54 protein-coding genes, 2 tRNA genes and 1 pseudogene (2 of these 57 cut by a window edge) are annotated in these 55,675 nt (G+C 65.9%); 38 read left to right on the top strand and 19 right to left on the bottom strand.

The genetic code is table 11. The features are described 5' to 3' along the window. The 8 genes from BLV60_RS05800 to BLV60_RS05765 form a co-directional block, all read left to right on the top strand. Positions 1-827 carry the 3' portion of an aromatic ring-hydroxylating dioxygenase subunit alpha gene (locus BLV60_RS05800; protein ID WP_093051309.1) on the top strand. 280 nt of this gene lie to the left of the window's left edge, so 827 of the gene's 1,107 nt are visible here — the last part of the coding sequence; the start codon falls outside the window, past its left edge; the stop codon is at positions 825-827. Next, positions 824-1,600, top strand: coding sequence for a GntR family transcriptional regulator (locus BLV60_RS05795; protein WP_093051306.1), 777 nt, complete (start codon positions 824-826; stop codon positions 1,598-1,600). Before BLV60_RS05800 ends, BLV60_RS05795 begins: the two co-directional genes overlap by 4 nt. Before the next feature lie 42 nt (positions 1,601-1,642). Further along, entirely contained in the window at positions 1,643-2,629 is a 987-nt protein-coding gene (locus BLV60_RS05790; RefSeq protein WP_093051303.1) for a PDR/VanB family oxidoreductase, read from the top strand. A 166-nt stretch (positions 2,630-2,795) separates the two neighbouring features. Next, a complete protein-coding gene (locus BLV60_RS05785) occupies positions 2,796-3,971 on the top strand; it encodes an ABC transporter substrate-binding protein (protein WP_093051300.1) in 1,176 nt (391 codons plus the stop codon). A gap of 216 nt (positions 3,972-4,187) precedes the next feature. Beyond that, complete coding sequence (locus BLV60_RS05780; protein ID WP_093051297.1) at positions 4,188-5,060, top strand: branched-chain amino acid ABC transporter permease; 873 nt, start codon at positions 4,188-4,190, stop codon at positions 5,058-5,060. Next, the gene (locus BLV60_RS05775) at positions 5,060-6,058 is read left to right on the top strand and encodes a branched-chain amino acid ABC transporter permease (RefSeq protein WP_093051294.1); all 999 of its coding nucleotides are present in this window, start codon (positions 5,060-5,062) and stop codon (positions 6,056-6,058) included. The genes BLV60_RS05780 and BLV60_RS05775 overlap by 1 nt, the downstream gene beginning before the upstream one ends. Further along, positions 6,055-6,816: an ABC transporter ATP-binding protein gene (locus BLV60_RS05770; protein ID WP_093051289.1), complete on the top strand. Its 762-nt coding sequence runs from the start codon at positions 6,055-6,057 to the stop codon at positions 6,814-6,816. The genes BLV60_RS05775 and BLV60_RS05770 overlap by 4 nt, the downstream gene beginning before the upstream one ends. Next, positions 6,809-7,513, top strand: a complete 705-nt coding sequence (locus BLV60_RS05765) for an ABC transporter ATP-binding protein (protein WP_093051286.1) — start codon at positions 6,809-6,811, stop codon at positions 7,511-7,513. The genes BLV60_RS05770 and BLV60_RS05765 overlap by 8 nt, the downstream gene beginning before the upstream one ends. On the opposite strand, the gene BLV60_RS05760 is transcribed toward BLV60_RS05765, so the two are convergent. From BLV60_RS05760 to BLV60_RS05750, 3 genes and pseudogenes are all read right to left on the bottom strand, one after another. After that, positions 7,510-8,178 carry a DsbA family protein gene (locus BLV60_RS05760; RefSeq protein ID WP_093051283.1) on the bottom strand — a complete coding sequence of 223 codons (669 nt, stop codon included), beginning with the start codon at positions 8,176-8,178 and terminating at the stop codon, positions 7,510-7,512. The genes BLV60_RS05765 and BLV60_RS05760 overlap by 4 nt on opposite strands. Beyond that, a pseudogene (locus tag BLV60_RS05755) lies at positions 8,172-9,065 on the bottom strand (MBL fold metallo-hydrolase); the annotation flags it as partial. The pseudogene BLV60_RS05755 and the gene BLV60_RS05760, both read right to left, overlap by 7 nt. Positions 9,066-9,200: 135 nt before the next feature. Next, positions 9,201-10,103 (bottom strand): LysR family transcriptional regulator, encoded by a 903-nt coding sequence (locus BLV60_RS05750; RefSeq protein ID WP_093051276.1) that lies wholly within the window; start codon positions 10,101-10,103, stop codon positions 9,201-9,203. A gap of 100 nt (positions 10,104-10,203) precedes the next feature. Here BLV60_RS05750 and BLV60_RS05745 point away from each other — a divergent pair, with 100 nt between their 5' ends. Genes BLV60_RS05745 through BLV60_RS05735 form a run of 3 tightly spaced genes read left to right on the top strand, consistent with a single transcriptional unit; the run spans position 10,204 to position 13,382 of the window. After that, positions 10,204-11,151, top strand: coding sequence for a hydroxymethylglutaryl-CoA lyase (locus BLV60_RS05745; RefSeq protein WP_093051273.1), 948 nt, complete (start codon positions 10,204-10,206; stop codon positions 11,149-11,151). Beyond that, entirely contained in the window at positions 11,148-12,356 is a 1,209-nt protein-coding gene (locus BLV60_RS05740; protein ID WP_093051270.1) for a CaiB/BaiF CoA transferase family protein, read from the top strand. The genes BLV60_RS05745 and BLV60_RS05740 overlap by 4 nt, the downstream gene beginning before the upstream one ends. 39 nt (positions 12,357-12,395) lie before the next feature. Further along, positions 12,396-13,382: a tripartite tricarboxylate transporter substrate binding protein gene (locus tag BLV60_RS05735; protein ID WP_093051267.1), complete on the top strand. Its 987-nt coding sequence runs from the start codon at positions 12,396-12,398 to the stop codon at positions 13,380-13,382. A gap of 10 nt (positions 13,383-13,392) precedes the next feature. Here BLV60_RS05735 and BLV60_RS05730 read toward each other — a convergent pair whose 3' ends face one another. From BLV60_RS05730 to rpoD, 3 genes are all read right to left on the bottom strand, one after another. Then, a complete protein-coding gene (locus tag BLV60_RS05730) occupies positions 13,393-14,523 on the bottom strand; it encodes an HPP family protein (RefSeq protein ID WP_093051264.1) in 1,131 nt (376 codons plus the stop codon). A 19-nt stretch (positions 14,524-14,542) separates the two neighbouring features. After that, positions 14,543-15,778, bottom strand: a complete 1,236-nt coding sequence (locus BLV60_RS05725) for a multidrug effflux MFS transporter (RefSeq protein WP_093051261.1) — start codon at positions 15,776-15,778, stop codon at positions 14,543-14,545. Positions 15,779-15,867: 89 nt separating this feature from the next. Continuing rightward, positions 15,868-18,054 (bottom strand): RNA polymerase sigma factor RpoD, encoded by a 2,187-nt coding sequence (rpoD, locus tag BLV60_RS05720; RefSeq protein WP_256216814.1) that lies wholly within the window; start codon positions 18,052-18,054, stop codon positions 15,868-15,870. On the opposite strand from rpoD, the gene BLV60_RS34625 reads away from it, so the two are divergent. Further along, entirely contained in the window at positions 18,047-18,379 is a 333-nt protein-coding gene (locus BLV60_RS34625) for a hypothetical protein (protein WP_256216812.1), read from the top strand. The two genes, rpoD and BLV60_RS34625, sit on opposite strands and share 8 nt — an antisense overlap. 123 nt (positions 18,380-18,502) lie before the next feature. Here BLV60_RS34625 and dnaG read toward each other — a convergent pair whose 3' ends face one another. Next, on the bottom strand, positions 18,503-20,533 hold the full coding sequence (dnaG, locus tag BLV60_RS05715) for a DNA primase (RefSeq protein ID WP_093051854.1): 2,031 nt from the start codon (positions 20,531-20,533) through the stop codon (positions 18,503-18,505). Positions 20,534-20,615: 82 nt separating this feature from the next. Here dnaG and BLV60_RS05710 point away from each other — a divergent pair, with 82 nt between their 5' ends. Then, positions 20,616-21,563, top strand: a complete 948-nt coding sequence (locus BLV60_RS05710; protein WP_093051254.1) for a YihY/virulence factor BrkB family protein — start codon at positions 20,616-20,618, stop codon at positions 21,561-21,563. Here BLV60_RS05710 and BLV60_RS05705 read toward each other — a convergent pair. Together BLV60_RS05705 and BLV60_RS05700 are read right to left on the bottom strand one after the other, a co-directional pair. Next, positions 21,511-22,269, bottom strand: coding sequence for a 3-hydroxyacyl-CoA dehydrogenase (locus tag BLV60_RS05705; RefSeq protein ID WP_093051251.1), 759 nt, complete (start codon positions 22,267-22,269; stop codon positions 21,511-21,513). The two genes, BLV60_RS05710 and BLV60_RS05705, sit on opposite strands and share 53 nt — an antisense overlap. A gap of 131 nt (positions 22,270-22,400) precedes the next feature. Beyond that, positions 22,401-22,946, bottom strand: a complete 546-nt coding sequence (locus tag BLV60_RS05700; protein ID WP_093051248.1) for a phasin family protein — start codon at positions 22,944-22,946, stop codon at positions 22,401-22,403. A gap of 229 nt (positions 22,947-23,175) precedes the next feature. Here BLV60_RS05700 and BLV60_RS05695 point away from each other — a divergent pair, with 229 nt between their 5' ends. After that, a complete protein-coding gene (locus BLV60_RS05695; protein WP_093051245.1) occupies positions 23,176-23,622 on the top strand; it encodes an acyl-CoA thioesterase in 447 nt (148 codons plus the stop codon). Positions 23,623-23,655: 33 nt separating this feature from the next. Here BLV60_RS05695 and BLV60_RS05690 read toward each other — a convergent pair whose 3' ends face one another. Next, positions 23,656-24,063 (bottom strand): hypothetical protein, encoded by a 408-nt coding sequence (locus tag BLV60_RS05690; RefSeq protein WP_093051242.1) that lies wholly within the window; start codon positions 24,061-24,063, stop codon positions 23,656-23,658. Between the two features lie 47 nt (positions 24,064-24,110). Further along, positions 24,111-24,344, bottom strand: coding sequence for a CsbD family protein (locus BLV60_RS05685; protein ID WP_093051239.1), 234 nt, complete (start codon positions 24,342-24,344; stop codon positions 24,111-24,113). A gap of 178 nt (positions 24,345-24,522) precedes the next feature. Between BLV60_RS05685 and pncB the strand changes: the two genes are divergently transcribed. The 8 genes from pncB (at position 24,523) to BLV60_RS05645 (ending at position 33,626) form a co-directional block, all read left to right on the top strand. Then, positions 24,523-25,743, top strand: a complete 1,221-nt coding sequence (pncB, locus tag BLV60_RS05680; protein WP_093051236.1) for a nicotinate phosphoribosyltransferase — start codon at positions 24,523-24,525, stop codon at positions 25,741-25,743. Between the two features lie 37 nt (positions 25,744-25,780). Beyond that, a complete protein-coding gene (locus BLV60_RS05675) occupies positions 25,781-27,199 on the top strand; it encodes a sodium:proton antiporter (protein ID WP_093051233.1) in 1,419 nt (472 codons plus the stop codon). 25 nt (positions 27,200-27,224) lie between these two features. Next, on the top strand, positions 27,225-28,205 hold the full coding sequence (locus BLV60_RS05670; protein WP_093051230.1) for a 2-hydroxyacid dehydrogenase: 981 nt from the start codon (positions 27,225-27,227) through the stop codon (positions 28,203-28,205). 20 nt (positions 28,206-28,225) lie between these two features. Then, complete coding sequence (rmuC, locus tag BLV60_RS05665; protein WP_093051227.1) at positions 28,226-29,611, top strand: DNA recombination protein RmuC; 1,386 nt, start codon at positions 28,226-28,228, stop codon at positions 29,609-29,611. Then, complete coding sequence (locus tag BLV60_RS05660; RefSeq protein ID WP_093051225.1) at positions 29,608-30,771, top strand: MFS transporter; 1,164 nt, start codon at positions 29,608-29,610, stop codon at positions 30,769-30,771. The genes rmuC and BLV60_RS05660 overlap by 4 nt, the downstream gene beginning before the upstream one ends. A 112-nt stretch (positions 30,772-30,883) precedes the next feature. After that, complete coding sequence (locus tag BLV60_RS05655; RefSeq protein WP_093051222.1) at positions 30,884-32,413, top strand: MFS transporter; 1,530 nt, start codon at positions 30,884-30,886, stop codon at positions 32,411-32,413. Positions 32,414-32,496: 83 nt separating this feature from the next. After that, positions 32,497-32,952 (top strand): hypothetical protein, encoded by a 456-nt coding sequence (locus BLV60_RS05650; protein ID WP_093051851.1) that lies wholly within the window; start codon positions 32,497-32,499, stop codon positions 32,950-32,952. A gap of 8 nt (positions 32,953-32,960) precedes the next feature. Continuing rightward, positions 32,961-33,626, top strand: a complete 666-nt coding sequence (locus tag BLV60_RS05645) for a TetR/AcrR family transcriptional regulator (protein ID WP_093051219.1) — start codon at positions 32,961-32,963, stop codon at positions 33,624-33,626. A gap of 12 nt (positions 33,627-33,638) precedes the next feature. Here the strand turns inward: BLV60_RS05645 and BLV60_RS05640 are convergent, their stop codons facing one another. The 3 genes from BLV60_RS05640 to earP all read right to left on the bottom strand — a co-directional run bounded on the left by BLV60_RS05640 (position 33,639) and on the right by earP (position 36,438). After that, a complete protein-coding gene (locus BLV60_RS05640) occupies positions 33,639-34,502 on the bottom strand; it encodes an LOG family protein (protein WP_093051216.1) in 864 nt (287 codons plus the stop codon). A 121-nt stretch (positions 34,503-34,623) separates the two neighbouring features. Continuing rightward, positions 34,624-35,178, bottom strand: coding sequence for an elongation factor P (gene efp / locus BLV60_RS05635; RefSeq protein WP_007830687.1), 555 nt, complete (start codon positions 35,176-35,178; stop codon positions 34,624-34,626). Positions 35,179-35,349: 171 nt separating this feature from the next. Beyond that, positions 35,350-36,438, bottom strand: a complete 1,089-nt coding sequence (gene earP, locus BLV60_RS05630) for an elongation factor P maturation arginine rhamnosyltransferase EarP (RefSeq protein WP_176928715.1) — start codon at positions 36,436-36,438, stop codon at positions 35,350-35,352. 86 nt (positions 36,439-36,524) lie between these two features. Here earP and BLV60_RS05625 point away from each other — a divergent pair, with 86 nt between their 5' ends. Beyond that, positions 36,525-37,967 carry a M20/M25/M40 family metallo-hydrolase gene (locus BLV60_RS05625; protein ID WP_093051210.1) on the top strand — a complete coding sequence of 481 codons (1,443 nt, stop codon included), beginning with the start codon at positions 36,525-36,527 and terminating at the stop codon, positions 37,965-37,967. A gap of 21 nt (positions 37,968-37,988) precedes the next feature. On the opposite strand, the gene ggt is transcribed toward BLV60_RS05625, so the two are convergent. Beyond that, positions 37,989-40,031: a gamma-glutamyltransferase gene (gene ggt / locus BLV60_RS05620; protein WP_093051208.1), complete on the bottom strand. Its 2,043-nt coding sequence runs from the start codon at positions 40,029-40,031 to the stop codon at positions 37,989-37,991. 142 nt (positions 40,032-40,173) lie between these two features. Between ggt and uvrC the strand changes: the two genes are divergently transcribed. From uvrC to BLV60_RS05605, 3 genes are read left to right on the top strand one after another with little or no spacing between them, the layout of a single operon-like run. Next, positions 40,174-42,138, top strand: coding sequence for an excinuclease ABC subunit UvrC (uvrC, locus tag BLV60_RS05615; RefSeq protein ID WP_093051205.1), 1,965 nt, complete (start codon positions 40,174-40,176; stop codon positions 42,136-42,138). A 48-nt stretch (positions 42,139-42,186) separates the two neighbouring features. Further along, the gene (gene pgsA / locus BLV60_RS05610) at positions 42,187-42,753 is read left to right on the top strand and encodes a CDP-diacylglycerol--glycerol-3-phosphate 3-phosphatidyltransferase (RefSeq protein ID WP_093051202.1); all 567 of its coding nucleotides are present in this window, start codon (positions 42,187-42,189) and stop codon (positions 42,751-42,753) included. Further along, on the top strand, positions 42,750-43,637 hold the full coding sequence (locus tag BLV60_RS05605; RefSeq protein WP_093051199.1) for a DMT family transporter: 888 nt from the start codon (positions 42,750-42,752) through the stop codon (positions 43,635-43,637). The genes pgsA and BLV60_RS05605 overlap by 4 nt, the downstream gene beginning before the upstream one ends. Positions 43,638-43,649: 12 nt before the next feature. Here the strand turns inward: BLV60_RS05605 and BLV60_RS05600 are convergent, their stop codons facing one another. Next, complete coding sequence (locus BLV60_RS05600; RefSeq protein ID WP_093051196.1) at positions 43,650-44,609, bottom strand: LysR substrate-binding domain-containing protein; 960 nt, start codon at positions 44,607-44,609, stop codon at positions 43,650-43,652. Positions 44,610-44,647: 38 nt separating this feature from the next. Here BLV60_RS05600 and BLV60_RS05595 point away from each other — a divergent pair, with 38 nt between their 5' ends. The 6 genes from BLV60_RS05595 to BLV60_RS05570 all read left to right on the top strand — a co-directional run bounded on the left by BLV60_RS05595 (position 44,648) and on the right by BLV60_RS05570 (position 50,060). Continuing rightward, positions 44,648-45,598 carry an alpha/beta fold hydrolase gene (locus tag BLV60_RS05595; protein WP_371127354.1) on the top strand — a complete coding sequence of 317 codons (951 nt, stop codon included), beginning with the start codon at positions 44,648-44,650 and terminating at the stop codon, positions 45,596-45,598. Continuing rightward, positions 45,595-46,680: a tartrate dehydrogenase gene (locus tag BLV60_RS05590; RefSeq protein ID WP_093051193.1), complete on the top strand. Its 1,086-nt coding sequence runs from the start codon at positions 45,595-45,597 to the stop codon at positions 46,678-46,680. Before BLV60_RS05595 ends, BLV60_RS05590 begins: the two co-directional genes overlap by 4 nt. Before the next feature lie 210 nt (positions 46,681-46,890). Next, entirely contained in the window at positions 46,891-47,163 is a 273-nt protein-coding gene (locus BLV60_RS05585; protein WP_007830705.1) for an HU family DNA-binding protein, read from the top strand. Positions 47,164-47,192: 29 nt separating this feature from the next. Next, positions 47,193-47,268, top strand: a tRNA-Val gene (locus BLV60_RS05580). A 76-nt stretch (positions 47,269-47,344) separates the two neighbouring features. Further along, positions 47,345-49,264, top strand: a complete 1,920-nt coding sequence (locus BLV60_RS05575) for a peptidyl-prolyl cis-trans isomerase (RefSeq protein WP_093051190.1) — start codon at positions 47,345-47,347, stop codon at positions 49,262-49,264. 121 nt (positions 49,265-49,385) lie between these two features. Then, on the top strand, positions 49,386-50,060 hold the full coding sequence (locus tag BLV60_RS05570) for a histidine phosphatase family protein (protein ID WP_093051187.1): 675 nt from the start codon (positions 49,386-49,388) through the stop codon (positions 50,058-50,060). 12 nt (positions 50,061-50,072) lie between these two features. Here the strand turns inward: BLV60_RS05570 and BLV60_RS05565 are convergent, their stop codons facing one another. Then, a complete protein-coding gene (locus BLV60_RS05565) occupies positions 50,073-50,405 on the bottom strand; it encodes a hypothetical protein (RefSeq protein WP_093051185.1) in 333 nt (110 codons plus the stop codon). A gap of 43 nt (positions 50,406-50,448) precedes the next feature. Next, complete coding sequence (locus tag BLV60_RS05560) at positions 50,449-50,697, bottom strand: GlsB/YeaQ/YmgE family stress response membrane protein (protein ID WP_007830716.1); 249 nt, start codon at positions 50,695-50,697, stop codon at positions 50,449-50,451. Between the two features lie 208 nt (positions 50,698-50,905). Here BLV60_RS05560 and BLV60_RS05555 point away from each other — a divergent pair, with 208 nt between their 5' ends. The 3 genes from BLV60_RS05555 (at position 50,906) to BLV60_RS05545 (ending at position 52,328) form a co-directional block, all read left to right on the top strand. Further along, on the top strand, positions 50,906-51,538 hold the full coding sequence (locus BLV60_RS05555; protein WP_093051182.1) for a YbhB/YbcL family Raf kinase inhibitor-like protein: 633 nt from the start codon (positions 50,906-50,908) through the stop codon (positions 51,536-51,538). A 78-nt stretch (positions 51,539-51,616) separates the two neighbouring features. Continuing rightward, positions 51,617-51,692, top strand: a tRNA-His gene (locus tag BLV60_RS05550). Between the two features lie 291 nt (positions 51,693-51,983). Beyond that, positions 51,984-52,328 (top strand): H-NS histone family protein, encoded by a 345-nt coding sequence (locus BLV60_RS05545; protein ID WP_093051178.1) that lies wholly within the window; start codon positions 51,984-51,986, stop codon positions 52,326-52,328. An 84-nt stretch (positions 52,329-52,412) separates the two neighbouring features. Here BLV60_RS05545 and BLV60_RS05540 read toward each other — a convergent pair whose 3' ends face one another. Continuing rightward, complete coding sequence (locus BLV60_RS05540) at positions 52,413-53,399, bottom strand: NADPH:quinone oxidoreductase family protein (protein WP_093051175.1); 987 nt, start codon at positions 53,397-53,399, stop codon at positions 52,413-52,415. A 128-nt stretch (positions 53,400-53,527) separates the two neighbouring features. Here BLV60_RS05540 and surE point away from each other — a divergent pair, with 128 nt between their 5' ends. The 3 genes in view from surE to BLV60_RS05525 are tightly spaced (at most 11 nt apart) and all read left to right on the top strand, a layout consistent with a single transcriptional unit that may run on beyond the window. After that, positions 53,528-54,286 carry a 5'/3'-nucleotidase SurE gene (gene surE / locus BLV60_RS05535; protein ID WP_093051172.1) on the top strand — a complete coding sequence of 253 codons (759 nt, stop codon included), beginning with the start codon at positions 53,528-53,530 and terminating at the stop codon, positions 54,284-54,286. Between the two features lies 1 nt (position 54,287). Beyond that, positions 54,288-55,061 (top strand): protein-L-isoaspartate(D-aspartate) O-methyltransferase, encoded by a 774-nt coding sequence (locus BLV60_RS05530; RefSeq protein ID WP_093051169.1) that lies wholly within the window; start codon positions 54,288-54,290, stop codon positions 55,059-55,061. A gap of 11 nt (positions 55,062-55,072) precedes the next feature. After that, on the top strand, positions 55,073-55,675 hold the 5' portion of the coding sequence (locus BLV60_RS05525; protein ID WP_093051166.1) for a peptidoglycan DD-metalloendopeptidase family protein. 312 nt of this gene lie beyond the right edge of the window; the window shows 603 of its 915 coding nt (coding positions 1-603); its start codon is at positions 55,073-55,075; its stop codon lies beyond the right edge, outside the window.

Raw genomic sequence — 55,675 nt, 5'->3', positions numbered from 1 at the left:
TCAACCCCTCGGCATGCGTGCGCAGCTTTCCGGTGGTGGAGAAGCATCGCTTCGTGTGGATCTGGCCAGGCGATCCGGCCAAGGCCGACCCGGCGCTGGTGCCCGACATGCACTGGAACGACGACCCGGCCTGGGCCGGCGACGGCAAGATGATCCGCGTCAACTGCGACTACCGCCTCGTGGTCGACAACCTCATGGACCTGACGCACGAGACCTTTGTGCACGGCTCGTCCATCGGCAACCGCGAAGTGGCCGAGGCGCCCTTCGTAGCCACGCACGGCGACCGCTCGGCCACCGTCACGCGGTGGATGGAAGACATCGACCCGCCGCCGTTCTGGGGCAACCAGATCCGCCATGCGCGCGGCTACACCGGCAAGGTCGACCGCTGGCAGATCATCCGTTTCGAAGGTCCGTGCACCGTGAACATCGACGTCGGCGTGGCCGAGGCGGGCAGCGGCGCGGTGCCTCAGGGCAGCAACCCCGGTGACCGCAGCAAAGGCGTCAACGGCTACGTGCTCAACACCATCACGCCCGAGACCGACAAGACCTGCCTCTACTTCTGGGCCTTCGCGCGCAACTACTGCCTCGGCGAGCAGCGCCTCACGCACGAGTTGCGCGAGGGCGTCGCCGGCATCTTCCGCGAAGACGAGCTGGTGCTCGAAGCGCAGCAGAGGGCGATGGACGACCACCCCGATCACAAGTTCTACAACCTCAACATCGACGCCGGCTCGATGTGGGCGCGGCGTCTGATCGATCGCATGATCGAAAAGGAAAAGCCCGCGCGCGCCGCGATCCCGATCCGGCCCGCCCAGAAGGAAGCCGCGTGAAGGTCGCTGCTGTTTCCACCGCCGCCGAGCCCGGCGACAGCGGCAGTTCGCAGGCCGTGAAGGCGCAGCTGCGGTTGCGCGAGATGATCCTTGCGGGCGAGTTGCCCGGTGGCGCGCGCATTGCCGAGGTTGCCATCTCCGAGCAGCTCGGCGTGTCGCGCACGCCGGTGCGCACCGCGCTGATGCGGCTCGAACAAGAGGGCCTGCTCGAGGCGCTGCCCAACGGTGGCTATGCGGTGCGTACTTTTTCGGAGCGCGACGTGGCCGATGCCATCGAGCTGCGCGGCACGCTCGAAGGGCTGGTCGCCCGGCTCGCGGCCGAGCGCGGCGCGGCGCCCGTGGTGCTGCGCGAAGCACGTGCCTGCCTGCAGCGCATCGACGAGCTGCTGCGCGAGCCCGCGCTCGACGACGCGGCCTTCTCGCGCTACGTGACGCACAACGAGCGCTTCCACGCACTGCTCTGCGAAATGGCGGGCAGCCCCGTCATCGCGCAGCAGCTCGAACGCGTGATCAACCTGCCGTTCGCGTCGCCCTCGGGCTTCGTCATCGTGCAGGCCAACTCGCCGGCCGCACGCGACATGCTCGTGATTGCGCAAGACCAGCACGTGCAGGTGCTCGACGCCATCGAGTCCGGCGAAGGCTCGCGCGCCGAGGCGCTGATGCGCGAGCACAGCCGCATCGCACGGCGCAACCTGCGCGATGCGCTGCACGGCACGCCGACCGCCGAGCAGCGCCCGCTGCCGGGTGTGCAGCTGATCCGCCGGCGCGGCTGATCGGTTTCTTCTTTTTCCCTCCTCTTTCGTGTTGCTCCCCCGATGAAAAGCGATCTTCAATGGATGCAGGCGCAAGTCGTTGCGCTGCGTGACGTCACGCCCACCGTGCGCGAATTCGAACTGCGCTCCGATGGCGGCTTTGCCGAATCCCATGAACCCGGCGCTCACCTGCAGGTGCAGGTGCTGACGGCGCAGGGCAAGGTGCAGACCCGCTCGTACTCGCTGGTGGGCGAGGGCGACGGCCAGTGCTGGCGCATTGCCGTCAAGCGGCTCGACGACGGCCGTGGCGGTTCGCTCGCGATGTGGCGACTGGCCGTGGGCGACCGCCTGCAAGTGAGCGCGCCGCAGAACCACTTTCCGCTCGACCTCTCGGCTCCCGGCTACCTGCTGGTGGCGGGCGGCATCGGCATCACGCCGCTGGTACTGATGGCGCAGCGGCTGGGCGCGCATGCAAGGCGCACCGGCGTGCCGGTGAAGATGCTCTACGGCGCGCGGCATGCGGGCGAGCTCGGCTATCTGTCGCATCTGCAGGAAGCATTGGGCGAGGGCGTCGAAGCGCATGAAGGCTCGGCCCCCATCGACTTCGCCGCCGCTATCGCGGCACTGCCGCCCGGCGGCCAGCTCTACACCTGCGGCCCGGTGCCGATGCTCGAAGCCGTCAAGCGCGCGTGGCACGCAGCCGGCCGTGCCATCGAAGACCTGCGCTTCGAAACCTTCGGCAGCAGCGGCCGCCTGGCCACGCAGTCATTCCAGGTACGAATTCCCCGGCACGACCTGGCCATCACCGTGCCGGCCGACTGCACGCTGCTCGAAGCCCTCGACGCAGCCGGCGTGCAGACGCTCTCGGACTGCAAGCGCGGCGAATGCGGCCTGTGCGCCATGGACGTGATCGCCGTCGACGGCGAGATCGATCACCGCGACGTGTTCCTCAGCGAGCACGAGAAGAAGTCGACCACGCGCATCTGCGCCTGCGTGTCCCGCGCCGTGGGCACTCTCACGCTCGACTCCGCCTACCGCGCCGACAGCTGACGCGCGCGCTCCGCAAGCCGCCTTGCGCGATGATCGCGCAGTTCATTTGGCAATCGCGCAACAAAGGTCAACGGTAATGGCCGGCTAGGTGATTGCCTGCTCCGCCGGATGTTGCAAAGTGTTGAAAATAGCCCCGGTTCGCGTTCCGCCCCTCAAAGGAAAAAACATGCAAAGACGCCATCTCATCCAGACCGCCGCCCTCTCGGCACTTGCGCTTTCAATGTCGCTGGCCAGTGCCCAGGACGCCAACAAGTTCAAGATCGGCCTGATCCTTCCGATGACGGGCCAGTCGGCCTCCACCGGCCGCCAGATCGAAGCCGCCGCGCGCCTGTACATGGCCCAGAACGGCGATACCGTGGCCGGCAAGAAGGTAGAGCTGATCGTCAAGGACGATACCGGCCTGCCCGACGTGACCAAGCGCCTCGCGCAGGAGCTGGTGGTGAACGACAAGGTCAACGTGCTGGCCGGCTTCGGCCTCACACCGCTGGCGCTGGCCGTGGCGCCGATTGCCACGCAGTCGAAGACGCCCGAAGTGGTGATGGCCGCGGCCACGTCGAGCATCACCGAGGCTTCGCCCTACATCATCCGTTCGAGCTTCACGCTGCCGCAGGTGTCGGTGGCCATGGGCGACTGGGCGCCGAAGAACGGCGTGAAGACGGTCGTCACGCTGGTGGCCGACTACGGCCCGGGCAACGACGCCGAGAAGTTCTTCAGCGAGCGCTTCCAGCTCAACGGCGGCAAGGTGCTCGACAAGCTGCGCGTGCCGCTGCGCAACCCCGACTTCGCGCCGTTCCTGCAGAAGGTGCGCGACGTGAAGCCCGACGCGCTGTTCGTCTTCGTGCCCTCGGGCGCGGGCGCGGCGGTGATGAAGCAGTTCCTCGAACGCGGCATGGACAAGGCGGGCATCAAGATGATCGCCACCGGCGACGTGACGGATGACGACCAGCTCAACGACATGGGCGACGGCGCGCTGGGCGTGGTCACCTCGCACCACTACTCGGCCGCGCACCCCTCGGCCATGAACAAGAAGTTCGTCGAAGCCTTCGAGAAGGCCAACCCCAAGATGCGTCCCAACTTCATGGCCGTGGGCGGCTATGACGGCATGCGCGTGATCTACGAAGCGCTCAAGACCACCAAGGGGCAGGGCGGCGGCGAAGCGCTGCTGGCCGCCATGAAGGGCCAGGTCTTCGAGAGCCCGCGCGGCCCGGTGCTGATCGATGCGCAGACGCGCGACATCGTGCAGGACGTGTACCTGCGCAAGGTCGAGAAGAAGGACGGGCAGCTCTACAACGTCGAGTTCGATGTGATCAAAGGCGTGAAGGACCCAGGTAAAGCCAAGTGAGGCTTGTCTCTGGGGGGCGTTGTTGTTCGGGGCGCGATCACGCCGACGGGGTACCTTGCTCCGCGAATGTCCCCCGGCCTGCGGCCTCCTCCTTTATTTCGCTGCGCAAGGCACCCCATCGGCGTGATCTTTCAGAGCAGTCGTTGATCGGCCGGCATAAGCACGCACCCCGAACGAAACGAACAGCCCCAGAAATAGCTTCGTAAAAAACACGACATGCTGACCATTCTTTTCGACGGCATCGCCTACGGCATGCTGCTCTTCGTGCTGGCGGTAGGCCTCGCCGTGACGCTCGGCCTGATGAATTTCATCAACCTCGCGCATGGCGCTTTCGCCATGGCGGGGGGCTATCTCACGGTGTTTGCAATGCAGAAGTTGGGCGTGCCCTTCCTGGCCTGCCTGCCGCTCGCATTCATCGTCGTCGCGCTGGCCGGGGCCTTGCTCGAACGCACGCTCTACCGGCCGATGTACGGCAAGCCGCACCTCGATCAGGTGCTCTTTTCCATCGGCCTCGCCTTCATGGCGGTGGCGGCCATCGACTACTTCGTGGGCTCTTCGCAGCAGAACGTGCAATTGCCTGAATGGCTGCGCGGGCGCACCGAGATCGGCGACGGCGCGCTGCTGCTGGGCATGGGGCACTACCGGCTCTTCATCATCGGCGTGTGCGCGGTGCTCACCGTGGTGCTGCAGCTCATCCTCTCGAAGACGCGTTTCGGCAGCCGGCTGCGCGCCGCGGTTGACGACCCGCGCGTGGCGTCGGGCCTGGGCATCAACGTGAACATCGTGTTTCTGCTGACCTTCGCCGTGGGCTCCGGGCTCGCGGGGCTGGGCGGTGCGCTGGGTGCGGAGATCCTCGGCCTCGACCCGACATTCCCGCTGAAGTACATGATCTATTTCCTGATCGTGGTGTCAGTCGGCGGCACCTCGTCGATCACCGGGCCGCTCGCGGCGGCGCTGCTGCTGGGCATTGCCGACGTGGCCGGCAAGTATTTCATTCCGAAGATGGGTGCATTCACCGTCTACCTGCTGATGATCATGATCCTGATGTGGCGGCCCCAGGGCCTGTTCACGCGCAAGGGAGGCCGTTGATGAGTGCGCCTTCCACCACCGAGTTTCAGTCGGCCCTGCTGCGCAAGGCACGCTGGCACCCGCTCGAATTCGTGGCCTGGGCAGTGGCCTTCGCGCTGCCGCTCGTCATGCCCTCGCACTCGCTGCTGGTCAACGAGATCGCCATCGTCGCGCTGTTCGCGATGTCGCTCGACCTGATTCTTGGCTACACCGGCATCGTGTCGCTGGGCCATGCCGCTTTCTTCGGCTTCGGCGCGTATGCGGCGGCGCTGTTCGCCAAGCTCGTGATGCCGGACCCGACCGTGGGGCTGGTGATCGCGACCGTGCTGTCGGCATTGCTGGGCCTCGTGGCGAGCGTGACGATCTTGCGCGGCAGCGACCTCACGCGGCTGATGGTCACGCTCGGCACTGCGCTGCTGCTGCTCGAACTCGCCAACAAGCTCGACTGGCTCACCGGCGGCGCCGACGGCCTGCAGGGCGTGGTGATGGGTCCGGTGCTCGGCCTGTTCGAGTTCGACCTGTACGGCCGCACGGCCGCCTGGTATTCGCTGGCCGTGATGCTGGTGCTGTTCCTCGTGATGCGCCGGCTCGTGCATTCGCCGTTCGGTGCCACGCTGAAGGCCATTCGCGACAACCGGCTGCGCGCCATGGCAATCGGCATTCCGGTCGTGTCGCGGCTCGTGGTGATCTACACCGTGGCGGCGGGCATCGCCGGCGCCGCGGGCGCGCTGCTGGCGCAGACCACAGGCTTCGCCTCCCTCGACGTGCTGGCCTTCGACCGCTCGGCCGACGTGCTGCTGATGCTGGTCATCGGCGGCGTGGGCTGGCTCTATGGCGGCGTGGCGGGTGCCATCGTGTTCAAGCTGCTGCAGACCTGGCTGTCGGCCGTGACGCCGCAGTACTGGATGTTCTGGATCGGCCTGATCCTGGTGCTGCTGGTGCTGGTGGGGCGCGACCGCCTGCTGAAGCCGTGGACATGGTTCGGCTTGGGCGGCAAGAAGAAGGGCGGTGCGGCATGACCGACACCGTGCTTTCGACCCACGGCCTCGTGATGCGCTTCGGCGGCATCACGGCCACCAACAACGTGACGATGGAACTCAAGCGCGGTGCACGCCACGCGCTGATCGGCCCCAACGGAGCGGGCAAGACCACGCTGATCAACCAGCTGACGGGCGTGCTCACGCCGACCGAAGGCCGCATCACGCTGCTGGGCGAAGACATCACCACGCTCGCGCCGCACAAGCGCGTGGCGCGCGGACTGGTGCGCACCTTCCAGATCAACCAGCTCTTCGACTCGATGACGCCGCTCGAAACGCTGGCGCTGGTCGTGTCGCAACACCAGGGCATCGGCGCGCAATGGTGGCGGCCGCTCGGCGCCAGCAAGGCGATTGCCGAGCGCGCGGGGCAACTGCTCGAACAGTTCCACCTGGGTGATGTGGCGCAGCAGCAGGTGAAGCACCTGGCCTATGGCAAGCGCCGCCTGCTGGAGATTGCGATTGCGCTGGCCTGCGAGCCGCGCGTGCTGCTGCTCGACGAGCCTGTGGCGGGTGTGCCCGCCGGCGAGCGCGAAGAACTGCTGCAGACCGTGGCCGCGCTGCCCGCCGACGTGTCGGTGCTGCTGATCGAGCACGACATGGACCTGGTGTTCAGCTTTGCCGACCGCATGACGGTGCTGGTCAACGGCACGCTGCTGACCGAGGGCGACCCCGAAACCATCGCCAACGATCCGAAGGTGAAGGAGGTCTATCTGGGCCACGGGGAGAGCGCCCATGTCTGAGCTGCTGCGAATAGAAAACCTGAGCGCCGGCTACGGCGAGGCCGTGATGCTGCACGACGTGGCGTTCGCGCTCGGCGAAGGCCAGACGCTGGCGCTGCTGGGCCGCAACGGCACGGGCAAGACCACGCTGATCAACACGCTCGCGGGCGCAACGCGCCAGCACGGCGGCAGCATCACGCTGGGCGGCCAGGCGCTGCACAAGCTTGCGCCGCATCAGCGCGCGGCGGCCGGCATCGGCTGGGTGCCGCAAGAGCGCAACATCTTCAAGTCGCTGACGGTGCACGAGAACCTCACCGCGGTGGAGCGGCCGGGCAAGTGGAGCCCGCAGCGTGTCTACGAAATGTTCCCGCGCCTTGCCGAGCGCAAGACGAACCTGGGCACGCAGCTCTCGGGCGGCGAACAGCAAATGCTGGCCGTGGGTCGCGCGCTGGTGCTCAACCCGAAGCTGCTGCTGCTCGACGAGCCACTCGAAGGGCTCGCGCCGATCATCGTGGAAGAGCTGCTGCGCGCCATCCGCCGCATCACGCAGGACGAGGGGCTGGCCGCGATCATCGTGGAGCAGCATCCGCAGGCGATCCTCGCGATTTCCGACGAAGCGGTGGTGCTGGACCACGGGACCATCGTGCATACCGACAAGGCCGCGACATTGCGCACGCAGCCTGAAGTGCTCGACCGCCTGTTGGGCGTCGCGCGCTAGACGAGCTCCGCCAGGCGCGCCTTCCAGTCTTCCGCGCGGCCGAGCCATGGGCCGATGTCGATGCGGCTGGCGCGGCCATCGGGCTGCGTCAGCACGAAGGTCGGAAAGCCCTGGCCGCCAGCGCGCTGCAGGAACTGGCGGCTTTCGGCGAAGTGCCGTGCGGTCGATTCGCCCGACAGGCGTTCGAAGGCCGACGCGAAGGCTTCGGCGTCGAAGCCGAGTTCGGCGGCGATCGCCTTCAGCACCTGCTCATCGGCGATGCGCTGGCCTTCGACGTAGTGCGCCCGCTGCAGGCGATGGATCATGTCCAGCCCGCCGCCTGCCCGCAGCGACTCGGCCGCGAGGATGGCGGTGGTCGGCGGCTCGGAGTCCATCGTCGCGCCGGTGTCGCGCAGCAGTCCCTCGAAGTAGCCTTCACCGAAGGGCTGGCCCGTGAGTTCCGCGATGCGCCGGTCGTGCGGCATCACGTACTCGCGCCACTGCGGCGTGATCGAGCGGCGGTTGGCGCCGGTCATCATGCCGCCGCCGTGGAACTCGACCTTCAGGCCCGGCACGCTGCGCGCCGCGTCGACCAGCGGCGCGGCGGCATAGCACCAGCCGCACAGCGGGTCGAAGATGTAGTGGAGCGTGGCGCCTTCATTCGCGCCTTCGTTCATTGCGGCCATTTCATTTCTCCCTTGATGACCTTGGCGCCAAGTTCCAGCGACGAGGCGTCTTCCAGCTTCGGGTAGCGCTTCTTCATTGCGGCGATCAGGGCAGCCGAGTCCTTGGCCTTCGCGGCTTCGGTCTCGAAGGCCTGAAGGTAGCTTCGCGTGAATTTCACCGAGGCGAGCGAGTAGGGCGCGCTGCCGTCGGCATTCGGCAGGTAGTGGCCGGGCACCACGGTCTTGGGGTGCAGGGCTTCGATGCGGCCCAGCGTCTTGATCCAGTCGCGGCGCGATTCGGGCGTTTGCGTGTCCGCCACCCACACGTGGATGTTGGCCGACACTGGAATGCCGCCGACCACCGCCTTCAGCGAGGGAATCCACGCGAAGCTGCGCTCGGGCGTCGGGCCGTCGAGGCCGACGACCTGGATCTTGCGACCTTCGAGCGTGAGGCTGTCACCGGCCAGTGCTTCGGGCACGACCAGCGCCTTGGGCGCGTTGTCCTTCAGGATCGGTCCCCAGTGCGCGAGCTTGCCGTCCTTCGAGGCCTGGATGGCGGCCACGGTCTGGGGCGTGGCGACGATCTTCGCGTCGGGGAAGGCGGCCTGGATCACGTCGAGGCCGAAGTAGTAGTCGGGGTCGCTGTGGCTGATGTAGACCGTGGTGAGCTTCTTGCCCGTGGCCTTGATCTTCTGCACGAGCGCCTCGGCGTCGTTGCGCTGGAACTGCGCGTCGATCAGCACGGCATCGGTCTGGCCGGTGACGATTTCCGAGGAGACCGGAAACATCGACTTCGTGCCGGGGTTGTAGACGTCGAGCTTGAGCGGCTGGGCAGCCTGCGCGACGAGCGGGACAAGGCTCAGGGTGGTGGCGAGGGCGGCGGCGGAGAGGAGGGCTCTGCGGAACATGCGGTGGTCTTTCTGTGTGTGGTGTGAAGGAGTGACAGCACTGACCTTTCGAATGTAGGTTGCGTGAATCGAAATAAAAACCTGCTCCTGGGCAATGAATAGTTTCGGATTCCGGTCGAATTGGGTGCTTGGCCGTCAATCCGTGGCGCGCCGCTCCAGGTGCGCGACCAGCAATTGAGCAGACGGCGACAGCGCCGCCTCACTGCGGAAGCAGATCGCAAAACGCCGCCGCGCCCACGCATCGGTAAGCGGCATCAGGCGAAGGCCGAAGGCATCGGTGAAGGGCCGCGCGACCTCCGCCGGCACCACGCTGATTGCCAGCCCGGCGCGCACCACGCGCAGCGCCGCATCGAAGTTGGACACCAGCACGCGGTAAACCAGCGGCTTGCCTGCCACCGCCGCCTCGCGCGCCAGCATCAGTTGCACCGCGCTGAGCGCGGGCATGCCGACGAATTCGTGGTCGAGCACCTGCTCGAAGCGCACGTGCTCGTGCTTCGCCACCGGGTGCGAGGGATGCGCGACGATGGCGAGGTGGTCGGTGCGGTAGTCGCGCCGCTCCAGGCCTTCGAGGTCGGCCGCGTCCCAGCACAGGCCGATGGAGGCGCTGCCCTCACGAATGCCGCGCACGATCTCGGGGCTCACGCGCTCTTCCATGTCGACGCGGATGTTGCGGTGCGCCGGGTCTTGCAGAAAGTCGGCCACGTCTTCGGCCAGCGATTCGGCCATGACCGAGGCCGAGGCCAGGATGCGCACGTGCCCGCGCGCGCCGCCGGCGTAGGCGGCCATGTCGCGCTCGATGCGATTCACGCTGCCGAGCATCGCGCGGGCGTGCTCCATCAGGGTTTCGCCGGCCGGCGTGGGCAGCACGCCGCGGCGCTTGCGCAGCAGCAGCGGTGTGCCGACGGCTTCTTCGAGCTGGGCCAGCCGCTTGCTGATGGCCGAGCCGACGATGCTGGCCTGTTCGCCGGCGCGCGCGATGCTGCGCGTTTCGCAGACGGCGACGAACAGGCGCAGGGTGGTCAGGTCGAGATCTCTCATGATGTTCCGTTCTGGAATCGGATGGCTTCCAAAATATACCTTCTGGATCGAATCGGAACTTCTAACATCGACTCCGTACCCTCACGACGGAGACAAAGTCTTGATTCACGCCTTCCTGCCGCCGCGCGCGGTCGTCCGCGAAGTGGGCCTGCGCGATGGCCTCCAGAGCATTGCCCGCGTACTGCCCACCGAACGCAAGCTCGAATGGATCCGCGATGCGCACGCGGCCGGCCAGCGCGAGATCGAGGTCGGCTCGTTCGTGCCGGCGCACCTGCTGCCGCAATTGGCCGACACGGCCGAGCTGCTGGCGTACGCGAAGACGCTGCCGGGGCTCTTTGCCTCGGTACTCGTGCCCAACCTCAAGGGCGCCGAACGCGCCATTGCGGGCGAGGCCGACCTGATGGTCGTGCCGCTTTCGGCCAGCCACGCGCACAGCCTTGCCAACCTGCGCAAGACGCCCGACGAGGTGGTGGCCGAGGTCGGGCGCATGCGCGCGGCGCGCGATGCGGCGGGCTCGAAGACGCTGATCGACGGCGGCGTGGGCACGGCCTTCGGCTGCACGCTGCAGGGCCATGTCGAGCCCGACGAAGTGCTGCGGCTGATGCAGGCGCTGCTCGACGCTGGCGCCGACCGCGTGAGCCTCGCCGACACAGTCGGCTATGCCGATCCGGCGATGGTGCGCAGCCTGTTCGAGCGCGCCTTGCGCATCGCGGGCGACCGGCTGTGGTGCGGCCACTTCCATGACACGCGCGGCATGGGGCTCGCGAATGCGTATGCCGCGCTGGAGGTTGGCATCACACGTTTCGACGCCTGCCTGGCCGGCATCGGCGGCTGCCCGCACGCGCCCGGCGCCAGCGGCAATGTCGACACCGAAGACCTCGTCTTCATGCTCGAGAGCATGGGCGTTGTGACCGGCGTCGATCTGCCGAAGCTGCTGGACCTGCGCCGACGCGTGGCGAGCTGGCTCGAAGGCGAAACCTTGCAGGGCACGGTGTGGCGCGCGGGCTTTCCGAAGACCTTTGCTGCGACGGCGGGAGTCACGGCATGAGCGCGGCAAAGACCGGAGAAAAGCGCCTGCCGCTCACCGGCATCCGTGTGGTCGAGTTCACCCACATGGTCATGGGCCCCACCTGCGGCATGGTGCTCGCGGACCTGGGCGCGGAGGTCATCAAGGTCGAGCCCATCGATGGCGACCGCACGCGACACCTGCTGGGCGCGGGCGCGGGCTTCTTCCCCATGTTCAACCGCAACAAGAAGAGCATCGCGCTCGACCTGCGGCACCCGCAAGGGCTGGAAGCCGCGCTGCGCCTGTGCGCCACGGCCGACGTGGTGGCGCAGAACTTCAAGCCCGGCACCATGGACAAGTACGGCCTGGGTTACACCGCCCTCGGCAAGCTCAACCCGCGCCTCGTGTACGTCAACCACACGGGCTTTCTGCCCGGCCCTTATGAGCACCGCACCGCGCTCGACGAGGTGGTGCAGATGATGGGCGGTCTGGCCTACATGACCGGCCGCCCCGGTGATCCGCTGCGCGCGGGCACCAGCGTCAACGACATCATGGGCGGCATGTTCGGCGCCATTGGCGCGATCGCCGCGCTGATGCAGCGCGCCGAGACCGGCAAGGGGCAGGAGGTGCAATCGGCATTGTTCGAGAACAACGTGTTCCTGGTCGGGCAGCACATGCTGCAGTACGCGATCACCGGGCAGGCCGCTGCGCCGATGCCCGATCGCATCTCGGCCTGGGCGCTGTACGACGTGTTCACCGTGAAGAACGGCGAGCAGATCTTCCTGGCCGCCGTGAGCGACGCGCAGTGGAAGACCTTCTGCGACGCGCTGGGTTTCGACGACCTGAAGGCCGACCCCGCCCTGCGCACCAACAACGACCGCGTGCGCCTGCGGCCCACGCTGCTGGCCGACTTGCGTGAGCGCCTGGCAGGCCGCTCGGCGGCGGAGCTTTCGGCGATCTTCGAGGCCAGCGGGCTGCCGTTCGCGCCGATCACGCGGCCCGAAGACCTCTACGACGACCCGCATCTGAAAGCTACCGGCGGCCTGGCCGACATTCGCCTGCCGGACGGTGAGCGTGCCGGAGAAATGGCGCAGACGACGCTGTTCCCGATCACGCTCGGTGGCGAGCGCCTCGGTGTGCGGCTGCATCCGCCGACGCTGGGCGAGCACACGCGCGAGCTGCTGGCCGAACTGGGCTACGCGCGTGAGCAGGTCGATGCGCTGCACGCTGAATCGGCCGTAGCCTGAGCAGAGTGACTTTTCAAGAACATAAAGAGAGACAAAACCATGACCCAGACACTTCCCTCGATGAACCGCCGCGCGGTGCTCGGCCTCGGTGCGTGCGCCGCCGCCGTGGCCGCATGCCCCGCGCTTGCGCAGGGCTCCGACAAACCCATCCGCTTCATCCTGCCGATCAGCGCGGGTTCAGGCGTCGACACCATCGTGCGCGCTGCATCGGTCGCGCTCGGCAAGGCCTTCGGCCAGCCGGTGGTGATCGAGAACCTGCCGGGCGCGGGCGGCATCACCGGCGCCGCGGCCATCGTCAAGGCCGCGCCCGACGGGCTCACGCTGGGCATGGTGTCGAACAACCATGTCATCAACCCGGCGGTGTTCAAGAAGATGCCCTTCGACGCGATCAACGATGTCACGCCGATCAGCGTGGTGGGCGCGACGCCGCTGGTGCTGGTGGTGAACCCGAAGCTGCCCGCGAAGAACGTGAAGGAACTGGTCGCGCTGCTGCGCGCGAAGCCCGAGGGCTACAACTACGCCTCGTCGGGCAACGGCACCATCATTCACCTGGCCGGCGAGATGTTCATGGACGAGGCGGGCGTGAAGGCGCGGCACATTCCCTACAAGGGCACCGGGCCGATGGTGACCGACATGATCGCGGGGCAGGTCGAGATGGGCGTGGTTGCACTACCGGCCGTGCAGCAGCACGTCAAGAGCGGCGCGCTGCGCGCCATCGGCCTGTGCGGCGCGACGCGTTCGCCAGCCGCGCCGGACATCCCGACCATCGCGGAGCAGGGGCTGCCGAACTACGCGGTCGAAGGCTGGTTCGCAGTGATCGGGCCGCCGAAGATGCAGGCGGCCGATGTCCAGCGTGTGCACGACGCGGTGGCCGCTGCATTCACCAGCGCCGAAGTGCGCGATGCGATGGACAAGCAGGGCAACGTCATCAAGCCCACGACACCGGAGCAGGCCGCGAGCTACTTTCGCAGCGAGGCCGCGCGCTATGCGGCGCTGGTGAAGAAGGCGAACGTGGTGCTTGAGTGAGGAGCGGCTCTTACGCCGGCCCCACAGCGCGATAGAGGGCGCGCACGAAGTCCGACTGCGTGATCATCCCCGCGAGGCGCTTCTCGCCATCGATGATCGGGATGTGGTGGTGGCCGCCCTCGGAGAACAGCGGCACCAGGTCGACCACGGGCCGGTCGGCGCTGGCTACGCGCACCTGCCGCGTCATGATCTGGCCGACCACCTCGGGCTTGTTCGACATCACGGTGCGCGTGGCGCGGATCAGGTCGCGCAGCTTGCCGGCGATGCCCTCGTGATGCTGCAGGTCGAGCTGGCGGAAGAAGTCGGCCTGCGTGACGATGCCGACCACGCGGCGCGTGCGGTCGGTGATGGGCAGGGCCTTGATGCGGCGCTCGTGCATCAGCGCCCACGCTTCCTGCAGCGGCGTGCCGAACTCCACCGAGACCGGCGTGCGTGACATGATGTCGGCGCAGTGCAGCGTGCCCAGGCGCCGCTTGTACGACTCGAGCTCGGTCTGCTGGATCAGCGATTGGAGGTCGTCGCGGCTGATGTCCAGCACCTGGTTGTAGCGGGCCAGCACGGCGTCGATGTCGGCCTGGCTGAAGCGCGCATCGGACGCAGGCGGGCGAGCCACCACCTGCACATGCGGATAGCGCCGTCCGGTCAGCGAGTTGTAGGCCACGCCGGCCAGCACCAGCAGCAGCGAGTTGATGAAGAAGGGGAAGAGGGCGGACGAGAAATGCGTGGTGTGCGTCAGCACCGCGAGCAGGGCCGCGGCACCGCCCGGCGGGTGCAGGCAGCGTGCGCTGAACATCAGGCCGATGGCAGCAGCCACTGCAACGGCGGCGCCCAGCGCCGGGTCGGGAATCCAGTTGGCGGCCGCAATGCCGACCACCGCCGACAGCGTGTTGCCGCCGATGACCGCCCACGGCTGCGCCAGCGGACTGGCCGGCACAGCAAACACCAGCACGGCGCTGGCGCCCAGCGGCGCGATCAGCCAGACGGAGGCGGCGAGCGGGCCGGCCATCCACCGGCACAGCAGTGCCGTGACCAGCAGGCCGAGGCCCGCACCTGCCACCGCGCGCAGGCGCTCGCGAGCATCGACGGTGGTGCGGCCTGGCAGCCAGGCGCGCGCATGAGTCAGGAATGCTTCGAAGCGCATCGGAGCCTCGTTCCTGCTGTCAGCCTTCGTGCGCCACCATGCGCCCGATCTCGGGCCAGCGGTCATGCAGCCACACCCAGGCGACAAGGCCGATGGCGAGCATGCCCATGGAGGTCAGCGCCAGCGCGAGCGTCGAATGCATCACCAGCGGCGCCACCGCGCCGGCCACGATGCCGTTGGCGGTGGAGCCGATCACGGCCTGCAGCGACGAGGCCATGCCGCGGCGCTCGGGGTGCAGGTCGAGCACCAGCAGCGTGACCACCGGCACCATCAGCGCCCAGCCGAAGGCGAACACCGCCAGCGGCCACAGTGCCCAGGCCACGTGCGCCTGGAAGAAAGTGTTGGCCACCACGTTGACCACCGAGGTGGCCAGCATGATGACGAAGCCGTCGCGGATCTGCCGCTTGGGTGCGACCTTGCCGGCCATGCGGCCGCTGGCGCGCGCGCCGAGCATGATGCCGCCGATGGTCAGCAGGAAGAACCAGAAGAACTGCTGCGGCTGCAGCGCGAGGTGGTCGCCGAGGAATGCGGGCGCGGCCAGCACGTAGAGGAACATGCCGTTGAAGGGCACGCCGCTCGCAAAGGCCAGCAGCAGGAAGCGCGGGTCGGAGCACAGGTCCCAGTAGCCGCGCATCAGGTGCCGCACCTGGAAGGGCTGGCGATGGTCCTTGTGCAGCGTCTCGGGCAGCAGCTTGTAGTTGGCAGTGAACAGCACCACGCCCACCGCCACCAGGAACCAGAACACCGCGTGCCAGCCCGCGTGCACGAACAGGAAGCCGCCCACGATGGGCGCGATGGCCGGCGCCACGCCGAAATAGATCGTGACCTGGCTCATGACCCGCTGCGCCTCGGCGGGTGGGAACATGTCGCGGATCACTGCGCGCGAGACCACGATGCCGGCGCCGGTCGACAGGCCCTGCAGCCCGCGGAACAGCACCAGCTGCGTGATGTTCTGCGAGAGCGCACAGCCCAGCGAGGCCAGCGTGAACACGGCCAGGCCCCACAGCACCACGGGGCGGCGGCCGAAGCTGTCCGACAGCGCGCCGTGGAACAGGTTCATGAACGCGAAGCCGAACAGGTAGGCCGAGAGCGTCTGTTGCATCTCGGCCGGCGTCGCACCGATGGATTGCGCAATGCCCGAGAAGGCCGGGATGTAGGTGTCGATGGAAAAGGGCCCGAGCATGCCGAGCACCGCGAGCAGCACGGCAAGCGCCCAGCGCGGGGCCTGCCAGAGTTTGTCTGCATCGGGATTCATGAGGTTTGCTCCGTTCTTTTTATCGCGAAGGCCAAAAAAGAAAGCGCCCTTGCGGGCGCCTCCTCGTCGGGAAATACCGGGAGACCGGCTTAGAGCGTATCAATAAAGCTGCGCAGCTTGTCCGAACGCGACGGATGCTTGAGCTTGCGCAGTGCCTTCGCCTCGATCTGGCGGATGCGCTCGCGGGTCACGTCGAACTGCTTGCCGACTTCTTCCAGCGTGTGGTCCGTGCTCATTTCGATGCCGAAGCGCATGCGCAGCACCTTGGCTTCGCGCGGCGTGAGGCTGTCGAGGATGTCCTTGACCACGTCGCGCAGGCCGGCCTGCATCGCGGCTTCGATAGGAGCCGTGTTGCTGCTGTCCTCGATGAAGTCGCCCAGGTGCGAATCGTCGTCGTCGCCGATGGGGGTTTCCATCGAGATCGGCTCCTTCGCGATCTTCATGATCTTGCGGATCTTGTCTTCCGGAATCTCCATCTTCGCGGCCAGGATGCCGGCGTCGGGCTCGAAGCCGAACTCCTGCAAGTGCTGGCGCGAAATGCGGTTCATCTTGTTGATCGTCTCGATCATGTGCACCGGAATGCGGATGGTGCGCGCCTGGTCGGCGATCGAGCGGGTGATGGCCTGGCGGATCCACCACGTGGCGTAGGTCGAGAACTTGTAGCCGCGACGGTATTCGAACTTGTCGACCGCCTTCATCAGGCCGATGTTGCCTTCCTGGATAAGGTCGAGGAACTGCAGGCCGCGGTTGGTGTACTTCTTGGCGATGGAGATCACGAGGCGCAGGTTGGCCTCGATCATTTCCTTCTTGGCATCGCGCGAAGACGATTCGCCTTCGTTCATGCGCTTGTTGATGTCCTTCAGCTCGGACAGCGGCACCACCACGCGCGACTGGATGTCGGCGAGCTTCTGCTGCAACTCTTGCACCGGCGGGATGTTGCGCGCGAGCACCGTGCTCCAGGGCTTGCCGGCGGCGGCCTGCTTCTCGACCCACTTCAGGTTGAGCAGGTTGGAGGCGATGCGGTTGCCGTTCTTGTCGTAGCCGCTGAAGTCGCGGATGAACTCGTCCTGCGGGAAGCCGCACTTGTCCACGATGATGCGGCGCAGTTCGCGTTCCTTCTTGCGAACGTCGTCCACCTGCGTGCGCACCAGGTCGCACAGCTTCTCGATGGTCTTGGCGGTGAAGCGGATGGTCATCAGCTCGTCGGACACGGCCTGCTGGGCCTTGACGTACGCCGGCGTGCCGTAGCCTTCCTTCTCGTAGATCTTGTGGATCTTCTCGAACATGCTGGCGATGCGGTCGAAGCGATCGAGCGCTTCACGCTTGAGTTCCTCGAGCTTCTTGGTCAGGGCCTTGGAGCCGCCCTTGCCGTCGTCGTCGTCTTCCTCGTCGAACTCGTCGAAGTCTTCTTCGGCCACGTAGTCGTCGGCCTCGTTGGGGTTCGAGAAGCCGTCGACGATGGTCGAGATGACGACCTTGCCTTCACGGATCGTTGCGGCCATTTCGAGGATCGCGGCGATGGTGGCGGGGGAGGCCGAAATGGCTTCCATCATGGCCATCAGGCCGCCTTCGATGCGCTTGGCGATTTCGATTTCGCCTTCGCGCGTCAGCAGCTCGACCGTGCCCATTTCGCGCATGTACATGCGGACCGGGTCGGTGGTGCGGCCGAATTCGCTGTCCACCGTGGAGAGCGCGGCTTCGGCTTCTTCCTCGGCTTCTTCCACCGTGGTGGCGGTGGGCGCGGTGTTGTTCAGCAGCAGAGTTTCGGCGTCGGGCGTCTGCTCGTACACCGCCACGCCCATGTCGTTGAGCATGGTGACCACGACTTCCATGGTCTCGGCGTCGACCAGCTTGTCGGGCAAGTGGTCGGAGATTTCGCCGTGCGTGAGGTAGCCGCGGGTCTTGCCCAGCGTGATCAGGGTCTTCAGGCGCGAGCGGCGCTTGGCCAGGTCTTCTTCGGAGAGCACGGTCTCGTCGAGGCCGAACTCCTTCATCAAGGCGCGTTCCTTCGCCTTGCTGATCTTCATGCGCAGCGGCTTGACCTTCTCTTCGGTGGTCGTCGCAACCGCGGGCTCGTCGCCGGCCAGGTCGTCCTCGATGTCCGACAGGTCGACGTCGCTCTCGGGGGCTTCCTTGTCAGCCTTGGGCTTGCGGCCGCGCTTGGCGCCGGTGGCGGGCGTGGCGGCGCCGGCGGCCTTGGGCGGGCGGCCGACTTTCTTGGCTGCGGGGGCGGCTGCTTTTTTGGGATCGTCGAGAGAGGTCGATTTCGTGGGCACGGTTTTCACTTTCGTTGCGGCTGCCGATTTGGATGCGGCGGCGGCCGTCTTGGTTGCCGGCTTCGCGCCGGCTTTCAACGGTTTTTCTGCTGCGGGCTTGGTGGCGACGCTTTTGGCAAGTGAAGGAGCAGGCTTCTTTGAACTGGGCATACGACCTCGTTACGGCAAGAAAGAACAAGCGGGATCACAGGCGCACCGTCACGCGGACAGCGCCACCACAGCCCGTGCACAGGCACGGACTAAAAACAAATGGGAAAGAGGAATTAATTCCTCAACAGGCAAGATGTCGGGCGAACATTTGGTATGCAGTCCTTGCGGTTATTGACCCTTTCCGCCGGAATTTACCGTTGGAGTGCGTTGCGCTAGGGGTCGGCCCGGAGGTGCTGCTGTCGCTCTTGCCTAATTTCGCCAGTTGCGAAGCCTTACATTATAGCGTGTTGCGCAAATTTCAAGCAGTTTCTGAACCCGAGGCGCGCAGACGGGCGCGCAATTCGAGCCGGCGGGTTTCCAGCGCCTTGTAGCGTTCCAGGGCTTTCGGGTCTTTTCCCACGGCGGCGATGGCCTCGCTCTGCTGGGCCTTGAGAAGGTCGTCGAGCATGAAATCGAGCACGCTGGAGAGTTCGCGGGCGGCGTCGGCCAAGTGCTGCGCCTCCTCGCCCTCGGGCACCGGACCGGCCTCGGAGACGGACATCAGCCGCTCGGCCAGCGGCTCGAAGTCGAGTCCGCGCATGCCTTCGCGCAGGGCCGCCCAGGGCTGGACGCCGTGCTCGTGCAGCTGGCTGTCGAGCCAGGTGAAGAGCGCGCCGTGCGAGCCGGGCAGGTCGCACAGCATCACGTGGAGCTCGTGCGACAGGGCTTCCCATTGCGCCATGTTCGACAGCAGCAGCCGCACCGCCACATCCGGGCGGCTGGGCGGGGCACCGCGTCCGCGCAGGGGCTCGATGGGTTCCTCGAACTTCCCGCCCCAGCGCTTGCCCTTGACGAACTTGCGCGGCTGGAACTTGGGCTTGCTATCGCTTTCATAGCGCGGCGGTTCAAAGTCCTGCGGCGGGGGCATGTCCGGGTAGTAGTCGTCACCGCCACCGCCACCACCGCCGCCGTAGCCGGAGGGCTCGCCTTGGCGCTGCGGCGCGGGTGCGCCGCCGGCCTTGCGCGGGCCCGGCGTGGAGGCCCAGAGTTCCGACAGCGCCGGCGCGTCGAGCTGCACCAGCGTCGCGATCTCGCTCAGCAGCTGTCGCTTGAGGGCACCGTCGGGCATGGCGCTCCAGAGTGGGCGCACGTTGCTCGTCATGTGGGCGCGGCCCTCGGCGGTGGTCAGGTCGCAGCCTTCGCGGGCGGCTTCGAGCATGAAGCGCGACAGCGGCGTGGCCTCGTTGACGAAGCGGGCGAAGGCCTCGGCGCCGTGCTCGCGGATGAAGCTGTCGGGGTCGTGTTCGGCCGGCAGGAACAAAAACTTGATGCTGCGCACGTCGGTGGCGTAGGGCAGGGCACCGTCGAGCGCCTTGCGCGCGGCGCGGCGGCCGGCGGCGTCGCCGTCGAAGCTGAACACCACCGATTCGGTGAAGCGGAAGAGCTTCTGCACGTGCTCCGTGGTGCAGGCCGTGCCGAGCGTGGCCACCGCGTTCGGAAAACCGAGCTGGGCCAGCGCCACCACGTCCATGTAGCCCTCGGTGACGAGCGCATAGCCGCGGTCGCGGAAGGCGGCACGGGCTTCGTAAAGGCCGTAGAGCTCGCGGCCCTTGCTGAACACCGGCGTTTCGGGCGAGTTGAGGTACTTGGGCTTTTCGTCGCCCAGTACCCGGCCACCGAAGCCGATGCACTCGCCCTTCACGTTGCGGATCGGGAACATCACGCGGTCGCGGAAGCGGTCGTAGCGCTTGGCTTCTTCGTCGCTGAGCTTGCCTTCCTCGTTGTTGACGATCACCAGCCCGCTCTCGGCGAGCAGCGGGTCGTCGTAGTCGGGGAAAACGCTGGCCAGCGCGCGCCAGCCGGCCGGCGCATAGCCGATGCCGAACTGCTTGGCCACCTCGCCCGAGACGCCGCGGCCCTTCAGATATTCGATGGCGCCGGGCGCCTGCCGCAGGTGCTTGCGGTAGGCGTCGCCGGCTTTTTCGAGCACGTCGGTCAGCGTGGCCTGTTTCTGGCGCTGGCTGGCGGCGCGGGCGCGTTCGGCCGGAGAGGCGTCGTCCTCGGGCACCTGCAGGCCGTACTGGCCGGCCAGGTCGTGCACCGCCTCGACGAAGCCCATGCCCGCATGCTCCATCAGAAAGCCGATGGCGTTGCCATGCACCCCGCAGCCGAAGCAGTGATAGAACTGCTTGGTCGGGCTGACGGAGAAAGAGGGCGATTTCTCACCGTGGAACGGGCACAGCCCCATGAAATTGGCGCCGGCCTTCTTGAGCTGCACATAACGGCCGACGATCTCGACCACATCGGCGCGCGCGATGAGTTCCTGGATGAATGAAGCGGGGATGGTCATGTAGGCGAAGAGCGGCAAATCATACGCAAGCGGGCGAAGGCTGGCGGCCGGACGGCATACTGAAAGCGACCGGAATCCATGCATGACGACGCCCAAACCCCTGCAACACATCGCGCCGCTGCTGCGCCACCCCCTGAGATTCGCCTGGGATGCGCTCAAGGAATTTCGCGCCAACCAGGGGCTGCTGCTCGCAGGGGCGGTGGCGTACTACGCGCTGCTTTCCATCGTGCCGCTGCTGATCGTGAGCGTGATCGCGCTGTCGCACGTCATCGAGCAGGCCGAACTGCTGCGCACCATCGGACAGTACCTGGGCTGGCTGCTGCCGGGGCAGTCGAAAGCCATCGTGGCCGAACTGTCGAGCTTTCTGGATCACCGCGACGTGCTGGGGCCGGTGCTGCTGGTGACGATGCTTTTCTTCAGCTCGCTGGCCTTCAGCGTGCTCGAAAGCGCCATGGCGGTGATCTTTCACCACCGCAAGGCCGACCACAAGCGCCACTTCCTGGTGTCGGTGGCCATGCCCTACATCTACATCCTGTGCCTGTGCGTGGGGCTGCTACTGGTTACGCTAGTGTCGGGCGCGTTGCAGCTGGTGGGGCGGGAAAGCGTCGACCTGCTGGGGCGCAGCTGGTCGCTGTCGGGCGTTTCGGGGCTGCTGCTGTACCTGTTGGGGCTGGGCGGCGAGATCTTCATGCTGACCTCGCTGTACCTCGTGATGCCGGCCGGGCGCATGTCTTTGCGCCATGCGCTGCTGGGCGGCGTGACGGCCGCGCTGCTGTGGGAGGCCACGCGGCGCGTGCTGATCTGGTACTTCTCGACCTTGTCGCAGGTGAACGTGGTCTATGGCTCGCTCACCACGGCCATCGTGGTGCTGCTGAGCCTGGAGATCGCCGCCACGCTGGTGCTGCTCGGGGCCCAGGTGATCGCGAACTACGAGCGCCTGGATCGCACCGGCAGCGCGAAGCCGCCGGCTTCCGAGGTCAGCGGGGAGCCAATCGAATCGCTCCGTCCAGGCGAATCACCTCGCCGTTGAGCATGTCGTTCTCGATGATGTGCTTCGCCAGCTTGGCGTAGTCCTCGGGCGTGCCCAGGCGGGAAGGGAAGGGCACGCTGGCGGCCAGCGCGTCCTGCACTTCCTGAGGCATACCGAACAGCATGGGCGTGCCGAAGATGCCGGGGGCGATGGTCATGTTGCGGATGCCGCTGCGCGCGAGGTCGCGGGCGATGGGCAGCGTCATGCCGACCACGCCGCCCTTCGAGGCGCTGTAGGCCGCTTGGCCGATCTGCCCGTCGTAGGCTGCGACAGAGGCGGTGGAAATCAGCACGCCGCGCTCGCCCGTGGCTTCGGGCTCGTTCTTGCCCATGGCGTCGGCCGCGAGCCGGATCATGTTGAAGCTGCCGATCAGGTTGACCGTGACGGTCTTGCTGAACACGGCCAGCGCGTGCGGGCCATTCTTGCCCACCGTCTTCTCGGCCGGCGCAATGCCAGCGCAGTTGACGAGGCCGACCAGCTTGCCAAGCTTGAGTGCGGCGGCCACGGCCGCCTGGCCGTCGGCTTCCTGGCTCACGTCGCACTTGACGAACACGCCGCCAATTTCCTTTGCAACGGCTTCGCCCTTGTCAGCCTGCATGTCGGCGATCACCACCTTGGCGCCGTTGGCGGCCAGCATGCGCGCCGTGCCTTCGCCGAGGCCCGAAGCGCCACCGGTCACGATAAAAACCTTGCCATCGATCTGCATTGAAGTCTCCTGGATGAGACCGGCATTATCGAAGACGCCTCGCCGGGCCAAAAAAAAAGGCCTCATCCGAGGATGAGGCCCTGAATTGGATCCGTGAGGACCCAAGGAGACAACTGGTGGTGGTCGGCGGCTTAGCGCTTGCGCGAAGCGGTCTTCGCGGCGGCAACGGCTTGCGTCGACACGGCGTTGAAGTTGGCTTCGGCGACGTCCGACGCTTGCTTGACGGCCTTTTGAACCGATTCGAAAGCGTTGTTGGCGGCAGCCACGGCGCTCTTCAGCACGGCAACGGCGGTTTCCGAACCGGCGGGGGCGTTCTTGGAAGCGCTGTCGACCAGGCCGACAAAGGCTTGCTGGGCTTCAGCAGCCTTGGCTTCGAAAGCCTTGGAGAACTCGGCGCCGGTGCCTTGGGCGATGTCGTACAGGTGACGGCTGTAGGCAGCGGTCTTTTCAGCCAGGGGCTGGAACAGGCTGGCTTGCAGCGTCAGCAGTTCTTGCGCGTCCTTGACGCTCAGGGCAGCCTGGGCGGTGTTCTGGGCTTCGGCCAGAGCGGCCTTCGAAGCGGTCACGTTCAGTTCGACGAGCTTCTCGACGCCTTCGAAAGCCTTGGTGGTCAGGCCGAACAGGGTTTCGAGGTTTGCTTTTTGGGCGGCGAGGATTTGGTCAGCGGTCAGGGCCATTTGGGATCTCCAGAAGGGATGATTGAGTGGTCGGTTCACGTTGCGCTGTCTCGCCGTCTATGTTGCGGTGCAGCATGGCCTCAAGTATAGGCAGCTGAGTTTTGCGATCAAGGGTTTTTTGCTGCCCTGCAGCAATTTAGAAGCCGTCTTCTAAATTCGGCCGCCGGGCGGGCCCGTTCAAGTCCAAAGCCACCTTCGACGGCAACGGCCGCTGGCAAAATGCCGCGCGATGAGCAGCGCCCCCACCAAACCCACCCCGCACGTACGCAGCAGCTACAGCGCGTTCCGCAGCATCCCGACGCGCTGGGCCGACAACGACATGTACGGCCACGTTAACAACGTCGTCTATTACAGCTGGTTCGATACGGCGGTGAATGCTTTGCTGATCGAGCGCGGCGCGCTCGACATCCACCAGGGCCAGGTCATCGGCTTCGTGGTGGAGACGCAGTGCAACTACTTTGCGCCGATCGCGTTCCCGCAGACGGTGGAAGCGGGCATCCGGGTGGCCCAGGCGGGCCGATCGAGCGTGCGATACGAGATTGCGTTGTTCGCCGAAGGGGCTGACACCGCCGCGGCGCAAGGCCACTTCGTCCACGTCTACGTGGACCGCGCCACGCAGCGGCCGGTGGCGCTACCCGAGGCGCTGCAGCGGGTGGTCGATTCGCTCAGGAACTGACCTGAGCAACCGAGGCCACCCGCCGCGAAGACCTTACATGGCCTTCTTCATGGCCTTGATGTCGGCCTTGCCCTGAGCTTCATCAGCCTTGGCCTGCTTCACGCATGCGGTCTTGGCCTCGCCCTTCTGGTCGTCGCACTTTTCCTTCGCGACTTCGTAGGCGGCCTTCACCTTCTCTTCAGCCACGTTGCGGGCGTGGCTGTCGCTCGGCTGGTACTGCTGCTCGAGCTCCGCCTTGGCAACGTCTTCCTTGCCCTTGGCTTCCTTCTGGCAGACGTCCTTGGCGTTGTCCTTCATCGTGTCGCACTGGGCCTTGGCGACCTTGTAGTCGGCCTCGATCTTTTCCTTGGCGACCTTGTATTCGTCCTTGGTCATGGCGCTGGCCTGCGTGGCCACGAAGCAGGTGGAGGCGAGAGCCAGCATGAGGAGGTGCTTTTTCATGGTTGTTTTCCTTCGGGGAGTTGATGAAATCGAGGGGCGCTCAGCGCTCAGTAGCGTTCGAACCAGAGCGCGTCCGGCGAGCGGCCGTCGCGCGATTCCCAGTCCTTGACCTGCTTTTCGGCTTCCTCGCGGCTGATGCCGTGGCGTTCCTGGATGCGGCCGAGCAGCTGGTCGCGCTTGCCGGCGATGACGTCGAAGTCGTCGTCCGTCAGCTTCCCCCATTGCTCCTTGACCTTGCCCTTGAGCTGTTTCCAGTTGCCTTCGATGGTGTCCTTGTTCATGCGAATCTCCTTTGAGACAGTTGATTCGACGGGCTGTGTTCGCCGCCGTGAAATCACTGTCGCGGGGCTGATTCACCCTCCCGGTAGGACGTGCTGTTCAGGCCCCGTAGGCAGAGGCCGACGCGCCCCGTGATAATCGAACGGCCGCCGAAAAGTTTGAGACACCGCGCCCAGCACCATGATCATTCACAGCCTGCTCGACACCGACCTCTACAAGTTCACGATGATGCAGGTGGTCCTGCATCACTTCCCGGGGGCCCGGGTCGAGTACCGCTTCAAGTGCCGCAACCCCGGTGTCGACCTGGCCCAGTTCGCGGGCCAGATCCGCGACGAGGTGCGCAGCCTCTGTTCGCTGCAGTTCCGCGACGCCGAACTGTCCTACCTGCGCTCGATGCGCTTCATCAAGAGCGACTTCGTCGACTTCCTCGGGCTCTTCCGGCTCAACGAGAAGTACATCAACATCATTCCCCAGCCCTCGGGCGAGCTCGAGATCCGCATCAAGGGGCCGTGGCTGCACACCATCCTGTTCGAGATCCCGGTGCTGGCCATCGTCAACGAGGTCTATTTCCGCAACACGCAGAAGAAGCCCGACATCGCCGAAGGCCGTCGCCGCCTCGAAACCAAGATCGCGCAGCTGCAGGACGCCGGCCTCGCCGACCTGAAGATCGCCGACTACGGCACGCGCCGCCGCTTCTCGAAAGACTGGCACGAAGAGGTGCTGCGCACTCTGACCGCCCGCCTCGGCGCCGTCACCTCGCCGCCGGTGCAGGCACCGCCCGGCACGCGGCTGCCGCAGCTCGCGGGCACCAGCAACGTGCTGTACGCCATGAAGCTCGGCCTGATCCCGCTGGGCACCATGGCCCACGAATACCTGCAGGCCTGCCAGGCGCTCGGCCCGCGGCTGCGCGACAGCCAGATCTTCGGTTTCGAGAGCTGGGCGCGCGAGTACCGCGGCGACCTGGGCATCGCACTGTCCGACGTGTACGGCATGAGCGCCTTCCTGCGCGACTTCGACCTGTACTTCTGCAAGCTCTTCGACGGCGCGCGGCACGACAGCGGCGACCCGTTCCAGTGGGGCGAGCGCATGCTGGCGCACTACATCGCCAACCGGGTCGACCCGCGCACCAAGACGCTGATCTTCAGCGACGGCCTCACGGTGCCGCGCACCATCGAGCTGTACCAGCAGTTCCGCGGCCGCTGCCAGCTGGCCTTCGGCATCGGCACCAACCTCACCAACGACCTGGGCTACGAGCCGCTGCAGATCGTCATCAAGATGATCCACTGCAACGACCAGCCGGTGGCCAAGCTGTCGGACACGCCGTCCAAGAACATGTGCGAGGACGAAAAATACCTGGCGTACCTGCGCCAGGTGTTCGAAATCGAACAACCTCCGGCTTGAAGGCTGTACTGACCTGTCTGGTACGGTACAGCCCCCCATGCAAAAAACGATTCGACTGAAGGCGGCCGCGGTGTCGCTGCCGCTGCTTTTTCTTCCCGCCCTGGCTTCGGCCGCCGACTTCGACGGCGGCAGCCTCTCGCCGCTGTGGGGCGTGCCGTTTGCCGGCATCCTGTTGTCGATCGCGCTGTTTCCGCTGCTCGCGCCTGCGTTCTGGCACCACCACTACGGCAAGATCTCTGCCGCCTGGGCGCTGGCATTCCTGCTGCCCTTTGCCGCGGCCTTCGGCGTACAGCTTGCCGGCGTTCAACTCGTGCATGCGCTGGTGGCCGAGTACATCCCGTTCATCATCCTGCTGACGGCGCTCTTCACCGTGGCGGGCGGCATCCACATTCGCGGCAACCTGCATGGCGCACCCGGCCTCAACACGGCGATCCTCGCCATCGGCGCGGTGCTTGCGAGCTTCATGGGCACCACGGGCGCATCGATGCTGCTGATACGGCCGCTGATCCGCGCCAACGACAACCGCGTGCACAAGGTGCATGTGATCGTGTTCTTCATCTTCATCGTGTCGAACGCGGGCGGTGCGCTCACGCCGCTAGGCGATCCGCCGCTGTTCCTGGGTTTCCTGAAGGGCGTGGGCTTCTTCTGGACCGCGCAGAACATCCTGCCTGAAACCTTGTTCATCCTCGGCGTGCTGCTGGCGCTGTTCTATGCCATCGACCGCCACTACTACCGCAAGGAAGGCGTGATGCCGGTCGATCCGACCCCCGACACGCCCGGCATCGGCTTCGACGGCGCTGCCAACTTCTGGCTCCTGGGCGGCGTGGTCGCGCTGGTGCTGCTCAGCGGCTTCTGGAAATCGCCCGTGGCCTTCGACGTGTTCGGCACCGAGGTCGGCCTGCCGGGGCTGGTGCGCGACGTGGGGCTGGCGCTGATCGCGGTGGTCTCGTACAAACTCACCGCGCCCAAGGTGCACGCCGACAACCAGTTCGAGTGGGAGCCCATGGCCGAAGTGGCCAAGCTGTTCGCAGGCATCTTCCTGACCATCATCCCGGTGATCGCGATGCTCAAGGCCGGCACGCAGGGCCCGTTCGGCGCCATCGTCTCGGCCGTGACGCGCGCCGACGGCCAGCCCGATCCGGCGATGTACTTCTGGGCCACCGGCGTGCTGAGCTCCTTCCTCGACAACGCACCGACCTACCTCGTGTTCTTCAACACCGCGGGCGGAGACCCGGCGGCGCTGATGACCACCTACGCCTCCACGCTGGCTGCCATTTCGGCTGGCGCAGTGTTCATGGGCGCCAACACCTACATCGGCAACGCGCCCAACCTGATGGTCAAGGCCATCGCCGAGAGCCGCGGGGTGCGCATGCCGAGCTTCTTCGGCTACATGGCGTGGTCGGTGGCCATCCTGGTTCCGCTGTTCGTCATTTGCACCTTCATCTTCTTCCGCTGACCTTCCTTCGCAGAGAGACAACATCATGAGCAAGCCCAAGATCCTGGTCGCGCGCGCGATCTTTCCCGAGACCATCGAACGCCTGTCGCAGAATTTCGAGGTCGAGTCGAACCAGTCGGACGAGAGCTGGAGCAAGGAACAGCTGATTGCCAAACTGCAGGGCAAGCAGGGCGCCTTCACCACCGGCAGCGAGCGCATCGACGCCGCCGTGCTCGACGCCTGCCCCGACCTGAAGATCTGCGCCAACATGGCTGTGGGCTACAACAATTTCGACGTCGATGCCATGACCGCGCACGGCGTGCTCGGCACCAACGCGCCCGATGTGCTGACCGAGACCACCGCCGACTTCGGCTTTGCGCTGCTGATGGCCACGGCACGCCGCATCACCGAGAGCGAACACTTCCTGCGCGCGGGCAAGTGGCAGAAGTGGAGCTTCGACATGTTCGCGGGCTCCGACATCCACGGCTCGACGCTGGGCATCATCGGCATGGGCCGCATCGGGCAGGGCATTGCCAAGCGCGGCGCGCACGGCTTCGGCATGAAGGTGATCTATCACAACCGCTCGAAGCTCGACGCGGCGCTCGAAGCCGAATGCAAGGCCAGCTACGTGAGCAAGGAAGAGCTGCTCAAGACGGCCGACCACGTGGTGCTGGTGGTGCCTTACTCGCCGGCCTCGCATCACACCATCGGTGCGGCCGAGATCGCGCTGATGAAGCCGACCGCCACGCTCGTCAACATCGCGCGCGGCGGCATCGTCGACGACGCGGCCCTGGCCGTGGCCCTGCGCGAAAAGCGAATTGCCGCCGCCGGCCTCGACGTGTTCGAGGGTGAGCCCAAGGTCCACCCCGACCTGCTGACCGTGCCCAACGTGGTGCTGACGCCGCACATCGCCAGCGCCACCGTGCCCACGCGCCGCGCCATGGCCGACCTCGCGGCGGACAACCTCATCGCGTACTTCGGCGGCAAGGGGCCGCTGACGCCCGTGACGCCAGTGCCTGGCAAATAGGCAGAGGCGATACCGCAACCTTGGACACTTCACCGGTTCTTATTGCACTGGCCGTACTCGCGGTCATCCAGCTCGTGCTGGTGATCTGGCTGCTGGCCCGCCAGCAGGCCCCGGCCGACCACAGCGACCTGCTGCGCGTGATGGCCGCGCTGGGCTCGGCCAACGAACGCACCGAGCGCGAGCTGCGCAACGACATCGGCGAAAGCTCGCGTGGTGCGCGGCAGGAAACCGCGCAGGCCTTCGCCACTTTCCAGCAGGCGCTGGTGCAGCAGGGCGCCGAAGCCACGCGCACGCAGAACGCGCAGCTCGATGCCTTCTCGCTGCAGCTCGCGTCACTGCAGAAGACGCTGGCCGACACGCTCAATACGCAGTTGCAGGGCCTGACCGAATCGAACGCACGGCGCCTGTCGGAAGTGCGCGAGACGATGGAAACGCAGCTCGCGCAGCTGCAGCAGACCAACGCCGCCAAGCTCGACGAGATGCGCAAGACCGTCGACGAGAAGCTGCAGAGCACGCTCGAAGCGCGCCTCGGCGAAAGCTTCAAGCAGGTGGCCGACCGGCTCGAGCAGGTGCACAAGGGCCTTGGCGAAATGCAGACGCTGGCCGTGGGCGTCGGCAGCCTGCAGCGCGTGCTGACCAACGTGAAGACGCGCGGCATCTTCGGCGAGGTGCAGCTCGAAGCGCTGCTCGAACAGGTGCTCACGCCCGACCAGTACGCCAAGCAGATAGAGACCAAGCCGCGCAGCGGGCAGCGCGTCGATTTCGCGATCCGCTTTCCGGGCCGCGGCGATGACGGCGCGCCGGTGTGGCTGCCCATCGACGCCAAGTTCCCGCGCGACGACTACGAGCGGCTCATCGATGCGCACGAACGAGCCGATGCCGGGGGCGCCGAGCTGGCTGCCAAGGCGCTCGAAGCGCGCATCCGCACCGAGGCCAAGTCGATTGCCGACAACTACCTCGCGGCCCCGCACACCACCGACTTCGCCATCCTCTTCCTGCCCGTCGAAAGCCTCTATGCCGAGGTGCTGCGCCGGCCCGGCCTGATGGATGCGGTGCAGCGCCAGCATCGCGTGACGCTGGCCGGCCCGACCACCTTGCTCGCGATGCTCAACAGCCTGCACATGGGCTTTCGCACCCTGGCGCTGGAGCGGCAGGCGTCCGAGGTCTGGAAGGTGCTCGGCGCGGTGAAGACCGAGTTCGAGCGCTATGGCGAATGGGTCGCGCGCATCAAGGAGCAGGTGGCCAAGGCCTCGGACACGCTCGACAAGGCCGACACGCGCGCCCGGCAGATGCGCCTGGCGCTGCGCAAGGTCGAGGCGCTGCCCGAGGCGCAGGCCCAGGCGCTGCTGCCGCCCACGGCTGGCACTGAGGCCGGATCCGACAGCGAGGGCGAAGACACCCCGTGAAAGGCTCCGAACTGTTGCGTGTCATCGGCGCCCAGGTGTGCCTGCACGCCACCATGGCCGGCATGCGGCTCGCCACGCCGCTGCTGGCACTTCAACAGGGCTACAGCGCGCTGGCGGTCGGCGTGCTGATCTCGCTGTTCGCGCTGACCCAGGTTTTTCTCGCCTTGCCGGCAGGGCGCTTTGCCGATCGATACGGCTTCAAGCGGCCGCTGTGGCTGTCGGTCATCGCGGCGGTTGTCGGCGCGGGGCTGGTGGTGATCTTCCCGATCTTTCCGGTGATGTGCGTCGCGGCCCTGCTGACCGGCGGCGCCACGGGAGCGACGGTCATCGCGCTGCAGCGGCATGTGGGGCGCTCGGCCAACGACCCGACGCAGCTCAAGCGCGTTTTCAGCTGGCTCGCCATCGCGCCGGCCGTGGCCAATTTCGTGGGGCCGTTCCTGGCCGGCATGCTGATCGACCATGCGGGCCGTGCGCCTGCGGACATGCTCGCGTTCCGCATCTGCTTCGCCGTGATGGCGGCGCTGCCCATCCTCTGCTGGATGCTCGCGCGCGGCGCGCACGAGCCGCCGCCCACCGCCCCGGTGGCGGGCGCCAAGCCGACGCGCGCCTGGGACCTGCTGCGCGAGCCGATGTTCCGCCGCCTGCTGTTCGTGAACTGGCTGCAGTCGTCGAGCTGGGACGTACACGCCTTCGTGCTGCCGGTGCTGGGGCACGACCGGGGCATCAGCGCTTCGGTGATCGGCTCGATCCTGGGCGCCTTCGCCATCGCGGCGGCTGTCATCCGAGTGGTGCTGCCGGTGATTGCGTCGCGGGCATCGGAGCGCAGCGTGATCCTGAGCTCGACGGCGGTTACGGCGATGGTGTTCGCGATCTATCCGCTGCTGGACTCGGCCTGGACCATGGGCATCTGCTCGGTGGTGCTCGGGTTTGCGTTGGGTGCGGTGCAGCCGATGGTGATGAGCATGCTCCACCAGATCACGCCGCACACCCGCCATGGCGAGGCGCTGGGCCTGCGGCTCATGACCATCAATGCGTCGAGCGTGGCAATGCCGATGTTGTTCGGCTCGCTCGGCGCGCTGATCGGCATCGGTGGCGTGTTCTGGGTGGTTGGGGGCGTGGTGGCGATTGGCGCGCGCGCGACCTGGGGTCTCAAGGTCTGATGGGGCGAGGGCGCCAAATCCACGTTCCAAATGCGATTAATTCTCATCTGGTTGACAATTTACTGACCTGAAGTCAGTATCGACGCCTTCTTCAACGACCTTGAAGGCGTCCATGGACTCCCCCATTCAGGCTGCGGCCGACCCGCGCCGCCGTCTCGCGCTGGTTGCCGCGGTGTACCTCGGCAGCTTCATCGCCACGCTCGACGTGAGCATCGCCAACGTCGCGCTGCCCACGCTGCAGCGGGCGCTTTCCACCGACCTCGCCGGGTTGCAGTGGGTGATCGACATCTACGCGCTGTGCCTCTCGGCCTTCATGCTGTCGGCGGGGCCGCTGGGCGACCGCTACGGCCGCAAGCGCGCCTGGCTGGCCGGCGTGGCCGTGTTCACCATCGGCTCGGCAATGTGCGCGATGGCCGGCAGCCTGCCGATCCTGCTGGCGGGCAGGGCGGTGCAGGGCGTGGCCGGCGCGCTGATGATTCCAGGCGCGCTGTCGCTGCTGGCGCATGCGTTTCCGGAGCCGGTCGCGCGGGCGCGGGTGATCGGCGGCTGGTCGTCGTTCTCGGCGCTGTCGCTGGTCCTCGGGCCGCTGCTCGGCGGGCTGCTAGTGGACCATGCGGGCTGGCAGAGCATCTTCCTCATCAACATTCCGATCGGGCTGCTGACGGTGGGGCTGGGGCTCTGGGGCATCAAGGAAAGCTCGCATCCCGAGCATGCCGCGCTCGACCCGGTCGGCCAGGTGCTCAGCGTGCTGTGGCTGGGCGCGCTGACCTACGGGCTGATCGCGGCGGGCGAGCATGGCTGGAGTTCGGTGCAGGCCTCGAGCGCACTGGCGGCGGCCGCCACCGGGCTCGCGCTGTTCCTGATGGTGGAGGCGCGCGTGGCGCGGCCATTGCTGCCGCTCGGGTTGTTCCGCGATGCGCGCTTCTCGGTCACCAATTTCGCGTCGTTCGTGCTCGGGTTCTCGGCGTACGCCAGCCTGTTCTTCTTCTCGCTGTTCCTGCAGCAGGTGCAGGGCTGGTCGCCCAGTGACACTGGCTGGCGGCTGGTGCCGCAGTTCGTTGCAACCGGCGTCGTGGCCTCGCAGTTCGGCCGTCTCGCGAAACGTTTCGACGTGCACACGCTGATGGTGGCGGGCTACGGGCTCATCGGCGGCGCGATGCTGCTGCTGACGCTGTTCTCCACCGACACGTCCTATGCGTTGCTGGCGCTGCTGTTCGTGTTCCTCGGCGCGGGCACCGGCCTTGCCGTGCCGGCCACGAGCACGGCCGTGATGGCGTCGGTGCCGGCACAGCGTTCGGGCATGGCCTCGGCCACGATGAACGCGCTGCGCCAGGCCGGCATGCTGATCGGCATCGCGCTGCTCGGCACGCTGATGAGCACGCGCGCCACCTCGCTGCTTGCCGATGCGCTCGGGCAAGCGGGCATGGCCAACGCGCGGCAGGCAGCCGCCGCGGCGGTGGGCCGGCATGACCTGGGCGCGCTGGTCTCGCTCGATGCGTCCACCGCGCACAGCCTCCTGGCCAGCGCACTGGCCGGTGGCTTCCACGCCGCCGTGGCTTGCGCCGGCATCGCCGGCCTGCTGGCGGCGGGACTGCTCGTGAGCGTGCGGCCCCGCGCCGCCGCCTTGCCCGCGCGCGCCTGAGGCTTCGTCCAGCCATGCCCGCCGCATACGTGCCGGTGCGCTTTCGTGCGCGTCTTCGTTCGATTTTTTCCAAGGAGCTTTTCATGACCCATCACGAACTCAGCCAATGGCCCCTCGTCATCAGCGTCTCGGCCGGGCTTCAGACACTCGAAGGCATGCAGGCCTTCACCGAGGACTGGAACCGCTGGCTCGACCGCGGCGAACCCTTCGCCTCGCTGCGCGTGTTCGCCGACGCCGATGCGCTGGCCCACCCCGAAGGCAGCGCGCAGAGCGCCAGGCAATGGTTGCAGGAGCGCGGTGCCGACATCCGCAGCCATATGATGGGCATGGCGAGCGTGGTGCCCGCCGACCAGTACGAGAAAATGCGCAAGATGAATGTCGAGAAACTCTTCGGCGTGCCCGCCAGCATCTTTGCCGACGCCGACGACGCACTGGTGTGGCTCGGCGAGCGCGTAATGGCGCCGCGCGGCCTGCCTTTCGATCTGGCGGCCGTGCGTGCGGCGATCCGCTCGGCCCGCCTGGCGGCAGCCGTTTCCTGAGGCAGCCGATGGTCAAGAGCAGCGACACCGTCACGATTCCCGCATCTCCCGAGGGAGAGGCCGCGCCACGCCGCCGCACCAAGGCACCCGAAACGCGCGCCGCCGCGTTGATGGACGCCGCCGAGCGCCTCTTCATCGCGAAGGGCATCTCCACCACCAGCATCGACGACATCGCGGCCGGCGCGCAGGTGGCCAAAGGCACCTTCTATCTGTACTTCCCGTCGAAGGAGGCGATGCTCGGCGCATTGCAGCAGCGCTTTGTCGACACCTTCTGCGCGCGGCTGCAGGAGGCCATGGACCGCCATCGGCCCGACAACTACCACGAGCGCCTGAAGGCCTGGGTCGAAACGGGGCTCGAAACCTATCTGGACAACGTCGCCTTGCACGACGTGGTGTTCCACGAGTACCGGCCCGAAGACCGCCGCATGCGCAACGACAACGCGGTCATCACGCAACTGGTCGGGCTGCTGAAGCAGGGCGATGCCGCCGGCTTCTGGGACGTGGAGGACGCGACCCTCACGGCCGTGATCCTCTTCAATGCGCTGCACGGCGTGGCCGACGACGCGGTGGCGGTGGGGCAGACCGGCGAGGCGGAGCGCAAGCGCCGCGCGCGCACGCTCACGAGATTCCTCGAGCAGGCGCTGCATCCGGCCGAGGATGACAGCGCCGACTGAATCAGACGCAACTCAGAGCTTGTAGAAGCGCTTGATTGCGCTCCACGCGTCTTCCGGCGCGTCGACGTACTCGAAGAGCTTCACGTCGCCCGGCGAGATCACGCCCTCTTCGACCAGGAAGTCGAAGTCGATCAGCCGCTTCCAGTAGTCCGAGCCGAACAGCACGATCGGCACCGGCTTCGACTTCTTCGTCTGCACCAGCGTGATCACCTCGAAGAGCTCGTCGAGCGTGCCGAAGCCGCCCGGGAACGCCACCAGCGCCTTCGCACGCATCATGAAATGCATCTTGCGGATGGCGAAATAGTGGAACTTGAAGCTCAGCGCCGGCGTGACGTACGGGTTGGCTTCTTCTTCCATCGGCAGCGCGATGGCCAGGCCGACGGAGAGGCCGCCGCCCTCGTGCGCGCCGCGGTTGGCCGCCTGCATGATCCCGGGGCCACCGCCGGTGCAGACGAAGAGCTTGTCCTGCGGTTCCTTGTCGTTGCTGTACTGGGCGACCAGCTTGCCGAAGGCGCGCGCCTTCTCGTAGTAGTGCGAGTTGCGCGCGAGCCGGCGCCAGCGCTCGGACGCTGCTGCGTCACCGCTGGCATCGGCCTGGGCGATCATGGCGGCGGCGTCTTCCTCGCTGCGAAAGCGGGCGCTGCCGAACACCACCACGGTGTTCTCGATGCCATGGGCGCGCTGCTCGATGTCGGGCTTCATCAGCTCGAGCTGCATGCGGATGCCGCGCGTCTCGCGGCGCAGCAGGAACTCGGGGTCGGCGAAGGCGATGCGCGAGGGATCGGGGTCGAGCGGCAGGCCCTGGTCGGCATGGGACCGGAGCGTGGCCCAGGCATCGGCCAGGCGTTTGTCGTGAATGTTGTGCGTGTTGTTCATGGGGAAACCAGACAGAAGTACCTTGGAGATTGTGCAGCGTTGCAACCACCATGCCCACCAAACAAAAAAGGCTCCTTTCGGAGCCTTTTTCGAGGGTGATGGTCAGCGGTGAAGCCGAGACTCAGACGCGCTTGCGGTATTCGCCGGTGCGCGTGTCGATTTCGATCTTGTCGCCTTGCGAGACGAAGAGGGGAACCGGCACTTCGAAGCCGGTGGCGATCTTGGCGGGCTTGAGCACCTTGCCAGAGGTATCGCCCTTGACGGCGGGTTCGGTCCAGGTGATTTCGCGCTCGACGCTGGTCGGCAGTTCGACCGAGATGGCCTTGCCGTCGTAGAACACCACTTCGACAGCCATGCCGTCTTCGAGGTAGTTCAGGGCGTCGCCCATGTTTTCGGCTTCGACTTCGTACTGGTTGTAGTCGGCGTCCATGCAGACGTACATCGGGTCGGCGAAGTAGGAGTAGGTGCAATCCTTCTTCTCGAGCACGATCTGGTCGATCTTGTCGTCGGCCTTGAAGACCACTTCGGTGTTGAAGTTGGCGATCAGGCTCTTCATCTTCATGCGCACGGTGGCGGAGTTGCGGCCGCCGCGGCTGTATTCGGTCTTGAGGACAACCATCGGGTCCTTGCCGTGCATGATGACGTTGCCGGCGCGGATTTCTTGAGCGATTTTCATAACAGGGTCTCTGGATGTTGGCCGCTCGGTGCACGGGGCCATCGGCGACCGTCTCGATTATTTGGACGTTTGCCGCTATGTCTGGCCCCGCGGTACAGGTCCCGCGGCAGGTTTAGCGGAGAGCATCTCGGATCGATGAGATCCGGGCCGAAATCCGCAAAGCCCACTATTTTAGCTTTTTTGGGCGATCAGTTTCCGCAGTTGCGTGACCAGATCGTCCTGCGCTAGCAGCCGCGTGCGGGCATCCAGGGCCGTTTCGCGCCACGGGCCCTGCGTTTCCAGTGCGGGCAGGGCGCTGTCGCCGAAGCCGTTCCAGGCGTGGTGAAAAAGCCGCAGCGAGGGCGGGGCGCCGAGCCAGTCCAGCCAGGCATTCAGCTTGACGTGGTGGGCATCGTCGTCCTGCGGGTAGATCTGCCAGACCAGCGGCGCGCCGGCCCAGAGGGCGCGCACCAGCGAATCTTCGCCGCGAACGAAGTTCAGGTCGCAGGCCCACAGCAGGTGGTCGAAATCGGGCTGCGCGAGGTAGGGAAGGTATGAAATTGATAGCGCGCCGCTCCCGTGGGGCAATAGCGCGCCCGCAAAGCATGCCTGGACTGCCTGCGTGGCACGGCCCGCCGTCACCAGCAGGCGCGTGGGCTCTGGGCCTTCCGCCAGTTGGGTCAGCAGGGCAGCTAGCGCCGGCGGCTCGTAGCAGAAGAGCGACACCAGCCGCTCATGGTTTTGCCACGGGATCTGCCGCGCAGCCAGCCACTGCGTGCGATCGAAATGTGCCCGGCGTTCCATCAAGCCGGGCTCCCGCAGCAGTCCTCCAGTGGCGGGGGTGAAGCCTGGATAGAAGAAGCGCTTCGTCAACCCGGCGCCGGGGCCTTTGAACACCGGCGAGGGCAGCCCGTGCAGTCGCTCGACATAGGGCTCGGCCGACAGGTATTCGAGGTTGATCCAGGCAAGGCCCGGTCCTTCGGCAAAGCGGGCGATCAGCTCCGGCGCCGGCTCGCAGCCGAAGGCTTCGATCAGCACATCGGGTGCCGGCCCCGCCACGGCCGCCTGAAGTGCGGCCGGATCGAGCCAGTCGATCACCTCCACGCCGTCACGGCCGGTGCGAGCCTCGGGCGCCATCCAGCGCAGCGCCGATGCGTCGTCGACCCACAGCCGCGCGCGTTCGCCAAGCGCAGCCAGTTGGCAGGCCAGCCTCCAGCAGACGCCGAGGTCGCCGTGGTTGTCGATGACCTTGCAGAAGATGTCCCATTGCCTGGATTGCATGGCCGCGAGTGTGCCTGTCTTCAGCAGTTGGGCCGCTGGCCGTGCTTGCTATGCTGACGGCACAACCACCACCGGAGAGAGAACCCATGAGGATGCAGACCCGTCGCCGCTCGCCCCTGTCCTTTCGTTCCGCGAGAACCGTGCTCGCCCTGTCGCTGGCCTTGTGCGGCATGGCCGGTGCGTCGGCCCAGACTTCGGCTCCTGCGCTCACGCCGCAGCAGCAGCGCTTTCACGACATCTACAAAGAGCTGATCGAGATCAACACCACCCATTCGGTGGGCGACAACACCGTGGCAGCGCGCGCCATGGAAAAGCGCCTGGTCGATGCGGGCTTCGCGCCCGGCGACGTCCAGATCTTCGAACCCTTCCCGAAGAAGGGCAACCTGGTGCTGCGCTTCAAGGGCGACGGCAGCAAGAAGCCGCTGCTGTTGCTGGCCCACATCGACGTGGTCGAGGCCCGGCGCGAAGACTGGAAGACCGATCCCTTCAAGCTGCAGGAAACCGGCGGCTATTTCACCGCCCGCGGCGCCATCGACGACAAGGCCATGGCCGCGGCGCTGGTCTCTGTGGTGGGGCAACTGAAGCAGGAAGGCTTCAAGCCCAAGCGCGACATCATCCTCGCGCTGACCGCCGACGAGGAGCGCGGCGATGCGCTCAGCAACGGCGCCTTCTGGCTCATCAACAACAAGCCCGAGCTGCTGCAGGCGGAGTTCGGCATCAACGAAGGTGGAGGCGGCGAGCTGCGCGGCGGCAAGCCGAACCTGCACCGCATGCAGGTGGCCGAGAAGATGTACACCACCTACATGCTGGAGGCGCGCGACGTGGGCGGCCACAGCTCGGTGCCGACGAAGAACAACCCGATCTATGCGCTCGCGGCGGGCCTGGAGCGCCTGGGCAACTTCAGCTTTCCGGTGAAGCTTGCGGACGTCACCAAGACCTACTTCGCGCGCAGCGCACCGTTCGCCACCGGCCAGCTGGCCGACGACATGCGCGCGGTGGGCAGCGGCAATCCCGATCCCGCGGTCATCGAGCGCATGTCGGCCAATCCGGCCTACAGCGCACAGTTCCGCACCACCTGCGTCGCGACGATGGTGCAGGCCGGCCACGCGGAGAACGCGCTGCCGCAATCGGCCAAGGCCACGGTCAACTGCCGCATCCTGCCGCACGACGACCCCGAGGAAGTGGAGCGCCTGCTGACCCAGGCCATCGGCAACGACAAGATCGTGGTGCGCAACCTGGGCAAGCCGCTGCGCAGCCCGGCGTCGCCGCTGAACGGCGACCTCGTGAAGACGGTGGAGTCGATCACGCAGCAGATGTGGCCGGGCGTGCCCGTGGTGCCTGCCATGAGCACCGGCGCCACCGACAGCCGCTTCATGCGCAACGCGGGCATCCCGATGTACGGCGTGACCGGCATGTTCCTGGAGCCGGCCGATGCGCGGGCGCACGGGCTCGACGAGCGCATCGAGATCCAGCGGCTGTACGACGGCCGCGAGTTCCTGTATCGGCTGGTCAGCGAACTCGCGAAGTAGTAAGCGGCGCCTTCAAGACCCTCAGGGCGTGAAGGTATCGCCCAGCACGATGCCTTCGCGCCGCGGGTCGGCGCCGCCGGTCAGCACCGTCTTGCCACCGACGCTGGTGCGGATGACGGTGCTCACGCCGCTGGACTGCGCCGATACAGACACCTTGTGACCGAGCCCGATCAGGCCGGCGACCAGCGGATCGTTGAGTCCCGAGTTCGTCGCGTCGATGTTCGGATGCTCACCGCCGACGTTGGTGGTTGCGCTGTTGGAGGCGCCGAAGTCGACCAGTGAGGTGGCCTGCTGTGCGTCGAGCCCCCAGTCGAGCGCGCCGACCACCGTCTTCACGACGAACTGGATGATGGTGCCGCCGCCGGGCGAGCCGGTGCCCATGACGAATTCGCCCATGCTTCCGTCGCTCTGCTTCTTGAACACCAGCGTCGGCGCCATCGTGCTGCGCGGGCGCTTGCCCGGCGCGACGCGGTTGGCCACCTTAATGCTTGGGTCGACCGTGTCGTTCGGATTGGCCGAGAAGTCGGTGAGCTGGTTGTTCAGCATGAAGCCCTGCGTCATGTGGAACGAGCCCAGCGTGCTTTCCACCGTGGTGGTCATCGAGACCACGTTGCCCTGCTTGTCGACGATGGTGAAGTGCGTGGTGCCGTGCTCCTCGGTCTTGTCGATGCCCAGCGGCACCGCGCCCAGGTTGCCGGCCTGCGCGACGCCCATGCTCTTCGTCAGGCTGATGAGGCTGGCGCGGCTCTGCAGGTAGGGCTTGTTGATCATCGTGTCGACCGAGCCGCCCGGCAGCGGCACGAAGTCGGTGTCGGCCACGTACTTGTCGCGGTCGGCGTAGGCCAGGCGCTCGGCCTCGCTCACCAGGTGCACGCCCATCACGGTCGGCTTGCCGCCTTCGATGTCGATGGCGGTCGGCTTGTACAGGCCCATGTTGAAGGTCTCGAGAATGCCCAGGCTCGCCACCACCGCGATGCCGCCCGAGGACGGCGGCGACATGCTGCACACGTAGTAGTCGCGGTAGGTGCCGCAGACCGGGTCGCGCCGCTTGGCCTTGTAGTTGGCCAGGTCGGTCAGCGTGGTCATGCCGGGTGTGATGGCCGAGCCGTCGTTCGCGGCGGTGGTGATGCCGATCTTGTCGACGATGCCCTTGGCGACGTCGCCCGTGTAGAAGGCGTTGGCGCCCTGCGTGGCGATGGTGGTCAGCGTCTTCGCGTAAGCCGGGTTCTGCAGCCGCGTGCCCAGCGCCTTCGGCGTGCCGTCGGCGTTGAAGAAGTAGGCCGTGGCTTCGGCGTCGCGCTTCAGGCTCGTGGCCGACGACGAGATGGCAGCAGCCATGCGTCCGCCGATCAGGAAGCCGTCGGAGGCCAGCGTGATGCCGTAGCCGAAGAGGTCTTTCCACGGCAGCTTGCCGTGGTCCTGGTAGGCGAGGTCGAGCATGCGCACTGCGCCGGGCGTGCCGATGGAGCGGCCGCTGGCGCGCGCGCCGCCGGGCAGGGGCGGCGTGGTGTCGGCACCGGTCGGGTCGATGTAGCGCAGGTAGTTCTCGTTGGCGGCGGCAGGCGCGGTTTCGCGGCCGTCGTAGGCCTGCACTTTCTTGGTCGCGGCGTCGTAATAGAGCATGAAGGCGCCGCCGCCCAGGCCGCTGGATTGCGGCTCGACCAGGCCCAGCACGGCCTGCACGGCCACTGCCGCATCGACGGCGCTGCCGCCGGCCTTCAGCACGTCGCAGCCGGCGCGGGTGGCGAGCGGATGGTTGGCCACCACCATGTAAGTCTTGGCATACACCAGCTTGTGGCCCGGCGCATAGCCCGACGCCGCCTCGGGTGCAGCCGGGTCGCCTGCGTCGCCCGAGCCGACCACCACGGATGAATTGCCTGCCGAGGTGAGGCAGCCGTTGTCGGGAGCGGGCGGCTGGTTGGCCGCGTTGATCGCGGCGATGGTTGCAAGAATCGTTGCCGTGTCTTGGGCGTCGTTTCTGGAGGCGCCACCACAGCCCGCCAGGCCCAGCGAGAGGGCGATGGGCGAGAGCGCCCACCAGACGCGTCTGTTGTTTTTGTTCATGTGGATTTCCCGGGTAGGTATGTTGAAAAACCACGGGCGCTCCTCGCGCCCGTAGCCATCTTCAGCACATTCCATTCCAGCAACGTCGGGGTTTGCGCGCAGGCGGGCGCCGCACCGCGTGCCGCGCGCCACAATAGCCGCCATGTCAGACGTGCATTCCGATCAATTGCTGAGCGAAGTCGCGGCCCTGCCGCAGCTGCCCGGCGTCTACCGCTATTTCGATGCGGCGGGCGCGGTGCTCTACGTGGGCAAGGCGCGCAACCTCAAGAAGCGGGTTGCCAACTACTTCCAGAAGAGCCACGGCGGCACCCGCATCGGCCACATGATCTCGAAGATCGTGCGCATGGAAACCACGGTGGTGCGCTCCGAGGCCGAGGCGCTGCTGCTCGAAAACAACCTGATCAAGACGCTCAAGCCGCGCTACAACATCCTGTTCCGCGACGACAAGAGCTATCCCTATCTCAAGATCGCGTCGCACCAGTTCCCCCGGCTGGCCTACTACCGCGGCGCGGTCGACAAGAAGCACCGTTACTTCGGGCCGTACCCGACCGCCTGGGCGGTGAAGGAATCGATACAGCTGCTGCAGAAGGTGTTTCGCCTGCGCACCTGCGAGGACACCGTGTATGCCAACCGCACGCGGCCTTGCCTGCTGTACCAGATCAAGCGCTGCAGCGGGCCGTGCGTCGGCTACATCGCGCCCGAGGCCTACGCGCAGGACGTGGCCAGCGCCGAAGCCTTCCTGATGGGCGACACGCAACTCGTGCTCTCGAAGCTCGAACAGCGCATGACGGCGCATGCCGAGAAGCTCGAGTTCGAGCAGGCGGCCGAACTGCGCAACCAGATGTCGGCCATCTCGCGCGTGCTGCACCAGCAGTCGATCGAGATCGCGTCCGACAAGGACGTGGACATCCTGGCTGTGAAGGTGCAAGGCGGCAAGGCCTGCGTGAACCTCGCGATGGTGCGCGGCGGCCGGCACCTTGGCGACCGGCCGTACTTTCCCGTGCACGTGGAAGACGCGGCGCAGATCCATCACGGCGAACTTGACGACGATGGAGACGATGCGCCGCCCGTTGCCGCCGACCCGATCGAAGTGCAGGTGCTCGAGGCCTTCATCGCGCAGCACTACATCGACGTGCCTGTGCCGGCCACGCTGGTGCTGAGCGAGCAGGTGAGCCGCGAGCTGATCGAGGCGATTTCGCAGCAGGCCGGCGCGCGCGTGACGGCGGTGTTCCAGCCGCACGAGCAGCGCCGGCACTGGCTGGAAATGGCCGAGACCAATGCCAAGCTGCAGCTGGCCCGGCTGCTGGCCGAAGAGGGCTCGCAGCAGGCGCGCACGCGCGCGCTGGTCGATGCGCTCGAATTGGCATCGGACGACCTCGACAACTTCCGCGTCGAATGCTTCGACATCTCGCACACCGCGGGCGAGGCGACGCAGGCCTCGTGCGTGGTGTTCGAGCACCACACCATGCAGAACCGCGAGTACCGCCGCTACAACATCGAAGGCATCACGCCTGGCGACGACTATGCGGCCATGCGCCAGGTGCTGCATCGTCGCTACGGCAAGCTGGCAGAGGCCATGGCGGCCGAGACCGATGCCTTGCCTCCGGGTGACGCCGAAAGCGACGACACAGACGCGCCGCCGAAGCCCCGGACCGCACGCATGCCCGACCTGGTGCTGGTGGACGGCGGCAAGGGGCAGGTGTCGATGGCGCGCGAAGTGTTCGGCGAATTGGGTCTGCCGCTGTCGCTGATCGTCGGGGTCGAGAAGGGCGAGGGCCGCAAGGTCGGGCTCGAAGAACTCGTGTTCGCCGACGGCCGCGAGAAGGTCTACCTGGGCAAAGACTCGGCTGCCCTGATGCTGGTGGCCCAGATCCGCGACGAGGCGCACCGCTTCGCCATCACCGGCATGCGGGCCAAGCGTGCGAAGGTACGCGTCGGCGGCAGCCAGCTCGAAGACATTCCGGGCATCGGGCCGAAGCGGCGTGCGCGGCTGCTGCAGCGCTTCGGCGGCATCCGCGGCGTGGCTGCGGCAAGCGTGGAAGACATCGCGTCGGTCGAGGGCATTGCCTCCGACCTGGCGGAGGAAATCTACAAGGCGTTGCATTGAGGGCGTGACCCCCGAAGGGGGTTACTTCCGCCATGACACAATCAAGCGATGTTCTGGACACTACCGACCATCATGACCTGGACGCGCATCGTCGCGATCCCTTTGATCGTCGGTGTGTTCTACCTGCCGATGGCCGAGCCGATGCGCAACCTGATCGCCACGGTCATGTTCATCGTCTTTGCGGCAACCGACTGGCTCGACGGCTTCCTGGCACGCCGGCTCAATCAGACCTCGGCCTTCGGGGCCTTTCTCGATCCGGTGGCCGACAAGTTCCTGGTGTGCGCCTCGCTGCTGGTGCTGGTGCACCTGAACCGGGCCGACGTGTTCGTGGCGCTGATCATCATCGGCCGCGAGATCGCCATCTCGGCGCTGCGCGAATGGATGGCGCAGATCGGCGCCAGCAAGAGCGTGGCGGTCCACATGATCGGCAAGGTCAAGACGACCGTGCAGATGATCGCCATTCCGTTCCTGCTCTATGACGGGCGCCTGTTCAAGGTGATCGACACCGGCGTCTGGGGCCAGTGGCTGATCTGGATCTCAGCCGTGCTCACCATCTGGTCGATGGTGTACTACCTGCAGAAGGCCATTCCGGAAATCCGGGCCCGCACCAAATGACCTCGGCGGCCACGGCCCCCGGCGGGGGCTGGCTGCGGGCGATGCCGGCGGTCTTCGTGCTGATCTGGAGCACGGGTTTCATCGTCGCGCGCTACGGCATGCCGTATGCGCCACCCCTCAAGTTCCTGGCCGTGCGCTTCGCCTTGTCGCTGGTGTGCTTCGGCGTGTGGGTCGCGCTGGCGCGGGTCGAGTGGCCGAGGCAGCGCGCGCAGTGGGGGCACCTGGCGGTCACGGGCATCCTGATGCAGGCGGGCTACCTGGGTGGCGTGTGGGCCGCGGTGCATGCCGGCATGGGCGCGGGGCTGGTGGCATTGCTGGTCGGCATCCAGCCGGTGCTGACGGCGGTGTGGATGTCGTTCAACGGCGGGCGCATCTCGGGCCGGCAGTGGGCCGGGCTTGTGCTGGGCTTTGCGGGGCTGGTGCTCGTGGTGTCGCGCAAGTTCGGGCAGGGCGCCGAGGTCAATGCGCTGACGATGACACTGGTGGTGATGGCGCTGCTGTGTATCACAGCGGGCACGCTCTATCAGAAGCGCTTCGTCGCGCCCTGCGACGTGCGCAGTGCCAGCGCCGTGCAGATGGCGGCGGCGCTGCTGGTCACGCTGCCGTTCGCTGCGCTGGAGTCTCAAGGCATCGAATGGAACGCGTACTCGGGCGGCGCGATGGCGTGGTCGGTGCTGGCGCTGTCGCTGGGCGGCAGTTCGCTGCTCTACATGCTGATCCAGCGCGGCACGGCGACGGCCGTCACGAGCCTGCTGTACCTGGTGCCGCCCTGCACGGCAGTGATGGCATGGCTGCTGTTCTCCGAGCCGATCACGCTGGTGACAGTGCTGGGCATTGCGCTCACCGCGGTGGGCGTGAGTCTCGTGGTGCGCAGCGGGCGCTGAGCGGCCGGTTTCTTAACGTGCGCCGGCCTTGCCGGGCTTCCAGGGCTCGCCGCGGAACTGCTCCACGAGGTGATCGACCAGCAGGCGCACGCGGCGCGGCGTCTTCGGCCGCCAGGGCGCGATCCAGTGGATGTCAGCTTCCGCCATCGCGTATTGCGGCAGCACGCGCACGAGTTCGCCGCTCGCGAGTTGCGGTGCGATGTCCCACAGGCTGCGCAGCATGACGCCGTGCCCGGCCACGCACCAGTCGCGCACCATCTCGCCCGAGTTGCTGGCCAGCGGCCCTTGAACACGCACGCGCGCCGTGCTGCCGTCGCGCGCATGGCGCAGGGTCCAGAGCGCGTACTGACGCTGGCTGGCATCGCCGTTCTCGCGGGCGACCAGGCAATCGTGCGAAGCCAGTGCCTCGACGGTGGCCGGCGTGCCACGGCGCTTCAGGTAGCCGGGCGACGCCGCCAGCACGCGCTGGTTGCGCGCGATGCGCCGCGAGACCCAGTCGGCCGCATGGCGCTGCTGCACGGCCCAGAGCCAGACCGCGCCGTCGTAGCCTTCGGCACCGAGGTCGGGCAACTGTTCGGTCAACATCAGCTCGATCTGCAGCGCAGGGTGCCGCGCCTGAAAGGCCGCCACCGCCGGTCCGAGCCAGCGCCGGCCGAAGCCGAATGTCGCGGCCAGGCGGACTGTGCCGGTCAGCTCGTTCTGGCGTTCGCCGAGCTCGCTTTCGAGTGCGGCAAAGCCGTCGAGCAGTGTTCGCGCATGCAGGCAGACCGCCTCGCCTTCGGCGGTGACGCTGAGCCGCCGGGTGGTGCGGTCGAACAGGCGCTGGCCCAGGCGGGCTTCGAGCGCGCCCAGCCGCTTGGTGATGACGGAGGGCACGACATCGAGCGTGGCTGCCGCGCCCGCCAGGCTGCCGTGGTCGCGAATGGCCAGTACCAGTGCGAGGTCACCGCGGTCCATCGAGGGTTGATTCATGCCAGATCGGAAAGTATGAATTGGCTGATTGTTGCTTGATGATCGTGGAGGCGCAACGCACAATCGTTCCCGTGACGGCCTCATTTCTTTCCCTTCCCACTTTCGACATCGAGCGCAACGGCGTGCGCATCCACGGCCGTATCGGCGGGAGCGGGGCTCCCTTGCTGCTGCTGCACGGTCATCCGCAGACACATGCGATCTGGCATCGCGTGGCGCCGGCATTGATGGAGCGGTTCACGGTGGTCGCGGTCGACCTGCGCGGCTACGGCGATTCGGGCCGGCCGGCGGTCGATGCCGAACACGCGGTCTACAGCAAGCGGGAGATGGCGCTCGATGCATTCGCCGCCATGCGGTATCACGGCTTCGAGCGCTTCGGCGTGCTGGCGCACGACCGTGGCGCGCGTGTGGCTCATCGGCTCGCGATGGACCATCCCGCAGCAGTCGAGCGCATGCTGCTGCTCGATATTGCACCCACGCTCGCGATGTACGAGCAGACTTCCGAAGCATTTGCCAAGGCCTACTGGCATTGGTTCTTCCTGATTCAGCCGCCGCCGCTGCCCGAGGCGCTGATTGCGTCCGACCCCGTGCGCTACGTGCGCAGCGTAATGGGCGGGCGGCATGCCGGCCTCGCGCCTTTTGCGCCCGAGGTGCTGGCCGAATACGAGCGTTGCGCCGCCATCGCGGGCACCGCCGAATCCATCTGCGAGGACTATCGCGCCTCCGCCACCATCGACCTCGTGCACGACCGCGAAGACATCGCCGCCGGCCGGCAGCTGGCGCAGCCGCTGCGCGTGCTGTGGGGCGAGCATGGTGCAGTCGGCAAGGCCTTCGACGTGCTCGCGCTGTGGCGCGACCGCGCCGCCGATGTGTCGGGCCGTGCGTTGCCGTGCGGCCACTACGTTCCCGAAGAGGCTCCGGACGAGTTGCTCGCCGAGGCCCAGGCATTCTTTCTACCTCTACAACACGCACACGCAGGAGCCAACCCATGAGCACCCACAGAATCGCAGTCATCGCCGGCGACGGCATCGGCAAGGAAACCATGCCCGAGGGCGTGCGCGTGCTCGATGCCGCGGCGCGCAAATTCGGCATCGACCTGAAGTTCGACCACTTCGATTTCTCGAGCTGGGACTACTACGAGAAGCACGGCCAGATGCTGCCCGACAACTGGAAGGACCAGATCGGCGGGCACGACGCCATTTTCTTCGGCGCGGTCGGCTGGCCCGAGAAGATTGCCGACCACGTGTCGCTGTGGGGCTCGCTGCTGATGTTCCGCCGCGAGTTCGACCAATACGTCAACCTGCGTCCGGCACGCCTGATGCCCGGCATCATCGCGCCCGTGGTGCGGCGCGACGGCACGCCGCGCGAGCCCGGCGAGATCGACATGTACATCGTGCGCGAGAACACCGAGGGCGAGTACTCCAGCATTGGCGGGCGCATGTACCAGGGCACGCCGCGCGAGATCGTGGTGCAGGAAACCGTGATGTCGCGCGTGGGCGTCGACCGGGTACTGAAGTTCGCGTTCGAGCTCGCTCAATCGCGGCCGAAGAAGCATCTGACCAGCGCCACCAAGTCGAACGGCATCTCGATCACCATGCCGTACTGGGACGAGCGCGTGGCCGCGATGGGCAAGAACTACCCGGGCATCACGCTCGACAAGTTCCACATCGACATCCTCACCGCGCACTTCGTGCAGCGGCCCGACTTCTTCGACGTGGTGGTGGCGAGCAACCTGTTCGGCGACATCCTGTCGGACCTGGGCCCGGCCTGTACCGGCACCATCGGCATCGCGCCGAGCGCCAATCTCAACCCCGAGCGCACCACGCCTTCGCTGTTCGAACCGGTGCATGGCTCGGCGCCCGACATCGCCGGCAAGGGCATCGCGAACCCGATCGGGCAGATCTGGTGCGGCGCGATGATGCTGGAGTTTCTGGGCCACAAGCAGGCGCACGACGCCATTCTTTCGACCATCGAGAAGGTGCTCGCGCCCCAAAGCGGAGCACCACGCACCCCGGACATCGGCGGGACGGCCAGCACCAGCGACCTCGGCAAGGCGATCGCCGAGGCGCTTTGAAAAAGGAGTTCACGAAAGGCCCCTAAAATCGCGCGCTCCGCTGATCGGCATGGCTCTGTGTCTTATTGACACCCTGCAGACCAGTGGTTGTAATCCTCGCTGGCAGTGCGCTGCCGAGGCGTCAGGCCTGCCAGGCTCTTGAGTCGCACCGTTTGCGGCCAGGTCGCAGCTGACGGAAGCCGACCAACTTTTTTTCTACAAGGGGCCCTTGTGAACAAGACCGAACTGATTGAGCACATCGCAAAGAACGCCGATATTTCCAAAGCCGCAGCGACCCGTGCGCTCGAATCCACCATCGGCGCCATTCGTACCACGCTCAAAAAGGGCGGCTCCGTTTCGCTCGTCGGTTTCGGCACTTTCGCAGTAGGCAAACGCGCGGCTCGCACTGGTCGAAATCCCCGCACCGGCGACGCGATTAAAATCAAGGCAGCCAAGATCCCGAAGTTCCGTCCGGGCAAGGCGCTGAAAGACGCGCTGAACTAAGACGTTAGACTCGGAAAGTATTCCCGGTGGGGTGCTTAGCTCAGTTGGTAGAGCGGCGCCCTTACAAGGCGTAGGTCGGGGGTTCGAGCCCCTCAGCACCCACCACCACCAGATGCAAAGGCGAACACCAGTTCGCCTTTTTTATTGCCGTCCGACAGCCGTCGAAAAAGAGTGTTCAAGCATGTTTGATTTCTTCCGCAAGTACAACAAGATCGTCATGATTTTCTTGTTCTTGCTGATCATTCCCTCGTTCGTGCTCTTCGGTGTCGAGCGCTACCAGGGCTCCGGTCGCGACGAGAAGGTAGCCCGCATCGAGGGCCACGACATCACGAAGCCCGAATGGGATCAGCAGCACCGCGTTGAGACCGATCGCATTCGCCAGCAGATGCCTACTGTTGATCCGACCGTGCTCGAATCGGATGCGTTGCGCTACGCAACGCTAGAACGCATGGTGAAAGAGCGGGTATTGGCGGCAGCAGCGAGCAAGTCAAACCTTGTGATTTCGGATGAACGCATGAAGCGTATCGTCGCCCAAGACCGGGGGCTCGACCGCTATTTCGATAGCGCGAACAAATTCAATGCCGAACTTTTTGCGCAGGAGCAACGCCAATCGGTCGAGCAATACAAGGCCAACGTACGGGCACAGGCGAGCTTGCAACAGGTCGCGCAGGGCATTTCGGATACAGGCTTCACACCGCCGGCACTGGCCGCCACCACCATCAACGCCTTCTACGACAGCCGCGAAATCCAGGTGGCCCGCTTCAGCCCCGAGAGCTTCGCATCGAAGGTGACGGTGAGCGATGCCGACATCGAGACCTACTACAAGGACCACACGGCACAGTTCCAGGCGCCCGAGCAGGCCAGCATCGAGTACCTCGTGCTCGACCTCGAGGCGGCCAAGAAGAACGTCGTCGTGAACGAGGCCGACCTCAAGACCTATTACGAACAGAACGCCTCGCGCTTCGGCACCAAGGAAGAGCGCCGCGCCAGCCACATCCTGATCACCGCGCCAGCCAGCATGTCTGCCGCCGACCGCGAAAAGGCCAAGGCCAAGGCCGAGCAACTGCTGGCCGATGTGAAGAAGGCGCCCAACACCTTCGCCGACTTGGCCAGGAAAAACTCGCAAGATGATCTGACGGCGAAAAGTGGTGGTCAGCTTGACATGGGGCCAAAGGGGAGTCTCATTGCCAAGCCATTGGACGATGCTGTATTCGCGCTCAAGAAGGGCGAAATTGGCAACTTAGTCGAGTCAGAGTTTGGCTTCCATATCGTTCAGCTCAACGAGGTCAAACCAGCGCAGGTGCCGCCCTTCGAGCAAGTGCGCGCGACCATCGAGAACGACATGCGCTCGCAGCAGGCGACACAGGAATTCGCGAAGGCTGCCGAGGCATTCACCGATGCGGTCTACCAGTCGCCCGAGAGCCTCAAGCCGGCTGCCGACAAGCTGAAGCTCACGATCAAGACAGCCGACAACGTCGCGCGCCTGCCTGCACCGGGCGCCGCCGGTCCGCTGGCCAGTCGCAACTTTTTGAGCGCGCTGTTTGCAGCCGACTCGCTTGACCGCAAGCAGAACACCGAAGCGATTGAAGTCGGCCCCAGCCAGCTCGCATCGGGCCGCGTGACGAAGTACACGCCGGCGCACCCGGTGCCGCTGGCCGACGTGAAGGACAAGATCCGTGCGCAGCTCGTCACCGAGCGCGCCGCGGTGCTGGCCAAGACCGAGGGCGAAGCCAAGCTCGCCGCGTGGACCGCCAAGGCGGACGGTGCGACCTTCGGTGCACCCGTGACGGTGTCGCGCCGCGACGCGCAATCGCAGCCGCTGCCGGTCATCGACGCCGCGCTGCGAGCGGATGGCTCCAAGCTGCCCGCGATCGTGGGCGTGGACCTCGGCGTGCAGGGTTATTCCGTGGTCCGCGTGACCAAGATTGTTCCGCGTACGCCGCCACCACCCGAGCTCGCAAAACAGGAGCAGGCGCAGGTCGGCCAGTCCGTGTCCGCGGCTGAAGATGCCGCCTACTACAACATGCTGAAGGACCGCTTCAAGGCTGAGATCCTGGTGCCGAAGCCGGCAGAAACGCTGCCGACTGCTGCGGGCCGCTGATACACACGAGCGTCGCCAGACAAAGCCCGAGCCAATCAAAGGCTCGGGCTTTTTTCATGGCCGCGCGAATTGGTCGCACGAGGGACAAGCGGCGTCTTCGCTTCTTGCCAGAATCCCGTGCATGGGAACCCTCTACCTCGTGCGCCACGGGCAGGCCAGCTTTGGCGCTGCCGACTATGACAACCTGAGCGAACTCGGACATCGCCAAGCTGTTCGCCTCGGTGAGTACTGGCGTGAGCGCGGCATGAAGTTCGATGCCGTCATCACCGGCACGTTGAAGCGCCATCGCCAGACGTGGGAAGGCATCGCCAAGGGCCTTGGTCTCGAGCGCGACGACGTGTTGCCGTGGCCCGGCCTCAACGAGTACGACAGCGAAGCGGTCATCGCCACCATCCACGAAGGCCAGCTGCAGAAGCCCGATTCGCCCGAGATGTACCGTCACCACTTCCGCCTGCTGCGCGAAGGGTTGAGCGCGTGGATGCAGGGCAAGACGGCGCCAGTCGGCATGCCGAGCTATGTCGACTTTCTGGCTGGAGTGACGACGGCGCTCGACCACGTGCGTGACAAGCACCATGGCGCGAAGGTACTGGTGGTGTCGAGCGGAGGGCCGATCAGCACGGCAGTGGGGCATGTGCTCGGTACGAGCTCCGAGACGACGATCGAGCTCAACCTGCGCATCCGCAATACGTCGGTGACCGAGTTCGCCTTCACGCCCAAGCGGCACATGCTCGTGACCTACAACACGCTGCCGCACCTGGATGGTCCGGCGTATGAAGACTGGATCACCTACTCCTGAAGGCTTGCCGCATCAGGCCTGCCAAACGCCGTAGCCGGCCTTGCGCAACGCGATGCCGAGGTCGACCTCCATCAGGCGCGCGTCTTCGTAGGTCATCGGGTTGTAGCGTTCGTAGAGCGCGGGCAGCAAGCGAAGGCCGAACTCCTGCACGAAGGTGTTGGCCTGGATGCCGGCCTTGTGCTTGTCGAAACGGATGTCGGGGTCCAGGCCGGTCATGCCGACGTAGACGAAGGGCTTGCCGAGTTGGTAGTCGGGGTTGGCGCGCCTGAAGCGGCCGTTGTTCCATACGCGGTCGTCGAGTTCGACCACATAGACATGATGCTTGGCGCGTGGTTTGCGGGGCATCACAGTGGCCGTGCGCGCGGAGCGGCACGGCCCCTTTTTTGCATCAGCTCTTGCGCTTGATCAGGCCGTAGATGATGAGCAGCACGATCGCGCCCAGCACGGAGGCGATGAAGCCAGCGCCCTGGCCGGCGGTGTACCAGCCCAGCGATTGGCCGACGTACGTGACGATCAGCGAGCCTGCGACGCCGATGATGGTGGTGACGATGAAGCCTGCGGAGTCGTCGCCCGGCTTGACGGCCCGTGCCACAAGACCCACGACGAACCCGATCAGAATAGTCCAGACGATGCTCATGAAGAAATTCCTTTGGTGGTGAAGTGGTGGAAGTGGCCAGAAGCCATGCCCGTCTGCGCGGGCCGCATTCATGATAGCGGAGCGATATGCGTGCCGGTGCCGGCGATGCACATCGAACAGGCACACGAGAATTTGTGCCGGACTTCGTGACGTGGAGGCTGCGCCGCGTCCTACAGGTCCGCTGCCAGCGCCGCGATACACCGTTCGCATGCTCGAAAAACTGCCCGAAGTCATCGGCCAGGCGCTGCAGGGTGTGCGCGCCGGCTTGGACAACATCGTCTTCAACACTCTCGGCATGCGGGAAGGGATGGCCTCCATTGCGCTCACCAGTGTGGCCTTTGCGGACCATGCGCCGCTGCCGAGGCGCTATACCGCTGATGGCGAAGGCGTATCGCCGCCGCTCCAGTGGACCGGCTTGCCGGCTGGCGCGGCGTCGTTGCTGCTGATTGTGGAAGACGCCGATTCACCCACGCCGAATCCGCTGGTACATGCCATCGTGGTGAATCTTGCGGCGGACAGCGGGGCGCTGGCCGAGGCTGCCATTCCCAGTCAGGGCAACGAGGGCGCGGGATTGCACGTTGGGCGCAATTCGACGCTGCAGGCAGCTTGGCTGCCGCCCGACCCGCCTCCTGGGCACGGGGTCCATCGATACGCGTTCCAGTTGTTTGCGCTTGGAAGCGTTCCGGAGCTTTCAGACACTCCCGGCCGCGACGAAATCGTCGATGCCTTGCACGGACACGCTATTGCCAGCGGACTGTTGATCGGCACGCACGAGAGATCTGATGGCTCGATCAAGATTCAGGAGGGTGTGACCCCGGGCGGGCCAATGGCGGCCGGGTGAAAATGTGGCTTTCAAGCCTCGCCATTGATTGCTGCCGTCAAAACCGCGATTTTTAACGCTACAATCGTAGGCTCTGCGGTGGCTGTAGCTCAGCTGGTAGAGTCCCAGATTGTGATTCTGGTCGTCGTGGGTTCGAGTCCCATCAGCCACCCCAAAAAATATCTCATATCTCCTTTGTGCTATTGCGCAATAGCGCTCAAAGGATCACAGCGCCGGGCTTGCCCCGGCGTTGCCATTTCTGGCCGCCGCAACTTCTTCTTCTGCCTGCGCGCCGCGGACTCTTTTCCCCATCTCACTTGCATATAACGCGTCCAAAGTGGTGCGCTTTATGTTGCGAGTTGTTGCATTAATGCAATGCGCCGCCAATTTTTTCGCGCGGTAAGGTACTTGTGGCAAATGTAAACTGAATTAAAATCCACCCGTTTTCAATTTCAGGAGTCCAACAATGGCTTCGACCCTCGCCGATATCAATTCCCAGATCAAGAAGCATGACGAGCAGATTGCGCAATTGCGCAAGCAGGCTGAAGACCTGCGCAACCAGGAACGCGCAGGCGTGGTTGAAGAGCTGCGCAAGAAGATCGCCGAATACGGTTTGACGGCTTCAGATCTGAAACTTACCGGCCGTGTGGGCGCGGCCAAGCGCAGTGCGGGAGCCGCTCCGGCCAAGGCTGCCGCCAAATACCGCGGCCCGACGGGCGAAACCTGGTCTGGTGGTCGTGGCCGCAAGCCGCGTTGGGTGACTGAGGCATTGGCCGCAGGCAAGTCGCTTTCTGATTACGAGATCAAGTAAGTGCCCCTGTTTTCGCTGGGCAGATGCCCAATAAAAAAGCCCGCATGCGCGGGCTTTTTTATTGGGCGTTGAGGGGTGACGCGCTCAGTTCACCATCACCAGTTTTCCTTTAACGCCGCGCGAACCCATGTGGGCGTATGCGGCCTTCAATTCCGCCATCGGCATCGTGCTGTCGATCACTGGCTTGATCTTTCCCTGACCGTACCAGTGCGCCAATTCCGCCATCATCTGTGCATTGGCCTTGGGTTCTCGCTTGGCGAAATCGCCCCAGAACACGCCGACCAGCGAAGCGCCTTTCAGCAGCGTCAGATTCAATGGCAGCGACGGAATCGGACCGGACGCAAAACCGACGACCAAATAACGGCCGCGCCAGCCGATGGAGCGAAAGGCCGGTTCTGCAAAATCACCGCCCACCGGGTCGTAAATGACGTCCGGTCCTTTGCCATCGGTGGCGGCCTTGATGGCGTCGCGAAAACCGTTGGGCAGCGCATGCGTCGTGTAGTTGATCGTCGCGTCGGCGCCGATGGAACGGCAAAGCTCGCATTTCTCGTCGGTGGAGGCTGCTGCGATCACTTTGGCTCCTGCAGCCTTTGCGATCTGGATGGCCGCCGTGCCCACACCGCCGGCCGCACCGAGCACCAGCACGGTTTCGCCGGCCTTGAGTTGCGCGCGGTCCATCAGTGCATGCCACGATGTGGCATAGATCATGATGAAAGCCGCCGCATCGACGTGACCGAAACCTTCAGGCAGTGGCATGCACAGGGCCGCGGGCGCCAGCGTATGGGTGCCGAAGCCGCCCGTACCCGAAAGGCAGGCCACGTTCTGCCCGACCTTGAGGTGCGTGACACCATCGCCGACCGCCTGGACGACGCCCGCATATTCAGAGCCCGGCACGAAGGGGAGGGGCGGCTTCATCTGGTATTTGTTCTGCACGATCAGCAGATCGGGGAAATTCAGGCTCGCCGCCTTGATTTCGATCAGCACCTGACCCGGGCCCGGTGTCGGTGTCGGCAGTTCTTTCCAGGTCAGCGCGTCGACGCCGGTGGGGTTTTCGCAAAGCCATGCGTGCATGCTCGGGTCTCCTTCGGGTAGGTAATGTTCGGCCAATGAATGCGGGCGATGATAGGTGGCGCGGTGGGGTGGGCTTGTCCCTGCTGCGACGCACCCGACGCCTACAATCTGAGCGCATCCAGGACACCATGAAGATACTAATTTCCAACGACGATGGCTTTCAGGCGCCGGGCATCGTCGCGCTGCACGACGCGCTCAAGGACATCGCCGAGGTCGAGGTGGTTGCACCCGAGCACAACAACAGTGCCAAGTCGAACGCGCTGACCCTGGCGGCACCGCTCTACGTGCGCGAGGCGCACAACGGCTTTCGCTATGTGACCGGCACTCCAGCCGACTGCGTGCACATCGCGCTCAAGGGCCTGCTCGACTATCGGCCCGACCTGGTGGTTTCCGGCATCAACAACGGTGCCAACATGGGCGACGACACCATCTATTCGGGCACGGTCGGTGCGGCGATGGAGGCCTATCTGTTCGGCATTCCGGCCATTGCGTTCTCGCAGATCGAAAAGGGCTGGGCACATGTGGATGCGGCCGCCCAGGTGGCGCGTCGACTGGTGCAGCAGATCGAACGCGAACGCATGCTCGACGGCGGTGCTTTCCTGCTCAACGTGAACGTGCCGAACCTGCCTTTCGACGAGTTGAAGCCCGTCAAGGTCTGCCGGCTCGGCCGTCGCCATGCGGCTGAGAAGGTGATCACGCAGGACAGTCCGCGCGGCGAGACCATGTATTGGATCGCCGGCGCGGGCGGTGCCAAGGACAGCGGCGAAGGCACCGACTTCCATGCCACTGCAGCCGGCCACATCGCGCTGACACCGCTGCAGATCGACCTAACCGACCACGCCAACCTCGGCCAATGGCGCGAGACGGTGGCCCGTCTCGGCAACTGACATGGCCACACAGCGGCCCAGTTTCCCCGTTCGCCTGACACCTACTGCTTCTGCCGCCACGCGTGGGCGCATGCCCGCCGCGCCGGCCAAGCCCTTGGTGCACTCCACGCCCTCGATGGCGTCTGATGCCGTGCGCGCGCGCATGGTGCAGAGGCTTGCAGCACAAGGAATTTCCGATCCGCGCGTTCTGCGCGCAATGGGCGCCGTGGAGCGTCATCGTTTCGTCGACAGTGCGCTGGTCAATCAGGCCTACGAGGACACGAGCCTGCCGATCGGGTTGGGACAGACCATTTCGAAGCCCAACGTGGTGGCCCGCATGATCGAGCTGCTGATGGGTGCACCCGCACTGGCAGGAAAGCCGCAGGACAAACTGGGCCGCGTGCTCGAGATCGGCACCGGTTGCGGTTACCAGGCGGCCGTGCTGAATCATGTGGCGACCGAGGTCTACAGCATCGAGCGCCTGCGTGGCCTGCACGAGCGAGCGCGCGCCAACCTGCGGCACTTCCGGCTGGCCACGGTGCACCTGATGCTGGGCGACGGGATGATCGGCTATGCCAAGGGCGCGCCCTATGCCGGCATCATTGCCGCGGCAGGCGGCGAGGCGGTGCCCGAGGCCTGGATTGCGCAGCTCGCGGTGGGCGGCCGCATCGTGGCGCCAACCCAATCAGCGAGTGGTGGTCAAGCCCTTGTCGTCATCGACAAGACCTCACGGGGACTGGAGCGGCTCATTCTTGAGGCGGTTCACTTTGTCCCCCTAAAATCAGGTATCGCTTGAAGGAATAACAAATGCAGGGTTTTGGCAATCGGAGTTGGTTCGCTGGCGTCACGTTGGCCTTTGTGCTCGTGATCGCGGGCTGTTCCACACCGCGTGGGCCGGCACCGGTCGAAGACCGCGGCACCATGACGCGCGCGCCAGGCGCAGCAGTGCCCGGCGGCCCGCCCATCACCACAGATGCCAACGGCAAGCCACTCGCCGGTATCGAAAACTATGGCAAGCCTGGCTACTACGCTGTGCGCCCGGGCGACACGATCCGCCGTATCGGCAATGAAACCGGCCAGCGCTGGCAGGACATCGTTCGCTGGAACAACATCGATAACCCAGACCTGATCGAAGTCGGCCAGGTGCTGCGCGTGATTCCGCCAGTTGGTTCGGGAACGGCTGTTGCGGCCGCGCCCGCGACGCCTCCGGCCACTTCTTCCGAAGGTGCGGTCACGAAGCCTGTGACGCCGCAGCCTGCGGTGGTGCCTACGACGCCTGCCAGCGGTGCGAGCAAACCACCGGCTCCCGTTACGGCTTCCCCGGCCAGTCCTGGCAGCGGCAACTCGGGTGATGAAGACCTCGGCTGGATCTGGCCCGCCAGCGGTTCGCTGATCGCAGGTTTCGACGAA

The sequence above is a fragment of the Variovorax sp. YR634 genome (genome assembly GCF_900106655.1).
Taxonomy (GTDB): Bacteria; Pseudomonadota; Gammaproteobacteria; order Burkholderiales; family Burkholderiaceae_C; genus Variovorax.
The sequence above is the reverse complement of the archived record's forward strand: the minus strand, read 5'-3'. Positions and strand labels throughout refer to the sequence as shown.

Bases quoted from the DNA above. Each gene is read 5' to 3' on its own strand.
- BLV60_RS05655 (WP_093051222.1), top strand. From the start codon at position 30,884: ATGGACTCCCCCATTCAGGCTGCGGCCGACCCGCGCCGCCGTCTCGCG.
- BLV60_RS05530 (WP_093051169.1), top strand. From the start codon at position 54,288: ATGGCCACACAGCGGCCCAGTTTCCCCGTTCGCCTGACACCTACTGCT.
- BLV60_RS05770 (WP_093051289.1), top strand. From the start codon at position 6,055: ATGACCGACACCGTGCTTTCGACCCACGGCCTCGTGATGCGCTTCGGC.
- BLV60_RS05760 (WP_093051283.1), bottom strand. From the start codon at position 8,178: ATGGCCGCAATGAACGAAGGCGCGAATGAAGGCGCCACGCTCCACTAC.
- BLV60_RS05730 (WP_093051264.1), bottom strand. From the start codon at position 14,523: ATGCGCTTCGAAGCATTCCTGACTCATGCGCGCGCCTGGCTGCCAGGC.
- earP (WP_176928715.1), bottom strand. From the start codon at position 36,438: ATGCAATCCAGGCAATGGGACATCTTCTGCAAGGTCATCGACAACCAC.
- BLV60_RS05540 (WP_093051175.1), bottom strand. From the start codon at position 53,399: ATGCACGCATGGCTTTGCGAAAACCCCACCGGCGTCGACGCGCTGACC.
- BLV60_RS05780 (WP_093051297.1), top strand. From the start codon at position 4,188: ATGCTGACCATTCTTTTCGACGGCATCGCCTACGGCATGCTGCTCTTC.
- BLV60_RS05645 (WP_093051219.1), top strand. From the start codon at position 32,961: ATGGTCAAGAGCAGCGACACCGTCACGATTCCCGCATCTCCCGAGGGA.
- BLV60_RS05705 (WP_093051251.1), bottom strand. From the start codon at position 22,269: ATGCAGATCGATGGCAAGGTTTTTATCGTGACCGGTGGCGCTTCGGGC.
- BLV60_RS05735 (WP_093051267.1), top strand. From the start codon at position 12,396: ATGACCCAGACACTTCCCTCGATGAACCGCCGCGCGGTGCTCGGCCTC.
- pgsA (WP_093051202.1), top strand. From the start codon at position 42,187: ATGTTCTGGACACTACCGACCATCATGACCTGGACGCGCATCGTCGCG.
- BLV60_RS05670 (WP_093051230.1), top strand. From the start codon at position 27,225: ATGAGCAAGCCCAAGATCCTGGTCGCGCGCGCGATCTTTCCCGAGACC.
- BLV60_RS05575 (WP_093051190.1), top strand. From the start codon at position 47,345: ATGTTTGATTTCTTCCGCAAGTACAACAAGATCGTCATGATTTTCTTG.
- dnaG (WP_093051854.1), bottom strand. From the start codon at position 20,533: ATGACCATCCCCGCTTCATTCATCCAGGAACTCATCGCGCGCGCCGAT.
- BLV60_RS05750 (WP_093051276.1), bottom strand. From the start codon at position 10,103: ATGAGAGATCTCGACCTGACCACCCTGCGCCTGTTCGTCGCCGTCTGC.
- BLV60_RS05675 (WP_093051233.1), top strand. From the start codon at position 25,781: ATGCAAAAAACGATTCGACTGAAGGCGGCCGCGGTGTCGCTGCCGCTG.
- BLV60_RS05565 (WP_093051185.1), bottom strand. From the start codon at position 50,405: ATGCCCCGCAAACCACGCGCCAAGCATCATGTCTATGTGGTCGAACTC.
- BLV60_RS05710 (WP_093051254.1), top strand. From the start codon at position 20,616: ATGACGACGCCCAAACCCCTGCAACACATCGCGCCGCTGCTGCGCCAC.
- BLV60_RS05695 (WP_093051245.1), top strand. From the start codon at position 23,176: ATGAGCAGCGCCCCCACCAAACCCACCCCGCACGTACGCAGCAGCTAC.
- BLV60_RS05595 (WP_371127354.1), top strand. From the start codon at position 44,648: ATGATCGTGGAGGCGCAACGCACAATCGTTCCCGTGACGGCCTCATTT.
- BLV60_RS05570 (WP_093051187.1), top strand. From the start codon at position 49,386: ATGGGAACCCTCTACCTCGTGCGCCACGGGCAGGCCAGCTTTGGCGCT.
- BLV60_RS05740 (WP_093051270.1), top strand. From the start codon at position 11,148: ATGAGCGCGGCAAAGACCGGAGAAAAGCGCCTGCCGCTCACCGGCATC.
- uvrC (WP_093051205.1), top strand. From the start codon at position 40,174: ATGTCAGACGTGCATTCCGATCAATTGCTGAGCGAAGTCGCGGCCCTG.
- surE (WP_093051172.1), top strand. From the start codon at position 53,528: ATGAAGATACTAATTTCCAACGACGATGGCTTTCAGGCGCCGGGCATC.
- BLV60_RS05555 (WP_093051182.1), top strand. From the start codon at position 50,906: ATGCTCGAAAAACTGCCCGAAGTCATCGGCCAGGCGCTGCAGGGTGTG.
- BLV60_RS05775 (WP_093051294.1), top strand. From the start codon at position 5,060: ATGAGTGCGCCTTCCACCACCGAGTTTCAGTCGGCCCTGCTGCGCAAG.
- BLV60_RS05765 (WP_093051286.1), top strand. From the start codon at position 6,809: ATGTCTGAGCTGCTGCGAATAGAAAACCTGAGCGCCGGCTACGGCGAG.
- BLV60_RS05560 (WP_007830716.1), bottom strand. From the start codon at position 50,697: ATGAGCATCGTCTGGACTATTCTGATCGGGTTCGTCGTGGGTCTTGTG.
- ggt (WP_093051208.1), bottom strand. From the start codon at position 40,031: ATGAACAAAAACAACAGACGCGTCTGGTGGGCGCTCTCGCCCATCGCC.
- BLV60_RS05600 (WP_093051196.1), bottom strand. From the start codon at position 44,609: ATGAATCAACCCTCGATGGACCGCGGTGACCTCGCACTGGTACTGGCC.
- BLV60_RS05725 (WP_093051261.1), bottom strand. From the start codon at position 15,778: ATGAATCCCGATGCAGACAAACTCTGGCAGGCCCCGCGCTGGGCGCTT.
- efp (WP_007830687.1), bottom strand. From the start codon at position 35,178: ATGAAAATCGCTCAAGAAATCCGCGCCGGCAACGTCATCATGCACGGC.
- pncB (WP_093051236.1), top strand. From the start codon at position 24,523: ATGATCATTCACAGCCTGCTCGACACCGACCTCTACAAGTTCACGATG.
- BLV60_RS05625 (WP_093051210.1), top strand. From the start codon at position 36,525: ATGAGGATGCAGACCCGTCGCCGCTCGCCCCTGTCCTTTCGTTCCGCG.
- BLV60_RS05545 (WP_093051178.1), top strand. From the start codon at position 51,984: ATGGCTTCGACCCTCGCCGATATCAATTCCCAGATCAAGAAGCATGAC.
- BLV60_RS05785 (WP_093051300.1), top strand. From the start codon at position 2,796: ATGCAAAGACGCCATCTCATCCAGACCGCCGCCCTCTCGGCACTTGCG.
- BLV60_RS05700 (WP_093051248.1), bottom strand. From the start codon at position 22,946: ATGGCCCTGACCGCTGACCAAATCCTCGCCGCCCAAAAAGCAAACCTC.
- BLV60_RS05685 (WP_093051239.1), bottom strand. From the start codon at position 24,344: ATGAACAAGGACACCATCGAAGGCAACTGGAAACAGCTCAAGGGCAAG.
- BLV60_RS05590 (WP_093051193.1), top strand. From the start codon at position 45,595: ATGAGCACCCACAGAATCGCAGTCATCGCCGGCGACGGCATCGGCAAG.
- BLV60_RS05690 (WP_093051242.1), bottom strand. From the start codon at position 24,063: ATGAAAAAGCACCTCCTCATGCTGGCTCTCGCCTCCACCTGCTTCGTG.
- BLV60_RS05605 (WP_093051199.1), top strand. From the start codon at position 42,750: ATGACCTCGGCGGCCACGGCCCCCGGCGGGGGCTGGCTGCGGGCGATG.
- BLV60_RS05790 (WP_093051303.1), top strand. From the start codon at position 1,643: ATGAAAAGCGATCTTCAATGGATGCAGGCGCAAGTCGTTGCGCTGCGT.
- BLV60_RS05650 (WP_093051851.1), top strand. From the start codon at position 32,497: ATGACCCATCACGAACTCAGCCAATGGCCCCTCGTCATCAGCGTCTCG.
- BLV60_RS05640 (WP_093051216.1), bottom strand. From the start codon at position 34,502: ATGAACAACACGCACAACATTCACGACAAACGCCTGGCCGATGCCTGG.